This is a genomic window from Streptomyces sp. NPDC058335 (assembly GCF_042723915.1).
In the GTDB taxonomy this organism is placed as follows: Bacteria; Actinomycetota; Actinomycetes; order Streptomycetales; family Streptomycetaceae; genus Streptomyces.
In genome coordinates this window covers 219674-277344 of the sequence record NZ_JBHXHX010000013.1, presented here as the reverse complement: position 1 = coordinate 277344, position 57671 = coordinate 219674, and the positions used below count along the sequence as shown (strand labels likewise).

The window sequence follows — 57671 nt, the reverse complement described above, 5'->3', positions numbered from 1 at the left end:
CGGGCGGCTCGCCGGGTTCCCGCGGGTCGGCCTCGGCGCGATGGTCGAGGGCGTCCTCGGTTTCGTCCTGGAGAAGGGCCACTCCGCCGTCGACTGGTCCACCCGCCCGCTGCCCGAGCCGTGGCTGCGCTACGCCGCCCTGGACGTCGAACTCCTCGTCGATCTGCGCGACGCCCTGGAGAAGGAACTGGACCGGCAGGGCAAGCTGGAGTGGGCCCGGCAGGAGTTCGACGCGATCGCCTCGGCGCCGCCACCCGAACCCCGCAAGGACCCCTGGCGCCGTACGTCCGGAATGCACAAGGTGCGTCGGCGCCGTCAGCTCGGCGTGGTGCGAGAGCTGTGGCAGACCCGGGACCGGATCGCCCAGCGGCGGGACGTCTCACCCGGCAAGGTGCTGTCGGACGCGGCCATCGTGGAGGCCGCGCTCGCCCTTCCCGCCAACGCGCACGCGCTGGCCGCGCTGAACGGCTTCGGGAACCGGATGAGCCGGCGCCAGCTCGAGCAGTGGCAGGCGGCCGTCGACCGGGCCAGGGCGATGAGCGAGTCGCAGCTGCCGCAGCCGGGGCAGTCGGTCGTGGGGCCTCCCCCGCCGCGGGCCTGGGCGGACAAGGACCCCGAGGCCGCGGCTCGCCTCTCGGCCGCGAGGTCGGCCGTCTCGGCGGTGGCCGAGGAACTGAACATGCCGCAGGAGAACCTGATCGCTCCGGACAGCGTCCGGCGGGTCTGCTGGGAGCCGCCCAAGCCGGTCGACACGGAGTCGATCACATCGGCACTCACGGCCCTCGGCGCACGCCCCTGGCAGGTGGAGCAGGTGACGCCGGTGCTGGTGGCGGCCCTGTCGGCGAAGGCGACGAACCCGCCGGGCATGGAGGGGACGCACGGGACGCAGGGGACGAGTACGCCGCAGGGGACCGGTTCGAACGGTGCGCCGGAGACGAACGGTGCGCGGGAGAACGGTTCTAAGGCAACTGGCGCGGCGGACACCGGTGTACAGCAGAGTGGCGCACGGCAGGCCGACGCGTAGGGACCGACTGGCCGCCGTAGACATCGCTGTCATACGGCGGCTGCGGGCCCCGCGGTAAGCGGTTACGTGCGCCGTTCCATGCTCAGGGACTCATCTGGTCGCTCCGCGCATGAAACCGTTGTAGATGTATTTCTGGAGCGCCAGGAAAACGATCAGTGTCGGCAGGATGACCAGGACCGCTCCTGCCGAGATCGTCTCCCAGTGGGCCGCGTAGGGGCCCTTGAAGCGGAACAGCGACGTCGAGATCACGCCAAGATCTTGAGAGGGCATGTAGAGGAAAGGGATGTAGAAGTCGTTGTAGACGGCGATCCCCTTCACGATCACGACCGTCGCGATCGCCGGTTTCAGCAACGGGAAAATGATCTTGCGGTAGATGGTGAACGCGTTGGCGCCGTCCAGGCGGGCCGCCTCGTCCAGTGAGATCGGGATCGAGCGGACGAACTGCAGAAAAATGTAGATCGACACGATGTCGGTGCCCATGTACAGGGCGATCGGCGCCCAGCGGGTGTCGAAGAGGCCGAAGCTGTGGACGATCTGGAAGGTGGCCACCTGGGTGGTCACCCCGGGGACCAGCGCGGCCACCAGAAACAGGGCGACGACCAGTTTCCGGAACCGGAACGTGAACCGGTCGATGGCGTACGCCGTCATCGAGCCGATGAGGACCGTGCCGCCGACGGAGATCAGCAGGATGAAGGCGGTGTTTCCGAACGCCGTGAGCATCCCGCCGTCCTGGAACGCCGTCACGTAGTTGTCGAAGTTGAGCGGGTTGTGCGGCGGGGTGAGCGCCCCGCCGTCGTTCGCCGTCTCGTTCTCGGTCTTCAGGGACGTCAGGAGGACGACCCCGAGCGGGAGCAGGACGACCACCGTCGCGAGGACCAGCGACAGATACATGAGGGTGCGGGCAACGGCTCGGCGCGTCATACGAGGTCCACCCTGTCGTCGGGGACGAGGCGGCGCTGGACCCAGGTCACCAGCAGGATGACCATCAGCAGCACGACGGCCGCCGCCGAGGCGAGCCCCGTCTTGTTGAACTGGAAGGCCAGTTTCACGGTCTGGATCACGAAGGTCTCGGTGCCGGTCGCCCCGCCGGTCATGATGTACGGGATCTCGAAGGCCGCGAGGGACCCGGAGATCGACAGGATCACGGTGAGGGTCAGCACCGGCTTGATGCCGGGCAGGATGATGTACCGGAACTGGTGCCAGCGGTTCGCGCCGTCCAGCTCGGACGCCTCGTACAGCTCCCCGGGGATCGACTGGATCGCGCCGAGGAACAGGACGAAGTTCATGCCCAGGTAGCGCCAGACCGAGACGCCGGCGAGCGAGGTGTTCGCGGAGAAGGGCGTGCCCAGCCAGGCATGGTCGGTGTGGTGGCCGAAGAGGCCGAGGACCGTGTCGAAGGTTCCGCCGTCCTGGAAGAAGTAGAGGAAGACGAAACCGATGGCGACACCGTTGACCAGGGACGGGAAGAAGAGCACGCCCTTGAAGAAGTTGCGGAAACGGACCTGGAAACTCAGGATCGTCGCGAAGTAGAGGGCGGCGACGATCTGGATGACCGAGGCGATCAGGTAGTAACCGCTCACGAAGAACACCTGGAAGAGGTCCTCCCTGGTGAAGATCTCCGTGTAGTTCTCGGCGCCCGTGTAGTGCAGCTCCGGGCTCACACCGTCCCAGTCGGTGAAGCTGTACGCGACCATGTTGGCGATCGGCGCGTAGGTGAAGGTGATCAGCAGGGTGAGGGGCGCGAGCAGGAACAGCCACGGGGTGAGCACCCGCCAGGTGCGGGCGCGGCGCGGAGCCGGCAGGCGGGCGGTGTCCTCCGAGGCCGGCGACGCGGCCTCGGAGGACGCCTTCTCGGTGGTGTGCGTCATCGGCCGGTCACGCTCTTCTGCGTCTCTGTCCACTTCTTGCCGAGGTCCGCGAGGAAGTCGTCCAGGCTGCCCTTCTTCGCGCCGCGCGCCAGGTCGACCAGGTCCTGCCGGTACTCGGGCTTGTAGATGCCGACCTCGGACTCGTCGTCGATCCGTTTGACCTCGGCGCCCGCCGAGTCGTCCAGCTCGATCAGCTTCACGCCCGCGTCCTCGTACGGCTTCAGCACCTGGGGCATCGAGGCGTCCTTGAGCGGGGAGATGGCCAGGTTGTCCCGGTCGTAGCCCGACTTGTCGGTGAACCAGTCGATCCAGGCACGGGCCGCCTCCTTGTGCGGGGAGTGGACGTTGACGGCCTGGTTGTAGTCGGGGCCGACGGTGGCGCAGAACGTGCCGTCGGACTGGGCCGGGAACGGCATGAAACCGATGTCTTCGGGGTTCACGCCGGCCTTCTTCGCGGCGTCCTGGAACTGGATGATCGCCCAGGTGCCGAGCCACTGGGTGGCGATCTCGCCCTTCGCCAACTGGGGCTTGGACAACTCCCAGTTGGTGGTGGTCGGGTCCTTCTCGGCCAGCCCCTGGCGCACGATGTCGTAGAGCAGCTTGTCGCCGACGCGCAGGTCAGAGCCCTGAGCCCACGGGTCGCCCTGGGCCAGTTTCGTGGTGGCCCTCGGGTCGCAGCCGACCGAGCCGTTGACGTACGTCCACGAGGTCAGGGGCCACTGGGCGGCGAAGTTGGTGTAGTAGGGAACCGCGTCCGTCTTCTGCTTGACGGCCTTCAGTCCGGCGAGGAACTCGGCCGTGGTGGTGGGCCATTCGGTGATACCGGCCTCCTGCCACACCCGCTTGTTGTAGACGAAGCCGGGCATCACGCCGACCGGGCTCTGGCCGTAGACCTTGCCGTCGACGGTGGTGAAGTCCGTGAAGCGGTACTTCCCGGCACGCTCGGCCTCGGTGCCCAGGGAGGCGAAGAACTTCGGGTAGTCGTTCTTCTTGATCACCGCCGGGATCAGGAGGACGTCGCCGTAGTCCTCCGTGTTCATCCGGATCTTGATCTCTGCCTCGTAGTTGGTGAGTGCCTGGAACTCGACCTTCACCTTCGGGTAGATCTTGTTGAACTCGGCGGCGTACTTCTTCATCGTGCCGTCCTGCACGAGGTCGGTGCGGACGGTGAGAACGGTGATGTCTCCGCTCACTTTCGACGGGTCGTCGGGCGCCTTGGCGTCGGCGCCCTTCGAGGCGCCTCCGGTACCGGTGCAGCCGGGGAGCAGCAGGGCGGCTCCGGCGACCAGGGCGAGGACTGTACGGCGGTTCATGTGCGTCAACTCCGTTCACGGGACGGACGAGCACGTGCGGGGTGGTGGAACGCGTACGGGCCGGTCGGGTACGTAAGGGTCGGTGGCGCCCGTACGGGTTGGCTGATTCGGCACTCTGACAGCGCTTTCTCAACCGGTAAAGTCCCCATCCGGCCAAGGGTGGAGAGATGTTCCCCAATCTCCGGATCGACCGGTTTAGGGAGTGCGCATGCTGGAGGCCACACCGCTCACCGACGGCTGGACCCTGCGGCACGGGGAGGAGTCGCTCCCGGCCGTGGTGCCGGGCTGTGTGCACACCGACCTGCTCGCGTCCGGGGTGATCCCGGACCCCTTCCTCGGCCGCAACGAGACCGAGGTCGACTGGGTCGGGCGGCGCGCCTGGACCTATGAGGCGCGGTTGCCGGAGCCGGCGTCCGGGCACGAGCAGACGGACCTGGTCTTCGACGGCCTCGACACGGCCGCCGAGGTGCTGGCCGGCGACCGACTCCTGGGACGGGTACGGAACATGCACCGCTCGTACCGCTTCGACGTGACCGGGCTGAGCGGGCCGCTGACCGTCCGGTTCCGTTCCGCGTACGCCGAGGCGGAGGCGGTGCGCGGGCGGCTCGGCGAGCGGCCCTCCGCCTACGCCGAGCCGTACCAGTACATCCGCAAGATGGCCTGCTCCTTCGGCTGGGACTGGGGGCCGACCCTGGTCACGGCCGGAATCTGGCGGCCGGTGCGCCTGGAGCGCTGGTCGACGGCCCGGATCGCCCGGGTGCGCCCACTGGTGACCGTCGAACAGGGCGTCGGTGTCGTCGAGTTGCGCGTGGACGTGGAGCGCACCAGGGTGGAGGCGGAGCTCACCCTGGAGGCCACGGTGGGCGGACAGCGCACGCGGGCCGCCGTACAGGGGACGGACGCGGTGGTCCGGCTGGAGGTGCCGGATCCCGAACTGTGGTGGCCGCGGGGATACGGCGGGCAACCGCTGTACGACGTCGAACTGACGCTTCATCACGGCAGTGCCCCGCTCGACGTCTGGCGGCGGCGCGTCGGTTTCCGGAGCGTCGAGTTGGACACCTCGTCCGACGTCCACGGAACCGCTTTCACGATTCTTGTCAACGGCGAGCCGGTCTTCGTGCGGGGCGTGAACTGGATCCCCGACGATGTGTTTCCGTCCCGGATCACCCGCGAGCGTTACCGGGAGCGGCTGGGGCAGGCGGCCGGCGCGGGAGTGGACCTGGTGCGGGTGTGGGGCGGCGGAATCTACGAGAGCGAGGACTTCTACGACGCCTGCGACGAGCTGGGCCTGCTGGTGTGGCAGGACTTCCCGTTCGCCTGCGCGGCCTACCCCGAGGAGCAGCCGCTGCGCGGCGAGGTGGAGGCGGAGGCCCGCGAGAACGTCGTGCGGCTGATGCCGCATCCGTCGCTGGTGCTGTGGAACGGGAACAACGAGAACCTGTGGGGTTTCCGCGACTGGGGGTGGGAGGAGCGGCTCGGCGGCGACTCCTGGGGAGAGGGGTACTACCTGGGCGTACTGCCGCGGGTGGTGGCCGAGGCGGATCCGACGCGGCCGTACACGGCGGGCAGTCCCTGGTCGGGGTCGTGGCGGCGGCACCCGAACGATCCGGCGCACGGGACGCACCATTCGTGGGAGGTGTGGAACCGGGAGGACTACGCCGGCTACCGGCGTGATGTGCCGCGTTTCGTGGCCGAGTTCGGCTGGCAGGCGCCGCCCGCGTACGCCACGCTGCGGCGCGCGTTGCCCGGTGAGGATCTCGCGCCGGACTCCCCCGGCGTGCTGCACCACCAGAAGGCGGAGGACGGCAACGGCAAGCTGCGGCGCGGGCTGAAGCGCCATTTCGCCTTCCCCGACGGGGATTTCGACCGGTGGCACTACCTGACACAGGTCAACCAGGCCCGTGCCGTGGCCGCCGGGATCGAGCACTGGCGCTCGCACTGGCCGGTGTGCGCGGGCACGGTCGTCTGGCAGCTCAACGACTGCTGGCCGGTGACCTCCTGGTCGGCGATCGACGGGGACGGTCGGGAGAAACCGCTCTACCACGAGTTGCGGCGGCTGTACGCGGACCGGCTGCTCACCCTCCAACAGCGGGAGGGAGGGCTGGTGCTGGCGGCCGTCAACCAGTCGCGGGAGCCGTGGACGGGCCCGCTCGTGCTGCGGCGGATGTCCGTCGAGGGCGAGGTGCTCAGCACGGCGACCCTGGATCTCGCAGCCGACACGCGGGCGGTGGCCGCAGTGCGGGTGCCGGCGGAGCTGGAGCCCACGGGGCCGAAGGATTTTCTCGTGGCGGACGCGTGGGAGTACCCCCGCTCGGGCGAAGCCGAGAGCGGGGGAGGGCTGCGGGCCCTGCATTTTCCGGTACCGGACCGCGAAGTCCCCTACCCCTCCCCCGCGTTCACGGTGAGCCTCGTACCGGGCGGGATCGAGGTACGGGCGCACACCCTGGTACGGGACCTGCTGCTCCAGGCCGACCGGCTGGACGCGCGGGCGCGCGTCGACCGGGGCCTCGTCACCCTGCTTCCCGGGGAACGGGTGACCATCGGAATCACGGGCTGGGAGACTCCCGATGCCGACACCGCCCGCCGTGCGCTGTACTGCCAGGAGCCCGCTCGATGACAGCGTTTCCCGCTCCCCGCGTCACCATCAAGGACGTCGCCGCGCGCGCCGGTGTGTCCAAGGGTGCCGTCTCGCTCGCCTTCAACCACAAGCCGGGACTGTCGGAGGCGACCCGGGACCGCATCTTCGCGGCGGCGCGGGAACTGGGCTGGGAACCGAACCTGACCGCACGGTCGCTGTCCAGCTCGCGGGTGGACGTGGTGGGGCTCGCGATCTGCCGGCCGGCCCGGATGCTGGGCCTGGAGCCGTTCTACATGGAGTTCGTCTCCGGCGTCGAAAGCGTTCTCACCGAGCATTCCTGTTCCCTGCTGCTGCGGCTGGTGCGCACGGTGGACGAGGAGGTCGGGCTCCAGGAGGCGTGGTGGCGGGGGCGGCAGACCGGCGGGGCGATCCTGGTGGACTTCCGGGCCGACGACCCCCGGGTGCCCGCCGTGGAGCGGCTCGGGATGCCGGTGGTGGCCGTCGGGCATCCCTCGCTGACCGGCTCCCTCGTCTCCGTGTGGACCGACGACGCGACGGCGGTGAAGGAGGCGGTGCGGTATCTCGCCGCGCTGGGGCATCGCCGTATCGCGCGGGTCGGGGGCGCGGCGGCGCTCGGGCACACCACGATACGGACGGCCGCGTTCGACGAGGCGGCCCGGATTCTCGGGCTGGCCGGGGCACGGCAGGTGGCGACCGACTACTCCGGGGAGGCGGGCGCCCGTGCGACCCGGTCCATGCTGACCGCCGCCCCGCCGGACCGGCCGACGGCAATCGTTTACGACAACGACATCATGGCCGTCGCCGGCCTTTCGGTGGCGGCAGAGATGGGGCTGAGCGTGCCGCGGGACGTGTCCCTGCTGGCATGGGACGACTCCCAGCTGTGCCGGCTGACCCATCCGACGCTCTCCGCGATGAGCCATGACGTGCACGGATTCGGCGCGGAGGCGGCGCGTACGCTGTTCGGGCTGATCACCGGAGACGGCCCGGGGACGCACCAGGTGCCCACGCCGGTGCTGACGCCCCGGGCGTCGACGGCTCCACCGGAGGTGTGACATTCGCCGCTCCACCGGGTAGGGCTGTGCAGCTACGTTACCCACAAGTAGCATGGGTTCTGAGCGCGCGCTCAGCGCTTGCGCAAGCAGCAGTGCCATCCCGCACCTGGAGGAGAGCCATCGTGCCTCGTACCGTCAGGGACGTCGTCTTCGTAGACGGCGTCCGTACCCCGTTCGGCAAGGCGGGCCCGAAGGGCATCTACCACGAGACCCGTGCCGACGACCTCGTCGTGAAGGCGATCCGGGAGCTGCTGCGCCGCAACCCCGGTCTCGACCCGAAGAAGGTCGACGAGGTCGCCATCGCCGCGACCACGCAGATCGGCGACCAGGGCCTGACCATCGGCCGCACCGCCGGCATCCTGGCCGGTCTGCCGACCTCCGTGCCCGGTTACTCCATCGACCGCATGTGCGCGGGCGCCCTGACCGCCGTCACCACGGTCGCCGGCTCCGTCGCGTTCGGCGCGTACGACGTCGCCATCGCCGGCGGTGTCGAGCACATGGGCCGCCACCCGATGGGCGAGGGCGTCGATCCGAACCCGCGGTTCGTCAGCGAGAAGCTGGTCGACGAGTCCGCCCTCTTCATGGGTATGACCGCGGAGAACCTGCACGACCGTTACCCGCAGATCACCAAGCTGCGCGCCGACGAGTACGCGGTGCGCTCGCAGGAGAAGGCCGCCAAGGCCTACGCCAACGGCAAAATCCAGGCCGACCTGGTGCCGGTCTCCGTGCGGCGCACGAGCCCCGAGGCCGGTGAGACGGGCTGGGGCCTGGTCACCGCCGACGAGCCGATGCGTCCGGGAACGACCCTGGAAAACCTTTCCGGGCTCAAGACCCCGTTCCGCGTGCACGGCCGGGTCACCGCCGGCAACGCGGCCGGTCTTAACGACGGCGCAACCGCTTCCCTCATCGCTTCCGAGGACTTCGCGCGCGAGAACGGCCTGCCGGTCAAGATGCGCCTGGTCGCCTACTCCTTCGCGGGCGTCGAGCCGGAGGTCATGGGCTACGGCCCGATCCCGGCCACGGAGAAGGCCCTCGCGCAGGCGGGTCTGTCCATTTCCGACATCGGTCTCTTCGAGATCAACGAGGCCTTCGCCGTCCAGGTCCTGGCCTTCCTGGACCACTACGGCATCGCCGACGACGACGAGCGCGTCAACCAGTACGGCGGCGCCATCGCCTTCGGCCACCCGCTGGCCTCCTCGGGCGTCCGTCTGATGACGCAGCTGGCCCGCCAGTTCGAGGAGCAGCCGCACGTCCGCTACGGCCTGACCACCATGTGCGTCGGCTTCGGCATGGGCGCGACGGTCATCTGGGAGAACCCGCACTTCGAGGGGGACAAGTGAGCACCACCGCTGAGCTGCTGAAGGGTGCGGCCGAGCTGTTCCCGGACGAGGTCGTCACATCGGCGCACGTACGCCATTTCGACCTGCCGCTGGGTGCCGGGCGCTTCGCCCTGATCACCCTCGACAACGGCCTGGACCACACCAAGCCGACCACCTTCGGTCCGCAGTCGCTGGCCAACCTGAACACCGCCGTCGACCAGGTCGAGAAGGAGGCCGCGGCCGGCGAGATCGTCGGTGTCGGCGTCACCGGCAAGCCGTTCATCTTCGCGGTCGGCGCCGACCTCAAGGGCGTCGAGCTGCTGAAGGAGCACGAGCACGCGCTCGCCATCGGCAAGGGCGGCCACGAGGTCTTCAAGCGCCTCTCGGGCCTGGCCGTGCCGACCTTCGCGTACTACAACGGCGCGGCCATGGGCGGCGGCGTCGAGGTCGGTCTGCACTGCACCTACCGCACGGTGTCCGCGGCCCTGCCCGCCTTCTCGCTCCCCGAGGTCTTCCTCGGTCTGGTCCCCGGCTGGGGCGGCTGCACCCTGCTGCCGAACCTGATCGGCGCCGACCGTGCCGTCCAGGTGATCATCGAGAACTCGCTCAACCAGAACAAGCAGCTCAAGGGCGCGCAGGTACACGAACTGGGCATCGCCGACGCCCTGTTCGAGGGCGCGGACTTCCTGGAGCAGTCGCTGATCTGGACGGCGTCCGTCCTCAAGGGCGAGATCGTCGTCGACCGTCCGGTGATCGACCGCGGCGAGGCCTGGGACCAGGCCGTCGCCAAGGGCCGCTTCATCGCGGACAGCAAGGTGCACGGTGCGGCCCCGGCCGCCTACCGCGCCCTCGACATCATCGCCGCCGCCAAGAACGGCGACCTCCAGCAGGGCTACGACGCCGAGGACAAGGCCCTCGCCGACCTGATCATGGGTGGCGAACTCCGCGCCGGCATCTACGCGTTCAACCTGGTGCAGAAGCGCGGCAAGCGCCCCGCCGGTGCCCCGGACAAGAACCTGGCCCGCCCGGTCACCAAGGTCGGCGTGGTGGGCGCGGGCCTGATGGCCTCGCAGCTCGCCCTGCTGTTCCTGCGCCGCCTGGAGGTGCCGGTCGTGCTGACCGACATCGACCAGGAGCGCGTCGACAAGGGTGTGGGCTACGTCCAGGCCGAGATCGACAAGCTGCTCGGCAAGGGCCGTATCAACCAGGACAAGGCAAACCGCCTCAAGGCCCTGGTGACCGGTGTGCTGGACAAGGCCGAGGGTTTCTCCGACGCGGACTTCATCATCGAAGCCGTTTTCGAGGAGATCGGCGTCAAGCAGCAGGTGTTCGCGGAGGTCGAGGCGGTCGCCCCGGCGCACGCGATCCTCGCCACCAACACCTCGTCCCTCTCGGTCACCGAGATGGCGTCGAAGCTGAAGAACCCCGAGCGGGTCGTGGGCTTCCACTTCTTCAACCCGGTCGCGATCCTGCCGCTGCTGGAGATCGTGCGGGGCGAGGCGACCGACGACGCGTCGCTGGCCACCGCCTTCGCCGTCGCCAGGAAGCTGAAGAAGACCGCGGTCCTGGTGAAGGACGCTCCGGCGTTCGTCGTGAACCGCATTCTGACGCGTTTCATGGGCGAGGTGCAGAACGTCATCGACGAGGGCACCCCGGTCGAGGTCGCGGAGAAGGCGGTGGAACCGCTCGGCCTGCCGATGTCCCCGCTGGTCCTCCTCGAGCTGGTCGGCCCGGCCATCGGCCTGCACGTTTCGGAAACGCTCAACCGGGCGTTCCCGGACCGTTTCACGGTCTCCCCGAACCTCAAGGCGGTCGTGGAAGCCGGCAAGCGCGGTTTCTACGTCTACGACAGCGGCAAGCCCGAGCTGGACCCGGAGGTCGCCGCGCTGCTCAAGCAGGGCGACACCGTCCTCACCGAGGAGCAGGTGCGGGCGCGCGTCCTGGACGCGGTGGCGCAGGAGATCGGGCTCATGCTCGACGAGGGCGTCGTCGCCGAGGCGCAGGACATCGACCTCTGCCTGATCACCGGTGCCGGCTGGCCCTTCCACCTGGGCGGCATCACGCCGTACCTGGACCGCGAGGGTGTGTCGGAGCGGGTGAACGGCAAGAAGTTCCTGGCTCCCGGCGTGGCGTCGATTCCGGCGTAGCACGGACACGTACGCGGACACGCACGCGTAAGGAGAGGGCCTCCGCCGTCGGCGGGGGCCCTCTTCTCTTCGTCGCGTGGGCCGTTGCCGGGTCAGACCTCCCGCCACGCCGTCAGCGCCAGCCCCGGTTCGTCCTTGCGGCGGGTGACGAGGAGCCGGCCGGTCGACGGGGACAGGCTCACCGCGACCACCCGGTCCTCGTGGTCCCGGGCGAGCGACACCTCGGCGTCGGCGGGCAGTCGGGGTCCGGACTCGGTCCACCAGGCGCCGGCACGCTCCTCCTCGGTGGGGTACGCCGCGAAGGCGACCCGGCCGCTGGAGGAACGCTGGGCGAGCAACGTGCAGTCGTGGCCGTCGAGTTCGCAGCGTACGGCGGCCACCGGGCCGGGGCCGGCCGCGGCGAGCAGGGCGACGGGCTTGCCGCCGGGGCGCCAGGCCCACAGGTCGCCCGAGTCGTCGGTGTAGTAGAGCGTGGTGTGCTCCGGCGAGGTGGCCAGGGCGCGCAGGGTGCCGGGGCGGACCGGCGTCTCCAGCGACTCCCCGAGGACCGGCGGGGTGCCCGGCCGCTCCTGCCGCCAGTGCTGAAGCCCGCCGGGGACGGCCGCGTACGCCTCGACGCGCCCGGACTCCCCCGCGAGCGCGACGGGCGTTCCCTGGATGTCCGGCCCCTCGAGGTCGCGCCACGGGTCCCAGCCGCCCTTCTCCTTCTGCGCGACCATGCCGAGCCCGCTGCCGGCGCGGGCCACGAAGACGTGCGCCCGCCCCTGGGCGTCCACGGCGACGGCGGGGGCGCCGGTGCGGTCGCCCTTCGTGTCCGGGTGGCCGACCGGGGCCCAGTCGAGGGCGGCGAGCAGGGGCCGGAAGTGGGTGGAGTGCACCAGGCCCGCCTGGCCCGGCACGGTGGGCCGCCAGGAGACCAGATGGGCGTAGTCGTCGGCTCCCCGGCCGACCGCCAGGACCGGATGCACCTTCTGGTCGCCGCCCACCGTGCGGGGCGGGTCCCAGGCGCCGCCCGGGGTGTGCTCCGCGCGGCACAGGACCGCGTCGTCCGACGTCAGGTAGACACAGAGCCGCCCGTCGCGGCCACGTACGAGCCATTCGCCGTTCACCCGATCACTGTATGACGGCCCTCTCGGGACGCCCTCGCGCGGGGCAGGCCCGGGGGCCGTCCCTGTCCTCCGTGGCACCCTGGGCGCCATGGACGACGACAACAGCCCGCTGCTCGTGATCGTCGACGCCGCGAACGTGGTGGGGTCGGTGCCCGACGGGTGGTGGCGTGACCGGCGGGGCGCCGCGGAGCGGCTGCGGGACCGGCTGGCCGCCGACGGGCTGCCGGGGCACTCGGGGCCCGCGGAGGTCGTGCTGGTCGTCGAGGGGGCCGCACGCGGTGTGGAACCGGTTTCCGGCGTGCGGGTGGAGTCGGCGCCCGGCAGCGGTGACGACCACATCGTCGACCTGGTGGCCCGGTCGGGAGGCCGCCTCCGCCTGGTCGTCACGGCCGACCGCGAACTGCGCCGCCGGGTGACGGCACTGGGCGCCGAGGTGACGGGGCCGCGGACGATCCGGTCGTAAGCGATTACCTGCTCCAGCATCGCGCGTAAGCGATTACCCGACCGGTAATCGCGTTGTAAGCGATTACCCGCCCGGTGAATTCTGCGTAAGCGGTTACCTATCCACAATCCGGAGCAAACGATTTCCCACCCGCAAACTTGCTGTAACCCGTTCCTCATGCTGACAACCCGGCCTAGCGCCCACAACACTGCCTAAAGCGGTTACGACGCCAAGCCACCCTCCCCCGAGCAGCACGCGGCCCCGCGCCCCCGCCGGGGGCGGGACACGCGGGGCCGTGGAGCGGAGCGTTCAGCGGCCTTCGCCCGGGTCGGGCTTGATCACCTGGCCGACGGGCGTCTCCTGGCCGCGGCCCAGACGGCTGTGGGAGCGGCCGTACAGGAAGTAGACGGCGAAGCCGATCGCCATCCAGATCGCGAAGCGCAGCCAGGTCTCGGCGGGCAGGTTGAGCATCAGCCACAGCGAGGCCAGCACCGACAGGATCGGCAGCACCGGCACCCACGGGGTGCGGAAGGCGCGGTGCAGGTCGGGGCGGCTCCTGCGGAGGACGATCACGCCGATCGCGACGACCACGAAGGCGAAGAGCGTGCCGATGTTCACCAGTTCGGCGAGTTCGCTCAGGGGCGTGAAGCCGGCGAGGACCGCGATGAGGACGCCGAGCAGGATGGTCGGCCGGTGCGGGGTCTTGAACCGCGGGTGGACGTGGGAGAAGAACCGCGGCAGCAGTCCGTCGCGGCTCATCGCGAAGAACACGCGGGTCTGGCCGAGCAGCAGGATCATGCAGACCGTGGTGAGGCCGACGGCGGCGCCGAAGCTGATGAAGCCCGCGAACCACGGGTGTCCGGTGGCCTTGAAGGCGTCGGCGAGGGGCGCGGTGATGGACAGTTCGGTGTAGTGCTGCATGCCGGTCACGACGATGGACACCGCTACGTAGAGGGCGGTGCAGATCATCAGGGAGCCGAGGATGCCGCGGGGCATGTCGCGCTGCGGGTTCCTGGTCTCCTCGGCGGCGGTGGCGACGACGTCGAAGCCGATGAACGCGAAGAAGACCACGGACGCGGCGGTGAAGATGCCCATGACGCCGAAGTTGGAGGGTGCCCAGCCGAACATCAGCTGGATGAGCGGGGACTGGAGGCTGTCGCCCGCCGGCACGTCCTGCGCCTTGGGGATGAACGGGTCGTAGTTGTCGCCCTTGATGAAGAAGAGGCCGGCGATGATCACGACGAGGACGACGGTCACCTTGATGGCGACGACGACCGAGGTGACCCGGGCGGACAGCTTGGTGCCCAGCACGAGGATGGCGGTGAGGACCAGGACGAGCGCGGCGGCGAGGATGTCGAAGCCGAAGCCGTCGGCGCCGTCCCGGCCGCTGAGTGCCTCCGGGAGATGCCAGCCCGCGTTGTCCAGCAGCGAGGCGACGTAGCCGGACCAGCCGACCGCGACCACCGCCGTGCCCAGCGCGAACTCCAGGACGAGGTCCCAGCCGATGGTCCAGGCGGGAAGTTCGCCGAGGGAGGCGTAGGAGAAGGTGTAGGCGGAGCCGGCCACCGGGACGGTGGAGGCGAACTCGGCGTAGCAGAGCGCGGCGAGCGCGCACACGACACCGGCCGCGACGAAGGCCAGGGCGACCGCGGGGCCGGCGTTGTTCCTGGCGACCGTTCCGGTGAGGACGAAGATGCCGGTGCCGATGATGACACCGACGCCGAAGACGGTGAGATCGAGTGCGGACAAGGATTTCTTGAGCGCGTGCTCCGGTTCCTCGGTGTCGAGGATGGACTGCTCGACCTTCTTCGTCCGGAAGAGGGCGTTGCTCACGGGTTTACCTCCCACGCTGTGTCGTCCCCGACATGATCGAGAGGGGGCGTAGTGCGTATGCCCCGGCGCGGGCTCATTCACGCAAATGGGCCGGTTTCACCACTCTCTCAGCGGTGAAACCGGCCCCGTACGGCGTGTCGGCGCGGGTCCCGTCGGGCGCGTAATTCCCGTCAGTCGCGCGCGGGCTCGACCTCGGCGGGCGCGCTGTCGTACCGCCCGTCGAGCCTGGAGACCAGGCCGGTGACCTGGCGGGCGATGTCGGGGGCGGTCAGCCCGATCTCGGCCATGACCTCGGCGCGGGTGGCGTGGTCGAGGAAACGGGGCGGGATGCCGAAGTCGCGCAGCGGCACGTCGACTCCGGCGTCGCGCAGGGCCTGGGCGATCGTGGAGCCCACCCCGCCGACGCGGGAGTTGTCCTCGACGGTGACGACGACGCGGTGGCGTTCGGCGAGCGGCGCCATGGCCTCGTCGACGGGCTTGACCCAGCGCGGGTCGACGACGGTGGTGGAGATGCCCTGCCGGTCGAGGAGGCCGGCGATCTCCAGGCACATCGGGGCGAGGGCGCCCACGGAGACGAGCAGCACGTCGGGCCGGTCGGTGCCCGGCTCGCGCAGGACGTCCATGCCGCCGACGCGTCCGACGGCCGGTACGGCGGGGCCGACGGCGCCCTTGGAGAAGCGCACCACGGTCGGCGCGTCGTCGACCTGGACGGCCTCCCGCAGCTGGGCGCGCACCTGGTCGGCGTCGCGCGGCGCGGCCAGCCTGAGGCCTGGCACGACCTGGAGGATCGACATGTCCCACATGCCGTTGTGGGAGGCGCCGTCGGTGCCGGTGACACCGGCCCGGTCCAGCACGAAGGTGACCCCGCACTTGTGCAGGGCGACGTCCATGAGGACCTGGTCGAAGGCGCGGTTGAGGAAGGTGGCGTACACCGCGAAGACGGGGTGCACGCCGGCGTGGGCGAGGCCCGCCGCGGAGACGGCGCCGTGCTGCTCGGCGATGCCAACGTCGTAGACGCGTTCGGGGAAGGCCTTGGCGAACTTGTCGAGCCCGACCGGCTGGAGCATGGCCGCGGTGATGGCGACGACGTCCTCGCGCTCGGTGCCGAGCTTGACCATCTCCTCGCCGAAGACGGAGGTCCAGTCGGCGCCGCTGCTGGCGATCGGCAGACCGGTGTCGGGGTGGATCTTGCCGACGGCGTGGAAGCGGTCGGCCTCGTCCTGGAGGGCGGGCTGGTAGCCGCGGCCCTTCTCGGTGAGGCAGTGCACGATGACGGGGCCGCCGAAGCGCTTGGCGCGGGCCAGCGCCGACTCCAGTGCCTCGAGGTCGTGGCCGTCGATCGGGCCGACGTACTTCAGGCCGAGGTCCTCGAACATGCCCTGCGGGGCGATGAAGTCCTTCAGGCCCTTCTTTGCGCCGTGCAGGGTGTCGAAGAGGGGCTTTCCGACGACCGGGGTGCGGTCGAGGATGTCCTTGGTCCGGGCGAGGAAGCGCTCGTAGCCGTCGGTCGTGCGCAGGGTCGCCAGGTGGTTGGCGAGGCCGCCGATGGTGGGGGCGTAGGAACGCTCGTTGTCGTTGACGACGATGACCAGCGGGCGGTCCTTGGCCTCGGCGATGTTGTTCAGCGCCTCCCAGGCCATACCGCCGGTCAGGGCACCGTCACCGATGACGGCCACGACGTGGCTGTCGCGTTTGAGGATCTCGTTGCCCTTGGCGATGCCGTCGGCCCAGCCGAGCACCGTGGAGGCGTGGCTGTTCTCGATGACGTCGTGCTCGGACTCGGCCTGCGAGGGGTAGCCGGACAGGCCGTCCTTCATCTTCAGCCGGGAGAAGTCCTGCCGTCCGGTGAGGAGTTTGTGCACGTAGGACTGGTGGCCGGTGTCCCAGAGCACCTTGTCCTTCGGGGACTCGAAGACCCGGTGCAGGGCGATGGTGAGCTCGACCACACCCAGGTTGGGGCCGAGGTGGCCGCCGGTCTTGGACACGGCGTCGACGAGGAAGGTCCGGATCTCCCCTGCCAGCTGGTCCAGCTCCTCCAGGCTGAGCCGGTCCAGATCGCGCGGTCCCCTGATGCGGGTCAGCAGCGGCACCCGTGCCTCCTTGCAGTAGAGCTGATCGAGCTGTTGCCGGGCTCGTCGAGTCTAATGTTCCGCCCCGGCGGGCGGCGCCCGCCCCATGCGTCATGCGTCACGGATCGGCCGTACCCAGGATGTGGGCTTTCCATGACATGCCTGTGCGACTGACACGGCTGTGCGACATGACTGTGCCCGGCACTGTCACAGTGCCGGGCACAGTGGGGTCCTGCGGCGGGCGCGCCGTGCGACGCGCCCGCGAACCGTCAGCCGCGGCCGGCGGCCTTCTGGCTCTTGCGGGAGATCGAGTCGATGACGACCGCCCCGAGGAGAACACCACCGGTGATCATGTACTGGATCGAGGTGTTCATGTTCAGCAGGTCGAGACCGGTCTGGATGGACTGGATGACCAGCATGCCCAGGAGGGCCGACCACACGGTGCCACGGCCGCCGAAGAGGCTCGTGCCGCCGATGACCGCCGCGGCGATCGCCAGCATCAGCGTGTTGCCGCCACCGGCGTTCAGCGTGGCGCTGGCGGTCTGGCCGGCGAAGAACATGCCGCCGACCGCGGCGAAGCCACCGGCGATGGCGAACACCGTGATGCGGATCATCGGCACGTTGATACCGGCGCGGCGGGCCGCCTCGATGCCGCCGCCGACCGCGAAGACCTGACGGCCGAAGGTCGTACGGCGGAGCACGAAGTCGACGATGACCAGCGCGGCCAGGAAGATGACGAGCGCGTTGGAGACGCCGGCCGCGTTGTTCAGTACGGCCGCGGCCGTGAAGGACGCGACGGCGAGGGCGCCGACGCGCAGCAGGATCTCGCTGGTGGGCCGGTACGGCACGCCCGCGATGCGGCGGCGGCGCTGCTCGCCGAAGGAGCCGATGAGCATGGATGCGACACCGAGACCGGCCAGGACGTAGGCGCCGATGATGGCCTGGTCCATGAAGAACGAGTTCTGGCCGAGCAGGTGGACCGGACCGGAGTCGGACGGGATGTTGATGGTGCCGCTGGAGCCCAGCAGCCACAGCATCAGACCGTTCCAGCCCAGGAAGCCGGCCAGGGTCACCACGAAGGCCGGTACGCCGATCTTGGCGAAGAACCAGCCGTGCAGGGCGCCGATGGCGATGCCGGTGATGATCGTCAGCAGCAGCGACAGCCAGGGGTTCATGGTGTGGTTCACCACGAACACGGCGAACAGGGTGGAGGCCAGGCCGCTGACGGAACCGACGGAAAGGTCGATCTCGCCGAGCAGCAGGACGAACACCAGGCCGATGGCGAGCATGCCGGTGGCCGAGAGGAAGAAGCTGATGTTCGAGAGGTTCTCGGCGCTCAGGAACCGGTCGTTCTTGAACTGGAAGATCGTCCAGATGACGATCAGGCCGATGACCACCGGCAGCGAGCCCAGCTCGCCGCCCTTGACCTTGCGCTTGAACTCGGTGATGTAGCCCTTGAAGCCCTCTTCGCGGACCAGCAGGCGCGGGTCGACGACGGTGACCGGGGCGGCCGTGGGGTCGTCGGCGGGGGCGACGGTGTTCTGCTCCTCCACCACGCCCTCGGTCTTCTCGGCCTTGGTGGTGTCGCTCTTCACGGTCTTGGACGTGTCGCTCACTTTGCCGCCTCCGCGGTGCGACGCCCCGCACGACGGGTCACGGCGTTCTCCGTGGCACCCGTGATCGCGGCGATGATCTCTTCGTGGCTGGTGTCCTTCACGGGGAAGGAGCCGTTGTTCTTGCCGAGGCGCAGGACGGCGACGGTGTCCGCGACCGCCTTGACGTCGGCCATGTTGTGGCTGATGAGGATGACACCGAGGTCGCGCTCGCGCAGCCGCTCGACCAGGTCGAGGACCTGCGCGGTCTGCTCGACGCCGAGGGCGGCGGTGGGCTCGTCGAGGATGACGACCTTCGGGTCGCCGATCAGCGCGCGGGCGATGGCGACGACCTGGCGCTGACCGCCGGAGAGGCTCGCGATCGGGATGCGCACGCTCGGGATGCGGATGGAGAGGGTGGACAGCAGCTCGCGGGCGTTCTTCTCCATCGTCACCTCGTCGATGACGCCTCGGCGCAGCAGTTCGCGGCCGAGGTAGAGGTTGCCGACCACGTCGAGGTTGTCGCAGAGGGCGAGGTCCTGGTAGACCGTCGCGACGCCGAGGCCCTGGGCGTCGTGGGGCCTGTTGATGCTGACCGGCTTGCCCTCCCATTCGATGACTCCGTCATCGATGGGGTGGACACCCGCGATCGTCTTGACCAGGGTGGACTTTCCTGCGCCGTTGTCGCCCACCAGGGCGACCACTTCTCCGGCGTGGACCTCCAGTTCGACGTCGGTGAGTGCTTGCACCGCACCGAATCGCTTGGAGACTCCGCGCAACGCCAGCACGGGCGTAGCGGACACGTGAACCATCTCCTTCGCCGCCTGACCGGCGGGGATGCCGCGCTGTGAGAGGACAGGCGCGGAAGGGTGTGCACAACGCCGACGGGTACGGGGCGTTGACGCACGAGGTTTACAAGATGAACATGCGCGAGTCCGTCGCACTTGGCAACGGTTCCGTCCGACGCCCGCCCCGGCAGCGGGGTGTGAAGTGGGGCGGGCGTCGGAGGGGTCTCACGTGGCCGCTGGGCGGCCGGTGGCCCGGGTCCCGGGAGCGGGACCCGAGCCGGATGCGCACGGGGCGCGGGACCGCTACTGGAGGCCGGCGGCCTTGCAGGCGGCGGCGTACTCGGCGGTGCAGATCTCCTGGACCGTGTACAGCTTGTCCGCGATCACCGTGTCCTTGATGTTGGCCTTGGTGACCGAGACCGGGGTCAGCAGCTGGGAGGGGACCTTGTCGCCGGAGCCGCTGGTCAGCGTCTGGGTGGCGAGGGACTTGATGTCCTTGCCCTCGAGCAGGTTGACCGCGAGCTGGGCGGCGGCGTCCGCCTCCGGCTTGAAGGCCTTGTAGACGGTGGAGGACTGGGTACCGGCGACGATGCGCTGGATGCCCGCCAGCTCCGCATCCTGGCCGGTCAGCGGGATGCCGCTGATCTTCGCGCCCTTGAGGGTGTTGGCGATGCCACCGGCCATGCCGTCGTTGGCGGCGTAGACGCCCGCGATGTTCTTCGCGCCCAGCTGGGTGATCGCGGCGGACATCTTCTGCGCGGCGACGGTGTCCTTCCACAGGCCGGACTGCTCGTAGGCGATCTTGACCTTGCCGTCGAGGGCCTTGTGGGCGCCTTCCTTGAACTGGCCGGCGTTCGGGTCGGCGTCGTCACCGTTGATCATGACGACGTTCGCCGACGGGGTGGCCTTCGAGCCGAGCGCGTCGAGGAGGGCCTGGCCCTGGAGCTCGCCGACCTTGACGTTGTCGAAGGAGACGTACGCCGAGACCGGACCCTGCGCGAGGCGGTCGTAGGCGACGACCTTGACGCCCTTGTCCACCGCGGACTGGATGGAGGACTTGATGGCGGCGGAGTCCTGGGCGGAGACGACGATCACCTTGACGCCCTTGGTGACCATGCTGCTCATCTGCTGGGCCTGCTTGGCCGGGTCGGCGGCGGCGTTCGCGTACTGCACGTCGCAGTCGGAGCACAGCTCCTTGACCTTGGCCTCGAAGAGCGGCTTGTCGAACTTCTCGTAGCGCGCCGTGACGCTGTCGGGGAGCAGCAGGCCGATGGACTTGCTGTCGGAGCTGCTGCTGTCCGAGTCGTCGTCGCCGGCCTTGCCGCACGCGGCAACCGACAGGGCCATGGAGACGGCGGTGGCGCCGATCACGACTCTACGCATCGTTGCGTTCATTGGGGTGTGCCTCCCTGACAGGGCCGCAACGCTGCGGCCGAGGTGGCTGGAAGTCAACTCGGCCACACGTGCGACGTCAAGAAGTAAATACTTAACGAGATGGCAACGGCGTCATTCGTTCTCTAAGTGAAGGCAGGCGTGGCGGCCGACAGGGTGCCGTCCAAAAGGGTCGAATCACCCATCTCGCTGAGTGCGAGAGCGAGTGCTCCGAGCACCTCGGCGCGGCCGCCAAGTGCCCCCGGGAGAATGGTGAGTTGACGCGCCGCACTCGGGATCGCATAGCGGCCGACGGACTCCCTGATCGGCCCGAGCACCAGCTCACCGGCCTCGGCGAGATCACCGCCCAGGACCACCCGGCTCGGGTTCAGCAGGTTGCAGAGATTGGCGACTCCACTGCCGATGTGTCGGCCGACGTCGGCGATCACCCGACGGCAGCCCGGGTCTCCGTCCCTGGCCAGCCGCACGACTCCCTCCATGGTCAGGTCCGTGCCGTGGCTGGACTGGAGGAGCGGGAGCACGTAGCGCGCGGCCGCGAAGGTCTCCAGGCAGCCCCGGTTTCCGCAGCGGCAGACGGGGCCGGACTCATCGAGTGTAATATGCCCGATTTCTCCCGCGGTCCCGCCGGGACCCCGGTAGATCTTCCCCTCGATCACCAGACCGGCGCCGACACCGCTCGCGACCTTGATGTAAGCAAGATCACGAACGCCTCTGCCGCTGCCCCAGACCATCTCGCCCAGGGCGCCGAGGTTGGCGTCGTTGTCCACGTGCACCGTCACGCCGAGCCGCTCCCGCAGCTCCTCGGCGGGCTTGGTGCCGATCCAGCCGGGCAGGATCGCCGACGAACCGAGCGTGCCGGACTCCACGTCGATCGGACCGGGGACGCCGAGGCCCACCCCGGCGATCTTCGAACGGTCCACACCGGTGGCCTCGATCAGGCGGCTGACCAGCTGTTCCGCCCGGTCGAAGCCCTGCGTCGAGGAGGCGTCCACATCCAGCGGCTCGGACTCCTCGGCCAGCACCTGATGGGCGAGATTGCCTACGGCGACCCGTAGGTGCGTATGGCCGAAATCCACCCCGATGACGATGCCGGCGTCCCCGCTCAGGCTGACGCTGCGGGCCCTGCGGCCGCCCGCCGAAGTGGGCGTGACCTCGACGGTCCCGCCGTCCTTCAGTTCGCGCACGATGTTGGATACGGTCGCCGCGGACAACCCGGTGCTCCGGGCGATCTCCGCCTGCGTGAGGGACCCGGCCAGACGCACGGCGCGTACGACCCGCTCCAGGTTGGCTCGGTGCAGCGACGACTGCGACCCTGGAGTCTCCACGACGACCTCCTGCGCGCGGGACCGCTTCGATGAGGCCCCGTCTATGTCCAACTAGTGAACTCTAAGCTGAGCTGTTCGGGTTGCCTCCCGTCAAGAGGTTGAACACTAATCGCGTTCGTGCACACACCGAACGGTGCCGTCCCCGGACTCGGGAACGGCACGCGTTCGGGTGGTTTCACAGCGCTACGACGGCGTCCAAGTGATCAAGGGAGGGAGCTACTTCAGCGCCCCCGCGGTCAGTCCCTGCACGACCTGCCGCTGGAAGACGATGTACGCCGCCAGGACCGGCAGCATCGCCATCACCAGGCCCGCGAAAAGGCCGGACCAGTCACCCTTGTAGCCCTGGCTGACGGCCAGCTGGACCAGTCCCTGGGTGAGGACCCGCTTGTCGGGGTCGGTGTTGAGAACGGTGGGGAGCATGTACTGGTTCCACTGGCCCAGAAAGTTGAAGATCCCCACGCTGATCAGGCCGGGCTTGGCCATCGGCAGCATGATCTGGAAGAACGTACGGCTGTGCGAGGCGCCGTCGACGAACGCCGCCTCCGCCACCGACGAGGGCAGCGTGCGGAAGAACGCCGTCAGGAAGAACACCGTGAACGGCAGCGAGTACGCGATGTAGACCAGGATCAGGCCGTGGATCGTGTTCAGCAGGCCCATGTTGTTCACCACGTAGAACAGCGGGACCAGCGCGAGCATGATCGGGAAACTCATGCCGCCGACGAACAGGTAGTAGATGAAACGGTTTCCGGGGAAGTCGAACCGGGCCAGCACGTACGCCGCCATCGAGCCGAGCACCAGGGTGCCGATGAGCGAACCCCCCACCACCAGCACGGTGTTGAGGAAGTAGTCGCTCATGTTGGCCTCGGTCCAGGCCCGCGACCAGTTGTCGAAGTGCAGCCTGTCGGGCAGTGACCAGGGCGAGCCGAAGATGGCGCCGTCGTCCTTGAAGGAGGTCATCACCGCCCACAGCAACGGCAGGACGACCATCACCGCCCACACGACGAGGATGCCGTGCGAGAAGGCGTTGAGTGCCTGCCCCTCCTTCTTCGGCCGGGGCGTTCCGCCGCCCCCCGGAGCGTCCGTCTTCGTGACCGGAACGGGCGCCGGGGGCTCTGTGGTCTTCTCGATGCTCATGATCAGTACTCCAGCCGCTCGCGCCGGCCCAGCCGCATCACCAGCGCGGCGAAGGCCAGCGTCACGACGAGCAGGGCGACTCCGATGGTGGTGGCGTAGGCGGCCTGACCGTCACGGAACGCCTTCTGGTACACGTAGAGGACCATGACGGTGGTCGAGTAGTCGGGGCCGCCGGGCCCGGTCGTCATGATCTGGACGACGGCGAACGACTCCGCGCCGAGCGCGAGGATGCCCATGTACACCCAGCCGGACTGCACGGTGTCCCACAGCAGCGGCAGGGTGATGCGGAAGAACGTGGCGGCGCGGCCGGCGCCGTCGAGCAGTGCCGCCTCGTACAGGTCCGCCGGGATCGACGCCATGCCCGCGGAGAACAGCACGACGAAGAAGCCGACCGTGGACCAGACGAGCACCGCCATGACGCACCACAGCGCGAGACCCGGATCGCCCAGCCACAGCGGCTGCACGCCGTCCAGGCCGATCCCCCGCAGGAACGAGTTGATGGCGCCGCTGTCGGGGTTGTACGCGAAGGCGAACAACAGCGCCACGATGGCGATCGACAGCACCTGCGGAAAGAAATACACGATCTTGTAGAAGGACGATCCCCGGACGCCGGAAATCACCGGGCCGCCCCTCCTCTTCCGTCCGCCGACATTGATCATGAAGGCGAAGAACAGTGCCAGACCGATCGTCACCAGTGGCAGCACGACCGCGAACATCAAGCTGTGCTGCAAGGACTTCCAGAAGATCTCGTCGTCCAGCATCCTCCGGTAATTGTCCAGGCCGACCATCTTGAATTCGGGGCTCAGACCGGTCCAGTCCGTGAAGGAGTAGTAGATGGACTGGACGAACGGCCACACCACGAAGAGCGCGTACAGTCCCAGGGGCAGCGCCAGGAACCCCACGATGAACCGGTACTTGCCGTGCTGCATCGCCACTCCGGTGTCGTGATAATGCCGGTTACTGGTGCTTGTAGTGCTTGATCGAGGTGTCCTTGGCCGCCTCGTCGGCGTAAGCCTGGATCTTCTTGATCGCCTCCGCCGGGGTGAGCCGGCCGGCCATCATCTCGCCGAGCCCGGACACGCCGATCTTCTCCTTCTGCAACTGCACGTACCAGTCCTGAAGTCGCGGATTCACCACGTTCTGACCGGCCTTGTCCAGCGCGGCGACACCCGACTTGAGGCCGGGGGTGAGCGTGATGCCGTCCGTGCCGCCGTTGTACGCGGTCAGCGACTTGACCTTCGAGGTGAAGTTCTTCGAGGACGCCTCGCTGAGCATGATGCGCAGCTGCTCCATTCCGCCGGCCGGGTTCTTCGCCTTGGCCGGGACGACGAACGGCTCACCGCCGGAGGCCCAGATGGTGCCGAACGGCAGCTTGTCCGAGCTGTCGAGACCGGTGGGGGCGGAGACGGCGAGGCCGAAGTCGGCGGGGATGACGTTCGCCGACTCGTTCTCCACCCAGGAGCCGTTGGGGATGAACAGGGCCTTGCCCTTGGCCCACGCGGTCTGCGACTGGATGTGGTCCAGGCCGGGGGTGCCGCGGAGGATGTAGCCCTTCTCGTACAGCTCGTAGTAGGCGTCGAAACAGGCCTTGACCGCCGGGTGCTTCCAGGCGTTCGGCTCCAGGTTGTCGATGGCGTCGAGGACTTCGCGGCCGCCGACCTTACCGATCATCGGGTACAGAGAGAAGGGGATGTAGTACGGGTACTTGCCCGCGTACGTCCAGCCCGCCATGCCCTTCTTCTTGGCCTTCGCGCAGACCGCGAGCATCTCGTCCCAGGTCTCGGGATACGCGGAGTCCAGCGAGTCCAGGGCCTTCTGCGAGTACCAGACGCCGTACACGGTGTACGCGTAGTACATGATCCAGACCGGGTCGCCGTCGAACTGGCCCATCTCCACGATGCCGGGGCGCAGGGTGTCGCGGACCTTCTTGGCCGGGTCGTCGTAGGACGGCGCGTCCAGCAGCGGGGTGAGGTCGGCCAGCTGGCTCTTGCCGACCAGGACGCCCATGTCCATCTGCTCGGCGCCGGAGTTGTCGATGAGGTCCGGCGGGGTGCCCTGGTTGAACCGCGGCTGGAGGGTGGACTGGATCTTCTGGGTGGCCGAGAACTTCACCTTGGCGTCCGGGAAGTTCTGCTCGTAGATCTTCACGGCGTCCTCGGCGTACTCCTTGCCGAAACCGCCGTCGAACAGGACGAATTCCATCTGTGCGGTGTCATTCACGCCGAGCGGGTTCTTCTCGGTCTTCTTGCCGGTCTTGGCCTTGTCCTCGTCGCCGCCGCCCCCGCTGCTGGCGCAGGCGGAGAGGAAACCGACCGTGGGGACGGAGATCAGTCCGAGTGCTGCCGATCTCTTGATCAGATCGCGGCGGCCGACACCTTTCGAACCGCGGTTCTCGGCCGAATCGGACGCAGAAGTGGATCCCATGCTCAAGTCCTCGCCTTCTCCAGGACTCAGGCGGTGAACCGGATCCTTCCCGGCACCGCGGTCAGGTCAAGCAGGGTCGTGCGGATCGGGTGAATCGCCGACAGGTATAGTCCACTTCCCGCCACCGGACAAGATCGAATGCAAGGTTGGCCATGGGTCTTTTCCGAGTTGAGACCTGGCGGAAATATGAGCACACCGCGACCGGCTTGCCGGAAAATCGCCGGACATGAGCCTGCGGAGGGCACGCCGCGAAGCCGTGCGGGGTGCTTCGGAGTATCCGCGAAGGGGCCTCGGAGGACGGCCTGCGGGACCGACGGAGGTCACCTCGAGGGGCGGCTCACGGAACTTGGCGGAGGTTCCTCAGAGTTTTCGGATGGCGCAGTCAACGTCCTTGACATCACTTGCCACTTGGCCACCTACTGATTCCTGCGCATCGATGAAGACAACGTTGTCCGGCGCAGGGAGGGTGCTCGCGGATGCAGCGCTTCGTGGCTCGGCCGAGGTGGATCCGATGGAGACGGGCGGTCGTGTGCACGGCCGCTCTCGTCATGGCGGCGGGTACTCCGGGGGCGGCGGTCGCCCTGCCGGACCGGGCGCCGGAGCCGGTGGCGGGCCGGGGGCCCGACCGGGTGCCGGTGTCCGACCGGGAGTTCGCCTCCTCGTTCGAGACCGGTGAGCGTGCTCCCGACTGGCGGAGCACCGTGGAGTCGACGCCGGGCGGCGGGAAACGGGCGGCGGGGGTCGACGGCGGCTACGGCGGCGGGCTCCCGGGCGATGTGACCGACCGGGTCACGGATGTCCGGGCGAGTGCGGAGAACACGGCCGGCGGCGAGGTGAAGGAGAACCTCGTAGACGGCGAGGCGGGCACCAAGTGGCTGGCCTTCGAGGCCACCGGCTGGGTGGAGTTCGACCTGCCCGAGTCGGCGGCGGTGACCACGTATGCGCTTACCTCCGCCAATGACGCGGCCGAGCGCGACCCGGCGGACTGGACCCTGAAGGGCTCGGCGGACGGGGCCGACTGGACGACCGTCGACAGCCGCTCCGGGGAAACCTTCGACAAGCGGTTGCAGACGAGGACGTTCACGCTGGGCGCCCCCGCCTCCTACCGGCACTTCCGGCTGGAGGTGACGAAGAACCACGGCGCCGGGATCCTCCAGCTCGCCGACGTGCGGTTCGGCACGGGCGGGGGCGGTGACCCCGTACCGCCGGACATGCAGACCGTCGTCGACCGCGGGCCGAGCGGCTCTCCCACCGCCAAGGCACGCGCCGGCTTCACCGGACTGCGGGCCCTGCGCTACGCCGGGCGCCACACCGCCGAGGGGCACGGCTACTCGTACAACAAGGTCTTCGACGTGAACGTGCGGGTCGGCTCGCGCACCGGGCTGGCGTACCGGATCTTCCCGTCGATGGCCGAGGGCGACCTGGACTACGCGGCGACGAACGTGTCGGTGGACCTGGCGTTCACGGACGGGACCTACCTGAGCGGGCTCGGGGCGACCGACCAGTACGGCTTCGCGCTGTCGCCGCGCGGCCAGGGCGCGGCCAAGTCGCTGTACGTCAACCAGTGGAACGACGTGGTCGCGGGGATCGGCTCGGTGGCCGCCGGGAAGACGGTCGACCGGATCCTCGTCGCCTACGACTCCCCCCGCGGGCCCGCGCGGTTCCGGGGCTGGGTGGACGACATCGCGTTGCGCCCGGCCCCGCCCGAGGCTCCGAAAGCGCATCCGTCGGATTACGCGGTGACCACGCGCGGTACCAACTCCAGCGGGAGTTTCTCGCGCGGCAACGCGTTCCCGGCGACCGCCGTGCCGCACGGGTTCACCTTCTGGACGCCGGTGACCAACGCGTCCACCCTGGGCTGGCTGTACGACTACTCGCGCGGGAACAACGCCGACAACCTGCCCACGATCCAGGCGTTCGGCGCGAGCCACGAGCCGAGTCCGTGGATGGGTGACCGGCAGACGTTCCAGGTGATGCCGTCCGCGGCGACCGGCGTTCCGGACACCGGGCGGGCGGCGCGGGCGCTGCCGTTCCGGCATGCGAACGAGACGGCCCGGCCGTACTCCTACGGGGTGCGGTTCGAGAACGGGCTGAAGGCGGAGATGGCGCCGACCGATCACGCGGCGGCCCTGCGTTTCACCTATCCCGGCGACGACGCGAGCGTCGTCTTCGACAACGTCACCGATCAGGCGGGCCTGACGCTCGACACCGAGAAAGGCGTCGTAACCGGCTACTCGGACGTGAAGTCGGGGCTGTCGGCCGGTGCTACCCGGCTGTTCGTGTACGGCGAGTTCGACGCGCCGGTGACGGACGGGGCGTCGAACGGGGTGAAGGGCTATCTGCGGTTCGACGCGGGCGCCGACCGCGCGGTCACCCTGCGGCTGGCGACCTCACTGATCGGCGTCGACCAGGCCCGCGACAACCTGCGCCGGGAAATCCCGGAGGGAACCGCTTTCGAAACGGTCGAGCGGCGTGCTCAGCGGCAGTGGGACGAGCTCCTCGGCACGGTGGAGGTCGAGGGCGCCACCCTGGACCAGCTCACCACGCTGTACTCCAATCTGTACCGGCTGTACCTGTACCCCAACTCGGGCTTCGAGCAGGTCGGTTCGACGTACAAGTACGCATCGCCGTTCTCTCCGATGCCGGGCCCGGACACCCCGACGCACACCGGCGCGAAGATCGTGGACGGCAAGGTGTACGTCAACAACGGTTTCTGGGACACCTATCGGACGACCTGGCCGGCGTACTCGCTTCTGACGCCCACCCGGGCGGCGGAGCTGGCGGACGGGTTCGTGCAGCAGTACAAGGACGGCGGCTGGACCTCGCGCTGGTCCTCCCCGGGATACGCCGACCTGATGACCGGTACCTCGTCGGACGTCGCCTTCGCGGACGCCTACGTCAAGGGCGTCGGTCTCGACGCGGAGTCGGCGTACGACGCGGCGGTGAAGAACGCGACGGTCGTGCCGCCGTCGTCCGGCGTGGGCCGCAAGGGCATGGCCACCTCGCCCTTCCTCGGTTACACCCCCACCGACACGCATGAGGGCCTGTCCTGGGCCCTGGAGGGCTACCTGAACGACTACGGGATCGCCCGGATGGGCCAGGAACTGTTCAGGAAAACGGGCGAGAAACGTTACAAGGAGGAGTCGGAGTACTTCCTCAACCGCGCACAGGGCTATGTGCACCTGTTTGATTCAGAAGCCGGTTTCTTCCAGGGGCGGGACGCCGAGGGCGACTGGCGGGTGGAGTCGTCGGCGTACGACCCGCGGGTGTGGGGCTACGACTACACCGAGACCAACGGCTGGGGTTATGCCTTCACCGCTCCGCAGGACAGCCGGGGCCTGGCCAACCTCTACGGTGGCCGCGACGGCCTGGCGCAGAAGCTCGACACCTACTTCGCGACCCCGGAAACCGCTTCCCCCGAGTTCGTGGGTTCCTATGGCGGCGTCATCCACGAGATGACGGAGGCGCGGGATGTGCGGATGGGCATGTACGGGCACTCGAACCAGGTTGCCCACCACTCCCTCTACATGTACGACGCGGCCGGGCAGCCCTGGAAGGCGCAGGCCGGGGTGCGGGAGGTGCTGGCGCGGCTGTACACCGGCAGCGCGATCGGGCAGGGCTACCACGGTGACGAGGACAACGGCGAGCAGTCGGCCTGGTATCTGTTCTCCGCTCTCGGCTTCTACCCGCTGGTGATGGGCAGCGGCGAGTACGCGGTCGGCTCCCCGCTGTTCAAGAAGGCCACCGTCCACCTGGAGAACGGTGAGAAGTTGGTGATCCGGGCGCCGCGGAACAGTGCCCGCAACGTGTACGTGCAAGGCCTCAAGGTCAACGGCCGTCCCTGGACGTCGACCTCGCTCCCCCACGCGTTGCTGGCGAAGGGTGCGGTCCTCGACTTCGACATGGGCCCGAGGCCCTCGGCGTGGGGCAGCGGGAAGGGCGCGGCGCCCGTGTCGATCACCAAGGACGACAAGGTGCCGGCTCCGCGCACGGACGTCCTCAGGGGCGACGGCGCCCTGTTCGACAACACGTCGGCGACAGGGACCGGCGTGTCGGGGACGGTGGACCTGCCGGTCGGCGCCGACGAGAGGGCGGTCCAGTACACGCTGACGTCCGCCGAGCAGGCCGACGCACCGACGGCTTGGACACTTCAGGGCTCGTCCGACGGCGTGACCTGGACCGATCTGGACCGGCGCGCCGCCGAGTCGTTCCGCTGGGACCGGCAGACCCGGGCGTTCTCGATCACGCGGCCGGGCTCGTACCGGCACTACCGGTTGGCCTTCGACGGTCAAGCCATCGTCACGGAGGTCGAGTTGTTGTCATGATCCCGTAACTGACAGCGCTTGGTGGGTACACGGAGCGAGATCCCTGACCCACAATGATCAGGCCGCCCGCGGAAAACAGCGGGCGGCCTTCATCACGAGGGGGAGCAAAAAGATGGGCGTCATCAGAAGGTTCGCAGGTCTGCTCGCAGGTGCGGCGCTCGGGGCCGGGGCCCTGGTCGCGACGGCGGCTCCGGCGCAGGCGTACAGCCCGAACCCGACGTTCAACTCGTACTACTACGACACCGACAACTGCCCGTGCAGCGGCGGCAACCTCACGGACCCGTTCGACGGCACGTACTTCCTGAACGACGCCGGCGGGTACGCCGTGAAGATGGAGCTGGTGCAGTCCGGAGCCTTCGTCGGCAAGGTGGAGTTCCACCCGAACGACGAGAAGCTGTGGGTGTACGACACCAGCAACGACGGCGACACGTTCTACGTCAAGGTCGGTTACTCGTCCGGCGGCACGTACCACGACCTGGGTGCCTTCGCCGCCCCCGGCACCTCCGCGGTGGTGGACTACTCGATCCAGGACTTCGACCTGCCCGAGGGTTCGACCGTGGACATCTCCGTCTACGACGACGCGGGTCTGACCGACCTCATCGGCGCGGCGCGCGGTACCGGCTCCGCCGTCGCCTGACCCGGAGGGGTTCATGCCGCTTCCCGTGCCCGTCCTGTCCGAGGGGGTCGACCCGGCCTGGCTGCCGGTGGAGGCGTTCCGGCCGCTGGGTGGGCGGCGGACGCTGATCCGGGGATCGGGTCCGCTGGTGGAGACGGTGCACGGTGAAGTGGCGCGGGCTTGTGAGGTGTTCGGTGGCGAGGTCGTCCGGGGCCGCTCGGGCGGCGCCGGATACGACCTCGTGCTGGACGTGGTGGCGGACGGCGAGTCGGGGGACGAGGGGTTCGCGTACGGGCGTGCGGGCGGCCGGACGGCGGTCACGGCGTCCGGGCAACGCGGGCTGCTGTACGGGCTGTTCCATGTGGTGCGGCTCGGTGAAACCGCTTTCCGGGGCGACTGTCCGCGCCAGGAGCACCGTCCGGCGGTGGCGCTGCGGATGCTCGACCACTGGGACAACGTGGACGTGCATCCGGTCATGGGCCAGGTGGAGCGCGGGTACGCGGGCGGCTCGCTGTTCTGGCGGGACGGGCGGGCGCGCGGGGAGCCGGAACGTGTCCGGGCGTACGGCCGACTGCTCGCGGCGTGCGGGATCAACGCCGTCTCCGTCAACAACGTCAACGTGCACGCGAGCGAGGCTCGGCTGCTGACCGACCGGCTCGGCGAAGTGGCCGACGTGGCATCGGCGTTGAGGCCGTACGGCGTCCGTACGCATCTGTCGGTCACCTTCGCGGCGCCGGTCGTCCTCGGCGGGCTGCCCACCGCCGATCCGCTGGACGAGGCGGTCCGGCGGTGGTGGTCCGGGGCGGCGGCGCGGGTCTACGCGGCGATCCCCGACTTCGGCGGGTTCGTGGTCAAGGCGGACTCGGAGGGCCAGCCGGGTCCGTTCACCTACGGCCGCTCGCACGCGGACGGCGCGAACATGCTGGCCGCGGTGCTCGCTCCGCACGGCGGGACGGTCCACTGGCGGGCGTTCGTCTACGACCATCGGCAGGACTGGCGGGACCGCACGACGGACCGGGCGCGGGCCGCGTACGACCATTTCGCTCCGCTGGACGGGGAGTTCGCGGACAACGCGGTGCTCCAGGTGAAGCACGGACCGATGGACTTCCAGGTCCGGGAACCGGTTTCTCCTGTTCTCGGGGCCATGCCACGCACCCGGCTGGCGGTGGAGGTGCAGGCCACGCAGGAGTACACGGGGCAGCAGCGGCACGTGTGCTGGCTCGGGCCGATGTGGAGCGAGGTGCTGCGGTTCCGGCCGGCGGGCGAAATGGGACCTGCGGTCGGCGAGTTGGCGGGCGGTGGGCTGGTGGCGGTGTCGAACGTGGGTGACGATCGGTACTGGACCGGGCATCCGCTGGCGCAGGCGAACCTCTACACCTTCGGGCGGCTCGCCTGGCAGCCGTCCGCGGACCCGCTCCGGGTGCTGGACGAGTGGATCGCGCTCACCTTCCCGTCCGCCCCCGAGCGGCTGGCCGACGGCCTGCGCGCGCTGTTGCGCGGCTCGTGGCGGACGTACGAGAAGTACACGGCGCCGCTCGGGGTGGGGTTCATGGTGCAGCCGGGACACCACTACGGGCCGAGCGTGGACGGCTACGAGTACAGCCCGTGGGGGACGTACCACTTCGCGGACCGGGACGGGATCGGTGTCGACCGGAGCGCGGCGACCGGAACCGGTTACACATCGCAGTACGCGGCCCCGTGGGCCGGGGTGTACGAGTCACCGGCCACCTGCCCGGACGAACTGTTGCTGTTCTTCCACCATGTGCCGTACGCGCATGTCCTGCACAGCGGGAAAACGGTGATCCAGCACATCTACGACACGCACTTCGAGGGCGTGGAGGAGGCCGAGGAGGCCCGCCGGACGTGGGCCTCGCTCGCCGATCTCGTCGGGCCGGAGCGGCACGCGCGGGTGGCGGAGCGGTACGAGGAGCAGGTGCGTGGTGCCCGCGAGTGGCGCGATCAGATCAACAGCTACTTCCTGCGCAAGTCGGGGGTGCCGGATGCGCGGGGGCGGACGATCTACTGAAGGCGCAGGACCGCCACGTCCAGCGGGCCGAGGGACAGGGGCTCGCCTTCGTCGACCCGCTTGCCGGTCAGGAGGTCGGTGGCGGCGGCATGGGCGGTGAGCCGGGCCGTCGTCGTGGCGTGGTTGAGGAGGAACAGCAGGCCGGTGCCGTCGGGGGTGATCCGGTTCGCCGTCTCGACGGCGGTCCGGCCGGCGTAGGGGCCGACGAGGTCGTGGCGGGCGAGGACCCTGCGGACGACGTGGTCGACGCCCGGCTGATCGAGGGCCGTGGCCACGTACCAGGCCTCGCCCGCGCCGAAGGTGTGCCGGGTGACGGCCGGGGTGCCCGCGTAGAAGTCGGCGCCGTACCTGCCGACCGCCTCGGCGCCCGTCGGCTGGACGATCTCGAAGACGAGCCGCGCCGGGTAGCTCGACTCCCCCATGTGGACGGGCTGCACGACGTCCTCCGGGCGGGCGTCCCATTCGTCGACGCGGATGCCCAGCAGGGGAGCCAATGGGCCGGGCACGTCGGTGAGGAAGGCGCGGTCGTGTCGGTCGGAGCGGGCGGTGAGAAACGTGGCGAGAACGGTTCCGCCGCGTCGGGCCAGTTCCGTCAGGCGCTCGGGCAGGCCGTCCTTGATCAGGTGGAGGACGGGGGCGAGGACGACGTCGTAGGGGGTCAGGTCGGCGGTGACCGGGATGACGTCCACATCGGCGCCTGCCTCGCGGGCGGCGCGGTAGTAGGCGTGGACGACGTCGGCGTAGCGGACCAGGCGGGAGGGACCGTCGGAGATCTCCAGCGCCCACCAGCTGTCCCAGTCGAAGAGGAGGGCGGTGCGGGCGGGAGTGCGGGCGCGCAGGGTGGCGCCGCCGAGTCGGGCCAATTCCTCGCCGATCAGGGCTACTTCGCGGAAGACACGGGTGTCGTCGCGGCCCGCGTGCCCGATGACCGCTCCGTGGTACTTCTCGCTGGCGCCGCGTGAGGCGCGCAACTGGAAGTACAGGGCGGCGTCGGCGCCGTGGGCGATGGCCTGCCAGGTGGCCAGTCGCAGTTCACCCGGTCGGCGCAGGGGGTTGACGTCGCGGCAAGCGGTTGTGGAAGGGGTCTGCTCCATGAGCCAGAAGGGGGCGCCGCCCTTCAGGCCGCGCATCAGGTCGTGGGCGAGGGCCGGCCGGGTGGGAGGGGCGTCGAGGGGCGGGTAGTTGTCCCACGACGCGAAGTCGAGGTGGGGCGCCCAGCGGTGGTAGTCCAGGGGGCGGTAGAGGCCCATGAGGTTGGTGGTGACGGGGGTCGTCGGGTCGTGTGCGCGGATCGCCTCCTTCTCGGCGGTGAAGCAGCCGAGCAGGGCGTCGGTCATGAACCGCTGGTAGTCCAGGGTGATGCCCTGGAAGGCGGTGTGGTCGTGGCCCCGCCAGTGCTCGGTGAGGGCGCTCGGGGGCTCGATCTGGTCCCAGTCGGTGTAGCGGTGCGACCAGAAGGTCGTCCACCAGGCCTGGTTGAGGGCGTCGAGTGTGCCGTGCCGCTCGCGCAGCCAGTCGCGGAAGGCCTCGGCACAGAGGTCGCAGTAACAGGCACCGCCGTACTCGTTGTTGATGTGCCAGGCCAGTAACGCGGGGTGCTCGCCGTAGCGTTCCGCCAGGCGCCCCGCCATCGCGGTGGCGAGGCGGCGGTAGGCGGGTGAGCTGGGGCAGAAGTTGTGGCGCTGGCCGTAGCGGTGCCGGCGGCCCTCGAAGTCGGTGCGGTTCACCTCGGGGTACTTCTTCGCGAGCCAGGGCGGGAGGGCGGCCGTGCCGGTGGCCAGGCAGACCTGGCGGCCCTCCGTCGCGGCCCGGTCCAGCACTCGGTCCAGGACGGTGAAGTCGTGGACCCCCTCGGCGGGTTGGGTGACCGACCAGGTGAAGACTCCGACGGTGAGGGTGTCGATCCCGGCCCGGGTGAACAGGCGGTGGTCGTCGTCCCCGACCTCCTCCGGCCACTGCTCGGGGTTGTAGTCGCCGCCGTAGGGGATCTTGGGGTTCGTCCGGCTCATGGCGTGAAGTCCTCCTCGGTCTCGGCGATCACCGAGCGGCCGGAGTGCAGCAGGGAGAGCAGCAGCGGGGCGGCGAGCAGGGCGGGCAGGGCCTCGGTCAGCAGGGCGGTCATGGCACCCGTCAGCGCGAGCAGGGAGGTGGCGGCGAGGGTGGTGCGTCCGTGCCGGAGCAGGAAGTACGCGGCGAGGCGGGCGGTGTCACGGGCACGGAAGGTGAAGAGGGAGGTGAGGAGCAGCGCATGGGCTCCCCAGAGGAGAGAGGTCACGCCGATCACCGTCAGCAGCACCGCCCACCAGCGGGGCAGTCCGGTGGCGGTGAAGTGGGTGAGCGTGAACGCGATCACGGTCAGCCACGCCAGCAGCGGTGTCCAAAGCCGCAGCGCTGCAAGGGAGTTGATGCGCAGACCGCGCCGGTAGGCGCGGGCCGGGCGCAGGTCGGTGAGGTCCCGGCTGCGGTGGTGCAGGGCGTACACGGCGGCGGAGGCGGCCGGGCCGAGCGGCAGCAGGCAGAGCGCGGCGAGGGGCAGGTTGGCGGGGCTCGGGCCGAGGAGGAGCAGCCCGAGGAGGCCGGGGGCGGTGGTGGCGAGGAGCAGGGCCTCGACGGTGAGGAGGGTGTGCAGGAGGGCGGCGGCGCGGGAGAGGTAACCGGTTCCGAAATCGACGGAACGGGTGGGGCGGGCGGTGATCATGAGGCCCGCCTGCCGAAGTCTGCCCGGAGGGTGCCTGTGAGGTCACGGTGCTCGTGAGGTGCCGGAACTCCGTCGTCCGTGCCCATGGTGATCACCCGGTCTCCCCGCCGAGGAGTCGGCGTTCGTCCCACCAGGGCGGGGTCTCGTCGGTGAGGGGGGTGAGTTCGACGAGGGTGATCTCGTGGCGGGCCAGAGTGAGGCGCAGGTCGGCGCGGCCGTCCGCCAGGGGCAGGCGGCTGTGGCGGCGGGCGGGCTCGGCGGCCTGGTGCAGGACGTCCAGCTGCCCCGGCTTCGGTGAGCGTGGGCTGCCCATGTGCCGCCAGGCCGTGTAGGCGTTGCCGTGCTCCTCGTCGACCGTGGACCGTCGCACGAAGGCCTCGCCCCTGGCGCCGAGCGGGACGGACAGGTGCAGCTCGTGCCGGTCCGGGCCGGGGGTCTCGCCGGTCGGGTCGACAGGCGCCCAGGCCAGGACGGTGACCCGGCCGTCGGGGTGGCGGGTGACGAGGTGGTCGTCGCCGCGCGCGAGCAGCTCGGGCCCGGTGCGGGCCATGAAGGCGTACAGGTGGTACGTGGGTTTCCGTACCTGCCGATGGGTGAGCAGCCCGAAGCCGCCGTGGAAGAGGGCGGTGGGGACGCCGATCTCCTCGAACACGTCGCTGAAGGTCCAGTAGGAGAAGGAGTCGACGAGGTCGCCCCCGGCAGCCAGCACCGGTGCCAGGTAAGCGGCGTGGAAAGCCGTGTCGTGGATGGGGTTGTCGGGACGATAGGAGGAGTTGAACTCGGTGATGTGCACGGGAAGTTCGGCGTGCCGCGTGCCCGCAAGCCGTTGCCGTGGGGCGGCGAACTGCTCCAGCAGTCCGGTCGCGGGGTCGAGTGTCTGGTGGACCCCGAAGGGCACGTGCCGGGCCGGCCCGGAGGTGTAGGCGTGCCGGGAGACGAAGTCGACGGGGACCTCGCGGGCTTCGGCGAACTCGGCGAACCGGACCAGCCAGTCGTCGGCGCCCGGGGAGATCGCGGGGCCGCCCACCTGGAGATCGGCGTCCACCTCCTTCACGGCGTGCGCGGTCACCTCGTACAGCTCGTGGTACGCCTTCTCGTCCGCGTCCTGCCAGAAGTCGGTCAGGTTGGGTTCGTTCCACACCTCGATCGGCCAGGTGCGCACCTCGTCGAGGCCGTAGCGGTCGACGAGGTGGGACAGCACGGCGCGGACCAGGCCGGCCCATTCGCGGTGGGAGCGGGGCGGGGTGACGTTGCCCCGCCACCAGAACACCGTCTGTTCGCCGGAAGCCAGTTCTGCGGGCATGAAGCCGAGTTCGAGAAAGGGGCGGATGCCGACGGCCAGGTAGGTGTCGACGACCTGGTCGACGTAGGTGAAGGAGTGGTGGACGTGGCGGGCGCCCTGGTGGTCGTACGGGCGGTGGACGCCCATGCCGTCGCTGAGCAGGCCGTGGCCGCGGATGTGCCGGAAACCGATGTCGCGCTGGAGCAGGGCGAGGGAGTCCTGGTAGTCGCGGCGCAGGGCGAGTTCGATGCGGCCGGTGCCGACACAGTGGCGCCAGGCGTCGGAGAACCGGCCGCTCGCCGTGTCGGGGACGCGGATCATCCGTGCTCCTTCTTGAAACGCTCGTAGGCCTTGTTGTGGAGGTCGATGTACCGGTCCATGTTCTTCGCCTTCAACTCGGAGACGTAGTCGTCCCATTCGCCGAGAGAGCGCTTGCCGAGGACGAACTGGAGCGTGTTCTGGAAGACGTGGTCCTTGAGTGGGGTGTCCCAGAGGGTGGCCTGTTCCTGCTCGACCGACTGGAGGGGGTGGGCCGGGTCGACGGGCAGCTGCTCGCGCCGGGCCATGGCGGCCTGGAACCTCTGCTCGTCCGGGCCGAAGGAGGAGGAGACGAGGGCCCAGCTGCCGCCGTAGGAGAAGACGCCGTTGAAGAAGCCGAAGTCCCGCTGGAGGTCCTTCGGGGCGTCCGGGTCGGAGCCCATGAGGGTGATGCCGTCCTTGGTCCGGTAGCGGCCTCCGGACTCGGTGTAGGTCACGTCCCGCACGCCCCACTTGGAGAACCGCTGGCCCTCGTCGGAGTACCAGAGCCAGTCCACGAACTGCACCAGGGCGACGAAGTTGTCACTCTCGAGGGCCTTGCTGGAGATCATCAGGCCGTTCTCCAGGCGGGCGCCGCCCAGCACCACCGGGCCGGCCGGGCCGAGCGGAACCGGCACCATCTCGATCGCCGAGCCCTTCACCTGCCGTTGGAGGTTGTAGCGGTAGTTCTGCACCAGCTCCTGCGGATTGGCGCTGATGGCGAAGGATCTCTCCGCGAGCAGCTTCTTCACCGCGTCGTCGTCGGTCTGGGTGAAGCTCTCCGGGTCCATCAGCCTTTCGTCGACCAGCTTGTGCAGGAATTCGACGACTTGGCGGTAGGCGTCCGTGGCGCCGGTGAAGACGTACCGGCTCTCTCCCTGGTCCCAGCTCGCGTTGAGGTACGACCATCCGGCCCGGACGCCGTAGGCCTGGCCGAGGTAACCCAGCAGGGCTCCGGCCGAGTTGGGCGGGGCGCTCCAGCGATCGGAGAAGGGGTAGCGGTCGGGGTACTCGTCCTTGAGCGCCCGGAAGACCGTGTATACCTCGTCCCAGGTGGTGGGCAGGCTCAGGCCGAGCCGGTCGAGGACATCCGTGCGCAGGGACAGCGAGTAGCCCGACTTGACCTTCTCGTGCAGGCCGGGCAGGAGGTAGTACTTGCCGTCCGACTGGCGCAGGGAGTCGACCTCGGGTTGCAGGCCCCACTTCTTGACCTTGTCCTGGAAGTTGGGCATCAGGTGCACGTAGTCGCTGACCGCGATGACCGACCCCGAGGAGACGAACGGTGTCTCCTGGCCGGGGTAGGTCTTGGGAATCAGCAGCGGAGCGTCACCCGCACCGATGAGGAGGCTGCGCTTCTTGTCGTAATCGCTTGCGGGGACGGTCGTGGCCTTGAGCGTGATACCCGTGCGCCTGGTCAGCTCCTGCCAGAACAGCCAGCTCTGCTTGAGTGGGTAGTTGGGCATGTTGTTGTGGAGGAGGGAGAACGACAGGGCCTTGCTCGCCTTGAACTGGTCGCCGACGCGGTACTGCTTCATCGCGCCGTCCTGTTTCTTCGACAGATCCTTGTTGTCGCCGCCGTCGTCGCCGCTGCCGCAGCCGGTGAGGGTGGCGAGGCCGATGAATCCCGCTGCGGACAGGATCTGGCGCCGCGACAGTTGCCCTTGGTTCTTCACGGATACTCCTTTGTTTCCGTAGGCCTTTTCCGTAAGCCGCCTGAGCCTTGCGTGAGCTGCATCGAGCGAGCTGCATCGAGCGGCTGTACTGAGCGAGTTGTACTGCCTGAACCGGCTTGCGTGAGTTGCACGGGCGGAGCTGCCCTGCGGGAGTCGCGTCGGGTCGTGGTGCGGTCAGCCCTTGACGGCGCCGAGCATCACGCCCGAGACGAAATAGCGCTGGACGAAGGGGTACACGCAGAGGATCGGCAGCGAGGTGAGCACGATCGTGACCGCCTGGATGTTGGCGGCGACCTGGCTGCCCTGTTCGGTGGTGGCGCCCGCGTTGGTCGCGCCGGTCGCGCCGGCGATGAGGTTGCGCAGATAGACGGTGACCGGCATCAGCTCGGCCCGGTCCATGTAGAGGAAGGCCTGGAACCAGGAGTTCCAGTAGGACACCGAGTAGAAGAGCACCATGGTCGCGATGACGGCCTTGGACAGCGGCAGCACGATCCGCAGCAGGATGCCGTAGGTGCTCAGGCCGTCGATCTCCGCGGCCTCCTCCAGTTCGGTGGGCAGACTCTCGAAGAAGGCCTTCATCACCAACAGGTTGAAGACGCTGATCGCGTTCGGCAGGGCGATCGCCCAGACCGAGTTCTTCAGCCCCAGGCTGGTGATCAGGACGTAGTTCGGGATCAGCCCGCCCGAGAAGAACATGGTGAACACGGCGATCCCGACGAGGACGTTCCGCCCCTTGAGGTGCCTCTTCGACAGGACGTACGCGTAACAGGTCGTCAGGACCATCGCCACCACGGTCGACACGACGGTGTAGAACAGCGTGTTTCCGTAACCGCGCCAGAAGACGCCGTCGGTGAAGACGATCCGGTACGTCGTGAGGTCGAACCCCTTGGGCCAGAGCGTCACTTCACCGGCGCGGATCTGTCGTTCCCCGCTGAAGGAGCGGGCGATGATGTTGATGAAGGGATAGAGGGTCACGACGACCACGACGGTGAGGATCACACCGTTGATCCCCTGGAAGACCCGGTAACCGCGCGTCGGCTGGTTGACCGAGGTGCGTGGGCGCGGGGTCAGGAGGCTCACCACAGGCTCGTCCCCACCGTGCGGCGCGACAACTGGTTCGCGGAGGTGATCAGCACCAGCCCGACGATCGCCTCGAACAGGCCGATCGCGGCCGCGTAGCTGAAGCTGTTGGACTCGACGCCGGTGCGGTAGAGGTACGTGGAGACCACGTCGGCGGTCGGGTAGGTCAGTGGGTTGTAGAGCAGCAGGATCTTCTCGAAACCGACTGCGAGAAACGTGCCGATGTTAAGGATCAGCAGCGTGATCATGGTGGGGCGGATGCCGGGCAGCGTGACGTGCCAGATCTGCTGCCAGCGGTTGGCGCCGTCGATGCGCGCGGCCTCGTACAGGTCGTCGTCGATGGTGGTGAGCGCGGCGAGGTAGAGGATCGTGCCCCAGCCCGCGGTCTGCCAGATCTCGGAGCCGACGTAGATCGTGCGGAACCACTCGGGTTCCTGGATGAACCGGATCGGTTCGTGGCCGAACCAGCCCAGCATGTGGTTGACCGGTCCGTCGGTGGCGAGCATCTGCATGGTGATGCCGGCGACGATCACGACCGAGAGGAAGTGCGGAAGGTAGGAAACCGATTGCACAAACCGTTTCAGGGACGTACGACGGACCTCGTTGAGCAGCAGCGCGAGCACGATCGGGATCGGGAAACAGAAGACCAGAGTCAGCGCGCCGAGCCACAACGTGTTGCGGAAGACCTGCCAGAAGGTGGGGTCGGACAGGAACATCTCCACGTACCGCAGCCCGACCCAGTGCTCGCCCAGGAGGGAACCGCCCGGCTCGAAGCGGCGGAAGGCGATCACGTTGCCGATCATCGGCAGATAGCGGAAGACCAGGAAGAACAGCAGCGGCAGCACGGCCAGCGAGTACAGCTGCCAGTCGCGGCGCAGTGCCCGTCGCCAGCCGCGGCGCGCGGGGCGTCGCACGGGACCGTGCCTCGTCTTCGGCGGCGGTTGCTGGGTTCCTGGGGGTGGTGCCGATGTGGTGGAGGTGCTCATGCTCGGGCCTCCCGGGACGTCACTCGAAACAATCAGTCTCGAAACTTTCGTGCCCTTACCGGTAACTCTGCGGCAACGTAAGGGCACACGGAAAGCGCTGTCAATGGGGGTGCACAGTGGAAGGAGAGGGGACGGCGGGGCGTTGGAACGGGCAACGGGTGGGGTAGAACCGGGTAGTTGAGTGCCGACGCCCTCCGCAATTTTCTGGCGGGCGTACGCAACGATCGATCGCCGACGACCTGCGAGGTGGCCGCCCTTGCCCGCGTTCGACCTGCCCCTGCCGGAGTTGGAACGGCACCGGCCCGACATCGACGAGCCCGCCGACTTCGACACGTTCTGGGCGGAAACCCTGAAGGGGGCAGCGCAGCGGGAGCCGCTGGTGTCGGTGCGGCCGGTCGACACCGGCCTGCGCCTGACGGAGACCTGGGACGTGACCTTCCGGGGCTTCGCCGGGGACCCCGTGAGGGCCTGGTTCAGCAGGCCGGCAGGCGTCCGGGACCCTCTCCCCGCGGTGGTCGAATACGTCGGTTACGGCCGCGGTCGCGGGCTCCCCCACGAGCGGCTGACCTGGGTGAATGCCGGGTACGCGCACCTGTTGATGGACAACCGCGGCCAGGGCGACCAGTACGGCGGCGGTGGCGCGACCCCCGACCCGCACGCCACCGCGCCCGGCGGTCCCGGCCCCGCCGTGCGCGGCCTGCTCGACCCGCACGACTACCACTACAGGCGGCTGATCACGGACGCCGTGCGGGCGGTGACCGCCGTCCGTGCACTGCCCGGCGTCGACGGGGCGCGCGTCGCCGCCGTCGGCAACAGCCAGGGCGGCGGACTCGCCCTCGCCGTCGCGGGCCTGGTCCCCGACCTGGCCGCGGTCCTGGTCACCGCCCCGCTGCTGTGCGGAATCCGCCGTGCCCTGGACCTCACGGACGCGGGCCCCTACGGCGAGATCGCCACGTACCTCTCCGTCCACCGGGGCGCGGAACGGTCCGCGTACCGCACGCTCGCCCACGTCGAGGGCATCTCCTTCGCCCGCCGCGCCCACGCACCCGCCCACTTCGGCACGGGCCTGCGCGACACGGTCTGCCCACCGAGCGGCGCGTACGCGGCGTTCAACAGGTACGGAGAGCTGAGCGGCGAGCGGGTGCGCAAGGTGATGTACGCGTTTCCGTACAACGGCCACGAGGGGGGCGAGGGGGAGCAGGTGCGTCGGCAACTGCTTTGGCTGCACGGGGTGTTCACCGTCTGAGGAGTGGATCTGGACGGCCCGGCGAGGGCGGGACGGGTAAGCCCGGAGGATCCCCGCAGCCGACGGAATCCGGGTCGGCGCGGCCACCCGCTTGCCTTACCTATCGATTTTCGATAGATTTCCATCGTAGATCGATGGAAGGGGAGAACATGGGAAAGCTGACCGTGCTCGCACTGCGTGGCGTGCTCGTGGCATTGCTCGCGGGTTCGGTGTTCTTGCAGGCGGTGATGGTGCCGCTGTTGGGCAGGGACCTGGACGAGGCCGACACGGACCTCGCCTACCCGCCCGCAGCGTTCCTGGTGACCGTCATCCTGGGCATCGTGACGGCACAGGTCGTCCTGGTATGCGTATGGCGCCTGGTGACGATGGTGCGGCGTGGAACCGTTTTCTCCCACGCTGCTTTCCGGTACGTCCACATCGTTATCGGCGCATTCGTGGCGGCCGCCCTTCTGATGTTCACGCTCGGGGTCCTGCTGGCGCCGGGCGAGGCCGTCGCCCCGGGGATCGTGCTGCTGATCGGCGGCGCCGTCATGGCGATCCTGGGCGTGGCGCTCGTCGTACTCGTACTGCGCATGCTGCTCGCCCAGGCCGTGGCCCGCGACGTCGAGGCGGCACAGCTGCAGGCCGAGCTCGCCGAGGTGATCTGATGCCGATCGTCGTCGACGTCGACGTGATGCTGGCCAGGCGGAAGATGTCCGTGGGCGAACTCGCGGAACGTGTCGGGATCACACCCGCCAACCTGGCGGTCCTCAAGAACGGCCGCGCCAAGGCGGTGCGTTTTTCGACACTCGCCGCTCTCTGCGAGGTACTGCAGTGCCAGCCGGGGGATCTGCTGCGCTGGGAGGCCGAGGTCGAGGCGGAGAGCGGGGCCGGGGCAGGATCCGAGGCCATTGCCGGAGCCGCTGCCGTCGCCACGGACGGGTGACATCCGGGGCCGCGACGGCGGCGGCCCCGGCGACCTCACGCCGACCCCAGCGCACCAGGCCGGAGCGGGGTGGACCCGCTACAGCCTGGTGCGTTCCCATGCGTCCCCATGCCTTCAGAGGCTCCGAGGGACCCGAGGAACCGGTAGCTCCGGAGGGCTCTGGCAGCTCCCGCACCTCCCTCAGCTGCGCTTCCGGCGTGAGGCGGGTGTGACGACTCAACCGACCCGACAGGGAAGGGCCGTCGTGCTGTCCCCGCCGGGTCCTGCGACGACGTAACCGAATGTCGCACTCTGGCCGGGGCTCAGTGAACCGTTCCAGCCGGCGTTGTGGACCATCACCGCCTGGCCGTTGTACGTGGCGTTGCCGTTCCAGAGGCTGTCGACCTTCTGGCCGGCGGTCAGCGTCCAGTCGACCATCCAGCCGAGCATCGGGACGTTGCCGGAGTTGGTGACGGTGACCTCGGACTGGTAGCCGCCGTTCCAGCTTCCCGTCGTCCTACGGGTGGCCGTGCAGGTGCCGGGGACGGGCTCGGTCGGGTTGCCGGGCTCGTGGATACCGGTTACCTCGCCGTTGCCGCCGTCGAAGACGACATCGGAGCAGGAGTAGAAGGTCTCGGCGCTGTCCGAGCGCTGCCACACCATGTAGATGATGTGGCGTCCCGACTTGCCTTCAGGAAGCTTGCCGTTCCAGGCGTAGTTGGCCTCGACCGTACCGGGGCTGCCGTTGAGCGACGGGTGGTCGACACTCAGGAACGGTCGGTCCTCGATGGCGTCCCAGGTGAGGGTCTGGGTGGGGTCGAAGCCGTCCTTGGTGATGTAGACGTAGAACCAACCCGGGTGGGCGGCCCAGGCGTTGTAGGAGAAGTCGACAGTCGCGCCCGAGGTGAGATGGGTGAGCGGCCAGTCGTTGCGGGGTGCGTCGAAACCGGTGAAGTTGGTGTTTCCGCCGCTGCACAACTGCCCGTCGGGCACGAAACCGCGGGTGCGGCCGGCGCCGTCGGAGCGGAGCACGGAGAACCAGTTGTAGAACGGCGTGGTCCCGCTGACCTGCTGTGCGTTTCTGCAAGCTGGGTTGATCGGTTTGATCTCACCGGTGTCGGTCAGCCCGTCCTGCCAGCACAGGAAGGTCCGACTGCCGGGCTTCATGGGCGTGCCGTGCGCCTCGGCCTTGCCGCCGGTCGTCACGATGAGTCCGACGGCAGGGAGGGTGGCGAGGAGGGAGAGGAGGACGAGGAGCAGGGCTCTGGTACGTAACCTGATCCCCACTCTTGTCATGATCATGACATTCTTGACGTCTCGCATGTGGAGTCCGTCCTTCCATGTACGGACCGTGCGGGCATGGAACGGTGCGGGTGCGATGGGGGGTGCGAAAGGGAGGGGTTGAGGCGGGAGCGACCCCGGCGGGTTCCGGTCCACCATGTGGGAGCGCTCCCACCTCACCTGTGCCGGAAGGTAGCGCTGTAGGGCGGACTTGTAAACGGAATCGGCGTCGTTGCGTGGAATCGAGAGCCTGGCAGCAATACAGGCCTCATCCGGTGGTGGCGAAATACCCACGGACCGGACGAAGTCGGCGAGGTTTCGGAAATCGATTTCCCGCAGACCGATCCGCGGATCGACGTGGTGCAGTCGCCGGCGCGCGATGGTGGGCGGTCACGTACGTCTGGTCGAGAGTGCCCTGTTCGTCGTCCACCCAGGCGAACTCGCGACCGTTCGTTTACTCCACTACAGGGCCCGTCTGCCCGTGGATCGCGTCGGGGCGGTCCTGGAGCAATCGGTCTCGGTTTCCGGACGCGCTACCCCTGCCTCTCGTCGGCGGGCGCACCGTACCAGCGCCATTGGGTGAGGCGGGGGTGATCCGGGAGTTCCGCGCGGCCGGTGGCCCAGAGGAGGGTGGACCACCGAGGGGTGTCGGTCGGGGCGTCCGGGAAGAGTCTGGTCAGCACCCGGCCGCACAGGTCGGCGTCGGGGGTCCAGTCGAGGCCGAGTCCCTCGGCGACGTCGTGCAGGTGCACCAGCGTCTCGACGACGCCCATCGCGGCGAAGCCCTCCGGGTCGGCCACGCCGAAGACGTGGTGCGACCGTACCGTCGGCGGCGTGGTGCGCACGACGGCCGTGAGCAGGGCGCCGCAGGCTTCCAGGACCTGCAACAGGCCTGCCGGGCCCGCCGCGCGGTCGGCGAAGATGACGTTCGCCGGACCGCCCGGCTTCTTCCGGCTCCACACGAAGGGCACGTGCGTGGCCGACGGCGGGCTCTGCGGGCCCAGTTGGGCGGCGTAGGAGAACAGGTCGTCGGCGAGGTGCTCGACGGTCTCCCAGCAGTCCCACTGCAAGGAGCCGGCCTTGGCGTCCCAGTGCGACGCGTCCGCCCCGTGCAGGGTGGTCACGGCCAGACGGACGGCGTACTCGACATCGTCCGCGGTGACGGAATCACTCGTTGCGGAACCGCTTGCTGCACGTGTTTCAGACATGGCCGGACCGTATCAACGGCCCCTCAAGGCATTGTCGGTGGCGGCTCGTAGGGTGCGTGCATGGCTGACGGGTGCGACATGTACGGCGGGATGACCAGGGCGTTGCTCGGGCGGGAAGGGGCTTGGGCGTTCGTCCGGGACTTCACCGCCTGCTGGGGGCGACCGTTGGCACCGGGCGACGGATGGGACGAGGCGGAGATCGACGCGGCCGAGCGGCGGCTCGGCGTGCGGTTGCCCACGGCGCTGCGGGAGGCGTACGGGCTGTTCGGGCGGCGGGACGACCTGACGCGCAACCACGACACCCTGCTGCCGCTAAAGGAGCTGTACGTCGATGACGACGGAGGCGTGCTCGTGTACCAGGTCGAGAACCAGGGATGCGCCTACTGGGGCGTCCTCCTGAAGGACCTGGAGCAGGACGATCCGCCGACCGTGACGCGACTCGACGGCCCCGGCGCAAAATGGGAGCCCTGGGAACCGCGGCTCTCCACCGCCTGCGTCGCGATGGTCATGTCGGAGGTCGTGCTGCTGGACGACGGGCCGACGGACTACGTGGAGCTGGAGGTGGGGACCGACCTCGGGCGGGAGTTCCGGCGGCTTCCGGACGTGGGGCGTGAGACGCGCTGGTTCACCTGTCCCGACGTGCTGATACGGGAGATCGCCGGGGAGTTCGTCAACGTCCGGGCACGTACCGAGGCGGCCCTGGACGCCGTCCGCGAGGCCGTGCCCGGGGACTGGCTGGAGGGCTGACGGCGCGCCACGGCCGTCGACGACCCTTCGCGGCGCCCCGTAGCGGCGGCCCGCGCTCACCTCGGCGACACCGCCCGGCACCCACCTCGGCCACCACCGCCGCTCACCTCAGCGACGCCCCCGACTCCCACGTCAGCGTCTCCGCCCCGCTCTCCTCCGCGAGCGGCAGGTGGACGGTGAACTCCGTGCGGCCCGGCTCGCTCCGTACGTCGATGTGGCCCCCGTGCGCCGCCGTGATCGCGTCGGCGACGGCGAGGCCCAGGCCGGAGCCGCCGCCCGTGGTGGCGCGGGCGCGGGAGGTGTCGGCGCGGGTGAAGCGTTCGAGGACCGTGGGCAGGAGAGCGGGCGGGATGCCGGGGCCGTCGTCGCGGACGACGATCGTGCAGCGGCCGTCCCGTGCCGCCACCACGGTCGTCACCGTCGTGCCGACAGGTGTGTGCAAGCGCGCGTTGGCCAACAGGTTGGCCACCACCTGGTGGAGACGTGCCTCGTCGCCGAGCACCAGGGGCGGGGTGTCCAGGCTCAGGTCCAGCTGCCATTCGTGGTCGCTGCCCGTGGCCCGCGCGTGCCACACCGCCTCGGTGGCCAGCCCCGCCACGTCCACCTCGGCGGACTCCAGCGGCCGGCCCTCGTCCAGACGGGCCAGCAGGAGGAGATCCTCCACCAGGCCCGTCATACGGGCCGACTCGGCGGTCACCCGGCTCCAGGCCAGGCCCGGTTCGACCCGGTCGGTGCCGCGGTTCATCAGCTCGGCGTACCCGGCGATCACGGCGAGCGGCGTGCGCAGTTCGTGGCTGGCGTCGGCCAGGAAACGGCGCATGCGTTCCTCGCTGCGGCGCACCCGTTCCTCACTGCGGCGGCCGGCCGCGAGGGATGCCTCGACGTGGTCGATCAGGCGGTTGAGCGCCGCGCCGACCTGCCCGGCCTCGCTGCCCGGGTCGGTGTCGCGCTCCGGCACCCGCGGGAGGCCGGCGACCTCGCCGTGGCCCGGGGCGGCGCGCGAGATCTCGGCCGCGGTGGCGGCGACGCGGCCCAGGGGGCGCAGTTGGCGCCGTATCGCCACGGCGCACGCGGAGCCCGCGAGGGTGAGGCCCGCCGCCGACACCACGGCCTCGATGACCGCGAGGCCGCCGAGCAGGTCCTGGACGTCGCCCATCGGCAGGGCGGTGAGGACGCGGACGCCGTGGCCGTGGAGCGCGGTGACGCGGTAGGTGCCGAGGCCGGGCACGGTCCGGGTGTGCAGCGAACCGTCGGTCCCGACACCCGAGAGCGCCGCCGCCTGGACGGCGGTGAGGCTCTGCGGAGGGGCGTCCCGGCCGACCGTCGCCGCCGCCGCGAGCACGGTGTCGTCGGTGTCGAGACGGGCGGCGAGCAGCCCGGCCGGATGACCGCTCGCGCCGAGGAAGGCCAGGTCCCGTGTGCGGTCGGGGTGGAACGCGGCCGCACCCAGGCTGTGTTCCGCGGCGTCGGAGACACGGACGTCGAGATCGCCGAGGAGATACGCCCGCTGGACGAGGACGGTGGTGAGTGCCATGGCGGCGCAGACGGCGACGAGGGCGAGGCCGACCAAGAGGAGGAGGCGCGCCCGCAGGGAAACGCCCGGCAAGCGCATACGTGCGACGCCACCGCGCGGGCGCGAGCGCGAGCGCAGGCACCGGAAACCAACGGGAAACCGCTTCCGCACCGAACAACCCCGCGTGCCGCCCCGTGCACCACGTCGCGCACCACCCCACGCCGCCCGGCCCCGCAGGGCACCGCACCTCATCTCCCCTCCGCCAGTGCCAGTCATGTACCGAGCCTGTCCCGGTCGGCTGGGGGGACCCTGTGGTCACCCTGAGGGTGGGTGATGACCCGGGACATCTCTGGCCACACACGGCGAAGGGCCGCACCCCCGTCACCGGGGGAACGGCCCTCGCCCGCGTTGCCGAACCGCTTGCTCGTTACTTGCGGATCAGGCTGCGCAGCACGTACTGCATGATGCCGCCGTTGCGGTAGTAGTCGGCCTCACCGGGGGTGTCGATGCGGACGACCGCGTCGAACTCGACGCCCGTGTCGGTGGTGACCTTGACCGTGCGCGGCGTGGTGCCGTTGTTCAGTTCCTCGACGCCGGTGAAGGAGAAGGTCTCCTCGCCGGTCAGACCGAGGGAGGCGGCGGACTGGCCCTCCGGGAACTGGAGCGGCAGGACGCCCATGCCGATGAGGTTGGAGCGGTGGATGCGCTCGTACGACTCGGCGATGACGGCCTTGACGCCGAGCAGCGCGGTGCCCTTGGCGGCCCAGTCACGGGACGAGCCGGAGCCGTACTCCTTGCCGGCCAGGATGGCCAGCGGGATGCCCTGCTCGATGTAGTTGCGCGAGGCGTCGTAGATGAACGACACCGGACCGCCGTCCTGGGTGAAGTCGCGGGTGTAACCGCCTTCCGTACCCGGCGCGATCTGGTTGCGCAGGCGGATGTTGGCGAACGTACCGCGGATCATGACCTCGTGGTTGCCTCGGCGCGAGCCGTAGGAGTTGAAGTCACGACGCTCCACACCGTGCTCGGTGAGGTACTTGCCGGCCGGGGTGTCGGCCTTGATGGCGCCGGCCGGGGAGATGTGGTCGGTGGTGACCGAGTCGCCCAGCTTGGCCAGGACGCGGGCGCCCGTGATGTCGGAGACCGGGGTGGTCTCCATCGTCATGCCCTCGAAGTACGGGGGCTTGCGCACGTACGTCGACTGCGGGTCCCACTCGAAGGTGTTGCCGGTCGGGATCGGCAGGGCCTGCCACTGGGCGTCGCCCGCGAAGACGTCCTGGTAGGACTTGTTGAACATGTCCTCGCCGATGGCGTTGGCCACGACGTCGTTGACCTCGGCCTCGGTGGGCCAGATGTCCTTGAGGTAGACCGGGTTGCCGTCCTGGTCGGCGCCCAGGGCGTCGCGCGTGATGTCCACCTTCATGGAGCCAGCGAGGGCGTAGGCGACGACCAGCGGCGGGGAGGCCAGGTAGTTCATCTTGACGTCGGGGTTGATACGGCCCTCGAAGTTCCGGTTGCCGGAGAGGACCGAGGTGACGGCGAGGTCGTGGTCGTTGACGGCCTTGGAGACCTCCTCCGGCAGCGGGCCGGAGTTGCCGATGCAGGTGGTGCAGCCGTAGCCGACGAGGTTGAAGCCGACCTTGTCGAGGTACGGGGTGAGGCCCGCCTTGTCGAAGTAGTCGGTGACGACCTTCGAACCCGGGGCGAGGGTGGTCTTGACCCAGGGCTTGCGGGTCAGGCCCTTCTCCACGGCCTTCTTCGCGACGAGCGCGGCGGCGACCATGACGTACGGGTTGGAGGTGTTGGTGCAGGAGGTGATGGCCGCGACCGTCACCGCACCGTGGTCGATCTCGTACGTCGAGCCGTCGGGGGCCGTCACGGTGACCGGGTTGGACGGGGCGCCGTTCGGGGCGACGGCCGGGGCGTCGGAGGCCGGGAAGGACTCCTTGCCCGCCTCGTCCACGTCGTCGACGTAGTTGCGGACGTCCGTCTTGAACTGCTCGGCGGCGTTCGCGAGGACGATGCGGTCCTGCGGGCGCTTCGGGCCGGCGATCGACGGGACGACGGTCGACAGGTCCAGCTCGAGCTTCTCGGAGAAGTCCGGCTCGGCCTTCGGGTCCAGCCAGAGGCCCTGCGCCTTGGCGTACGCCTCGACGAGCGCGACCTGCTGCTCGTCACGGCCGGTCAGACGCAGGTACTTCAGCGTCTCGTCGTCGATCGGGAAGATCGCGGCGGTGGAGCCGAACTCCGGCGACATGTTGCCGATGGTGGCGCGGTTCGCGAGTGAGGTGGCGGAGACGCCCTCGCCGTAGAACTCGACGAACTTCCCGACGACGCCGTGCTTGCGCAGCATCTCGGTGATCGTGAGGACGAGGTCGGTGGCGGTGGTGCCGGCGGGCAGCTCGCCGGTGAGCTTGAAGCCGACGACACGCGGGATGAGCATGGAGACCGGCTGGCCGAGCATCGCGGCCTCGGCCTCGATGCCGCCGACGCCCCAGCCGAGTACGCCGAGGCCGTTGACCATGGTGGTGTGCGAGTCGGTGCCGACCAGGGTGTCGGGGTACGCCTGACCGTTCCGGACCATCACCGTGCGCGCCAGGTGCTCGATGTTCACCTGGTGGACGATGCCGGTGCCCGGCGGGACGACCTTGAACTCGTCGAAGGCGGTCTGGCCCCAGCGCAGGAACTGGTAGCGCTCCTTGTTGCGGCCGTACTCCAGCTCGACGTTCTGGCCGAAGGCCTCCGCCGTGCCGAACTTGTCGGCGATGACGGAGTGGTCGATGACCAGCTCGGCCGGGGCCAGCGGGTTGATCTTCGCCGGGTCGCCACCCAGCTCCTTGACGGCCTCACGCATGGTGGCGAGGTCGACGACACAGGGCACGCCGGTGAAGTCCTGCATGATCACGCGGGCCGGCGTGAACTGGATCTCCTGGGAGGGCTGGGCCTGCGAGTCCCAGTTGCCGAGGGCGCGGATGTGGTCGGCGGTGATGTTCGCGCCGTCCTCCGTGCGGAGCAGGTTCTCCAGCAGCACCTTCAGGCTGTAGGGAAGGCGCGCGGAGCCCTCGACCTTGTCCAGCCGGAAGATCTCGTACGACTCGTCGCCCACCGGCAGCGTGCTGCGGGCGTCGAAGCTGTTCGCCGACACGACAGTCTCCTTCATTTATGTGCGCGTACCACCGCATCCTGCCGTCACGCGGGCTTGGCCGATCCGCTAAGGTCAGGCTAAGTTAGGTCACCCTTACTGCTAGACCGGCAGTGGCGTGCGGCTGCGGTGCGCCTCGGCAGATATCTCGATGTCGAGATAACTCTAGTACACGGGCGCTGATTGGTCATGCCCGGGGCCCGCCGCGCCGCGACACGGCGGACCCGCGACGGACCCACGGCGGCCGCATCCCGGTCCGCGGCTTCGCTCCCGCTCCCCCCGCCCCCACTCTCCACTCCGGCCAGGACACCCCGCCCCGGCAACCCCCGGCGCACCGGGAGGGTCGATATTGCGGAGGCGGTTTCGGGGTGTTCCCGACATGGCGTCACCTGCCGGTACGTCAGCCGGGCACGTCGAGCGACCGGGTCCCGCCACGCCTCGGCCATGACCCGGCCGAGCGGGGGTAGACGAAGGCGGAGCGTTTCCGCACAACGCCCGCGACGCGATGTCCGCAACACGACGTCCGTGACGCGACGTCCGTGATGTACCGCCCGCGACGTACCGACCGAGAAGGAGATCCCCGGTGCCCCTCACGTTCCGCAAGAGTTTCCGCATCCTTCCGGGGGTGCGCCTGAACATCAACCGGCGTTCGTGGTCCATCACCACCGGCGGCGGCTCGCACGGCCCGCGCCACACCCACAGCAGCACGGGGCGTCGTACGACATCGGTGGATTTGCCCGGACCTTTCGGATGGCGCCGTACGCGTACCGCCAGGCGGCGTTGACGGGGCATCACCCGATCGGACCCCTCAAGAGGTGCGATCTCATATCTGAGATAACCTCAACCTCATGGCAGACGACTACCTCGTACGCATCGGCAGGCTCATCCGTGACGCCCGGCAGCACAGGGGCTGGACACAGGCGCAGCTGGCCGAGGCGCTCGGAACAAGCCAGAGCGCCGTCAACCGCATCGAGCGCGGCAACCAAAACATCAGCCTTGAGATGATCGCTCGAATCGGTGAAGCCCTGGACAGTGAGATCGTCTCACTGGGCTACGCGGGGCCGATGCATCTGCGCGTCGTGGGCGGCCGACGGCTGTCCGGCGCCATCGACGTGAAGACGAGCAAGAACGCGTGCGTGGCCCTGCTGTGCGCCTCGCTGCTCAACCGGGGGCGCACGGTGCTGCGCCGGGTCGCCCGCATCGAGGAGGTCTACCGCCTCCTGGAGGTGCTCAGCTCGATCGGCGTCCGGGCACGCTGGATCAACGAGGGTGTCGACCTGGAGATCGTGCCGCCGGCCGAGCTGGACATGGCGGCGATCGACGCCGAGGCCGCCGTACGCACCCGCTCGATCATCATGTTCTTCGGCCCGCTGCTGCACCGCATGGACCAGTTCAAGCTTCCGTACGCCGGCGGCTGTGACCTCGGGACGCGGACCATCGAGCCGCACATGATCGCGCTGCGCCGGTTCGGGCTGGACATCGCGGCGACGGAGGGGCAGTACCACGCCGTCGTCGACCGCGCCGTCCGCCCGGACCGCCCGATCGTGCTGACCGAGCGCGGGGACACCGTCACGGAGAACGCGCTGCTGGCCGCCGCCCGGCACGACGGGGTAACCGTTATCCGCAACGCCTCCTCCAACTACATGGTCCAGGACCTCTGCTTCTTCCTGGAGGCGCTCGGCGTCAAGGTCGAGGGCATCGGCACGACGACGCTCACCGTGCACGGCGTGCCGGACATCGACGTCGACGTGGACTACTCCCCCTCCGAGGACCCGGTCGAGGCGATGAGCCTGCTGGCCGCCGCCGTCGTCACGGAGTCGGAGCTGACGGTGCGCCGGGTGCCGATCGAGTTCCTGGAGATCGAGCTGGCCGTGCTGGAGGAGATGGGGCTCGATCACGACCGTACGCCGGAGTACGTCGCCGACAACGGCCGTACGCGCCTGGTGGACCTCACCGTCCGGCCCTCGAAGCTGGAGGCGCCGATCGACAAGATCCACCCGATGCCGTTCCCCGGCCTGAACATCGACAACGTGCCCTTCTTCGCGGCCATCGCGGCCGTGGCCCAGGGCAAGACCCTCATCCACGACTGGGTCTACGACAACCGAGCGATCTACCTGACCGACCTCAACCGCCTCGGCGGCCGGCTCCAGCTCCTCGACCCGCACCGGGTCCTGGTGGAGGGCCCGACCCGCTGGCGCGCCGCCGAGATGATGTGCCCGCCGGCCCTGCGGCCCGCGGTGGTCGTCCTGCTGGCGATGATGGCGGCGGAGGGCACGTCCGTGCTGCGCAACGTCTATGTCATCAACCGCGGTTACGAGGACCTGGCCGAGCGCCTCAACTCGATCGGGGCGCAGATCGAGATCTTCCGGGACATTTGATGTGCGGATGCCGCCGTACCCCGTCTGACCTGCTGTTTAGCGGGCCAGGGAGTGGTACGGCGGCATCTCTGGGACTTCTCTGGCACTTCGAGCCTGCGTCGGGCTACGAGCCACGCTCCCCCGGCTCTGCCGTCGGGCCGTAGCTACGCGAAGATCGCGTCGATGGCGGCACTGCCTCGTGCGCCGGCACGGGGCAGGAAGTGGGAGTACTTCCGCAGCGTGAACCCTGGGTCGGAGTGCCCCAGCCAGCGGGCCAGAAAGACAACCGATTCGCCAGCCTCCAGTTCCTCGGAGGCGTAGAAGTGGCGCAAGGCGTGAAATCCGTGTTCCCGGGACGGCTCCCACACGCGAGCACCGTGGGTGCTGCCCTCGTCCAGCGGGGCGGTCACGCCCGCCGTGGCCAGAGCGGGCCTCCACACACCGGCCACCCGTTCGCCCGTCTGCTCACCCCCCCTGCCCAGGCAGCCGCCCTGCTGGGCTGGGGTCCGCCCGGCGCCCGGCAAGTCCAGCTTGCGGCGGACACAGCACGGGAGCGGTGGGGCCCGCCCACCGCTCGTACGGCCGCCGTCGAGGAGATCCCCGCGGTGGGGATGCGGCTGAGCTGACCCGTATATCCGCTCCGCCTCGACTCGTCCCGCTCCACACCCCACGCCCTACTGAGGTAGCCCCATGCCGTTGTCGCACGACCGCATCCGCACCACCGTCGACGCCTACCTCGCTCGTCACCCTCACGAGCGCGAGCAGCTCGGCGCCCTCCTGGATGTCCTCGACCGGACCCGCGACGACATCGCCAGCCGCTCCACCTTCACCGGACACGTCACCTGCGGCGCGATCGTCGTCGACCCGCTCGGCCGCGTCCTGCACGCGCTGCACCTGGCGAGCGGGAAGGTTCTCGCCCCCGGCGGACACGCCGAGCCCTCTGATGAGTCCCTGGCAGCAGCGGCGCTGCGAGAGCTGCACGAGGAGACCGGGATCCCGCCCCAGGCCGTCACTCCGTGGCCCGGCTACGAGACTGTGCCGTTCGACATCGACATCCACGACATCGACGCCCACCCGGGCAAAGGCGAACCCGGCCACCAGCACTTCGACCTCCGGTTCCTCTTCCGCCTGGACACCGAGAACGAGGCGCCAGTGATGCTGCAGGAAGAAGAGGTCGGCGGCATCGAGTGGCGTCCCGTGGACCGTGTGACCTCCCCCTCCCTGCGCGAGAAGCTGCTCAAGCTCCCGCCGGCAGCCGAACCGGAGACAGCCAACGCCTCCGCCCTGATCTGCAACGACCGCGGCGAGTACCTGCTCCACCTGCGCGATTACTTCCCCGGCAAGATCTGGGAGCCGGGCATGTGGTCACTGCTGGGCGGCGGCCGAGAGCCCCAGGACGCCACCCTGGAACACACCGTGCGGCGCGAACTGGCAGAGGAAGCCGGCCTCGACCTCGGCGACCTGACCCCGTTCGGCACCGAGTACGCCTCCAACGACGCCGGCGCGACCGTGCCCATCGCCATCTACGCCGGCCGCTGGAACGGGGACCCCCGCGAACTCCGCCTGACGGAGGGGGTGATGCTGGCCTGGTTCACCCCCGAAGACCTCCACCGCCTCCGTATCGCGGACACCACCAGCGACCTCGTACGGCGCCACGCCGCCAGCCACCCCGCCGGCACCGCGCCACAGAGTGGTCTCGCACTGCAGGAGGAGCGCCGAGCTTCGCCGCATGGCACGGTCCTCAACGTCATCGGCGTCCACCTCTACCTGGAACGGTCCGACGGGACGGTGCTGCTCGGGCTGCGCCACCCGAACTCCGCGTTCGCGCCGTCGACCTGGCATGTCCTGGCTGGCCACTGCGAGCAAGAGAACGCCGTCACCTGCTTGATCAGGGAGGCACGGGAGGAAGCCGGCCTGCACATCGAGCGCCAGGACGTCGAACTCGTCCACGTCATCCACCACATCGACAAGGCCGGGGACCGGCCCCGCATGGGCCTGTTCTTCCGCGCCCGCGCCTGGAGCGGCGAGCCGGAACTGCGCGAGCCGGACAAGTGCACCCAGTGGAAATTCTGGGACCCCGCCGCGCTCCCCGACGGCCTCGTCCCCTACACCCGCCAGGCCATCACAAAGATCCAGAACGGGGACCTGTACAGCGAGACGGGCTGGCCCGCATGACCGGCACACCGAGCGGCGCACACCGTCGTGTGTCCACTGCAACCGCGGTCGGCCGTGAGGACACCCGCCTCGTGGTGATCCGCGGCAACTCGGCATCAGGCAAATCGAGTGTGGCCCAGGGTCTGCGGGATCACTACGGTCGCGGTATCGCGATCGTGGGCCAGGACGTGATCCGCAGGAACATGCTCAGGGAAACACGACACTGCGCGCGGCGCCAACAGCGCCCTGCTGGGCAGAACCGCACGCGAAGCACTGAACGCCGGCTTTCATGTGGTGCTCGAAGGGATTCTGTACACCGATCGCTACGGTCACCTGATCACGTCTCTGGTACGGGACCACCGCGGCGTCTCCTGCTGCTACTACCTGGACGTGCCGCTGGAGACGACATTTGTCCGGCACGCGTCGAAGCCGGATGTCGCGTACCTGGCCCAGGTCACCGACAGCCGACAGCCACCTCGCCTCCTGGTACCGCGAGCTGGATCGGCTGCCCGGCGGTCTGGAGACCGTGATCCCGGCCGACAGCACGCTGCAGGACACCGCCGCGCGCATCCTGCGCGAGACCGACCTGACGTCTGCCTCGTCCATCCCGCCACCGCAGTGCAAGCCGTCACGGGGAGAAGCGATGAACCCTCTGGTGTAGATGTCCGATCCGCGGGTCGCCGCGATCCCGGTGCGCGAGTGCGGGGAGCCGCTCGTCGACGTGCGTGACCACAGCTTCCGCGTCGATCCCCGCAAGCAAGATCCGCTGGACGCGTTCGCCCACATCCGCGAGGGCGTCCTCGCCCGGCTGGAGCACGCCCGCTCGCTCCTGCCCGCCGGCACCGACCTGCTGTTCATCGAGGGTTACCGGCCACTGGCCCTACAGCGGCGCTACTTCACCGAGTACCGGGACGAGCTGGCCGCCGCTCACCCTGGCTGGACAGCTGAGCAGCTGCACCAGGCCGCCAGCCGGTACGTGTCGCCGGAGATCGCGCCCCACTCCGCGGGCGCGGCCGTGGACGTCACCCTCGTCGACCAGGACGGCCACGAACTCGACCTCGGCGCCCACGCCAACGCCTCCCCCGAACAGAGCGACGGCGCCTGCTTCACTCACGCCCCGAACCTCAGCGATCGCGCGGCCACCACCGCACGCTGCTGCTCAACGCCATGGAGGACGCAGGTTTTACGGGGTGGGAGGTCAGTGGTAGGCGTGGACGACGGCGTGGCCCTTGCCGCGGCCGATCATCCATTTGTTGACCGGGGTCGTGATCACGAACGCGACGGCGAAGCCGCCGAGCAGCGCGGTCCAGAACAGGGCGTCGGACAGGTGGGCGTCCATGGCGCCGCTGAGGGCGATGACGCCGTTGTCTACGAGTTCCATGATCGCGATGGAGACGGTGTCCGCGGCCAGCGCCACCTTGACGGCGCTCTTGAAGTCCAGGCCCACCCTGCGGAGGGCGAACAGGGTGAAGGAGTAGCCGAAGACGAACGCCAGGGTGATCGCCAGGACCATGGTCGGCACGTTGCCCCACAGCAGGGCGGTGCCGATGACCATGCCGAGGATCTCGCCGATCGCGCATCCGGTCAGGCAGTGCAGCGTCGCCTTCGCCGCCGTTCCCCAGGAAGCACCCCCATGCCCGTCCTGACCACTGGCCGCCTGGTGTGCGGTGTGGTCGTGAGTAGTGCCGCTGTGGTGTGCGGTGTGGTCCATGACCGTCATCCCCATTCCCGTCCAGAGTGGCTCGATCCCGTGTCCCACAACACAAACGATATACCCCTGGGGGGTATTCCGCGAGGGGTGAGCGGTGGAGCGGGACAAGCAGTGGGGGCGTGCACACCGCGCCAGCCCGACACGCCCCACTGCCCAATGGTCAGCTCTTGCCGAGGAGGTCGTTCATCTGGGTGATCTCGGTGGTCTGCGAGGTGATGATGGCGTCGGCCATCTTCTTGGCGCCGGGGAAGGCGCCTTCGGCCTTCTCCGTCTTGGCCATCGCCACCGCGCCTTCGTGATGCTTGATCATCAACTCCATGAAGGCGGTGTCGAACGCCGAGCCGGACGCCTTCTCCAGCTGGTCCATCTCCTCGGCCGTCATCATCCCGCCCGCGCCATGAGCGGAGTGGTACATGGCGCCCTCTGCCGGCACTTCCTCGCCCCAGGAGGTCAGCCACCCGGACAGGGCCTTGATCTCCGGGTCCTGGGCCTTCTTGATCTGTTCGGCGAGCTTCTTCACCTCGGCCGACTCGGCACGAGACGGGGCGAGGTCGGCCATCTCCACTGCCTGACGGTGGTGGGGGATCATCCCCTGGGCGAAGGCGGTGTCGGCGGCGTTGTGCTGGCCCTGCGAGGCGGAGGCCGATGCGGACGCCGAGGTCGCGGTGTGGCCGTTGTGCCCGGCCGTGCTGTCGCCGCTGCCGCCGCACGCGGCCAGGACGAGAGCGGCCGTGCCGGCGACGGCCACGGCGGCGCCGCGGCGGATCAGGGAACGCTTGCGGATCATGGTGGTGCAACTCCTTGACGCGCGCCCGTCTCGGGGCACGCGGAATCAGCGGATGAGAGCAGGCAGAAGACGGCACCCGCCCCGGACGGGGCATGTTGGGGGTGCCGTACGGGCCGCTCTATATCCGCAGGAGTTGCAGTTCGGAGAGGTCAGGCGGCGCCCGGCCCTGCACGGCCGACGCCGGCTCGGTGATCGGAACACCGGCAGT

45 protein-coding genes and 1 pseudogene (2 of these 46 running past the window's edge) are annotated in these 57671 nt (G+C 69.2%); 17 read left to right on the top strand and 29 right to left on the bottom strand.

The genetic code is table 11. The features are described 5' to 3' along the window. On the top strand, positions 1-1024 hold the 3' portion of the coding sequence (locus ACFWJX_RS26070) for an HRDC domain-containing protein (protein WP_383247712.1). 434 nt of this gene lie to the left of the window's left edge; the window shows 1024 of its 1458 coding nt (coding positions 435-1458); the start codon falls outside the window, past its left edge; it ends in the stop codon at positions 1022-1024. Positions 1025-1114: 90 nt separating this feature from the next. On the opposite strand, the gene ACFWJX_RS26065 is transcribed toward ACFWJX_RS26070, so the two are convergent. Genes ACFWJX_RS26065 through ACFWJX_RS26055 form a run of 3 tightly spaced genes read right to left on the bottom strand, consistent with a single transcriptional unit; the run spans position 1115 to position 4205 of the window. Beyond that, positions 1115-1945 carry a carbohydrate ABC transporter permease gene (locus tag ACFWJX_RS26065; RefSeq protein WP_383247709.1) on the bottom strand — a complete coding sequence of 277 codons (831 nt, stop codon included), beginning with the start codon at positions 1943-1945 and terminating at the stop codon, positions 1115-1117. Continuing rightward, positions 1942-2892, bottom strand: coding sequence for a carbohydrate ABC transporter permease (locus tag ACFWJX_RS26060; RefSeq protein WP_383247706.1), 951 nt, complete (start codon positions 2890-2892; stop codon positions 1942-1944). Before ACFWJX_RS26060 ends, ACFWJX_RS26065 begins: the two co-directional genes overlap by 4 nt. Then, positions 2889-4205, bottom strand: coding sequence for an extracellular solute-binding protein (locus ACFWJX_RS26055; RefSeq protein WP_383247703.1), 1317 nt, complete (start codon positions 4203-4205; stop codon positions 2889-2891). Before ACFWJX_RS26055 ends, ACFWJX_RS26060 begins: the two co-directional genes overlap by 4 nt. Before the next feature lie 208 nt (positions 4206-4413). Between ACFWJX_RS26055 and ACFWJX_RS26050 the strand changes: the two genes are divergently transcribed. The 4 genes from ACFWJX_RS26050 to ACFWJX_RS26035 all read left to right on the top strand — a co-directional run bounded on the left by ACFWJX_RS26050 (position 4414) and on the right by ACFWJX_RS26035 (position 11322). Beyond that, on the top strand, positions 4414-6822 hold the full coding sequence (locus ACFWJX_RS26050; RefSeq protein WP_383247701.1) for a glycoside hydrolase family 2 protein: 2409 nt from the start codon (positions 4414-4416) through the stop codon (positions 6820-6822). Next, complete coding sequence (locus ACFWJX_RS26045; protein WP_383247698.1) at positions 6819-7856, top strand: LacI family DNA-binding transcriptional regulator; 1038 nt, start codon at positions 6819-6821, stop codon at positions 7854-7856. Before ACFWJX_RS26050 ends, ACFWJX_RS26045 begins: the two co-directional genes overlap by 4 nt. 122 nt (positions 7857-7978) lie before the next feature. Further along, on the top strand, positions 7979-9196 hold the full coding sequence (locus ACFWJX_RS26040; protein WP_252547826.1) for an acetyl-CoA C-acyltransferase: 1218 nt from the start codon (positions 7979-7981) through the stop codon (positions 9194-9196). Continuing rightward, positions 9193-11322 (top strand): 3-hydroxyacyl-CoA dehydrogenase NAD-binding domain-containing protein, encoded by a 2130-nt coding sequence (locus tag ACFWJX_RS26035; protein ID WP_383247696.1) that lies wholly within the window; start codon positions 9193-9195, stop codon positions 11320-11322. Before ACFWJX_RS26040 ends, ACFWJX_RS26035 begins: the two co-directional genes overlap by 4 nt. Positions 11323-11414: 92 nt before the next feature. Here ACFWJX_RS26035 and ACFWJX_RS26030 read toward each other — a convergent pair whose 3' ends face one another. Beyond that, positions 11415-12431, bottom strand: coding sequence for a hypothetical protein (locus ACFWJX_RS26030; protein ID WP_383247693.1), 1017 nt, complete (start codon positions 12429-12431; stop codon positions 11415-11417). An 88-nt stretch (positions 12432-12519) separates the two neighbouring features. Between ACFWJX_RS26030 and ACFWJX_RS26025 the strand changes: the two genes are divergently transcribed. Then, the gene (locus ACFWJX_RS26025) at positions 12520-12894 is read left to right on the top strand and encodes an NTP pyrophosphohydrolase (protein WP_383247690.1); all 375 of its coding nucleotides are present in this window, start codon (positions 12520-12522) and stop codon (positions 12892-12894) included. Between the two features lie 288 nt (positions 12895-13182). Here ACFWJX_RS26025 and ACFWJX_RS26020 read toward each other — a convergent pair whose 3' ends face one another. The 9 genes from ACFWJX_RS26020 to ngcE form a co-directional block, all read right to left on the bottom strand. Next, entirely contained in the window at positions 13183-14706 is a 1524-nt protein-coding gene (locus tag ACFWJX_RS26020; protein ID WP_383247687.1) for an amino acid permease, read from the bottom strand. 170 nt (positions 14707-14876) lie between these two features. Next, positions 14877-16796, bottom strand: a complete 1920-nt coding sequence (gene dxs, locus ACFWJX_RS26015) for a 1-deoxy-D-xylulose-5-phosphate synthase (RefSeq protein WP_383247684.1) — start codon at positions 16794-16796, stop codon at positions 14877-14879. 248 nt (positions 16797-17044) lie between these two features. Beyond that, positions 17045-18391 carry a sugar ABC transporter permease gene (locus ACFWJX_RS26010; protein ID WP_383247681.1) on the bottom strand — a complete coding sequence of 449 codons (1347 nt, stop codon included), beginning with the start codon at positions 18389-18391 and terminating at the stop codon, positions 17045-17047. Then, entirely contained in the window at positions 18388-19179 is a 792-nt protein-coding gene (locus ACFWJX_RS26005) for an ATP-binding cassette domain-containing protein (RefSeq protein WP_266463719.1), read from the bottom strand. Before ACFWJX_RS26005 ends, ACFWJX_RS26010 begins: the two co-directional genes overlap by 4 nt. Before the next feature lie 279 nt (positions 19180-19458). Next, positions 19459-20538: a sugar ABC transporter substrate-binding protein gene (locus ACFWJX_RS26000; protein ID WP_383247678.1), complete on the bottom strand. Its 1080-nt coding sequence runs from the start codon at positions 20536-20538 to the stop codon at positions 19459-19461. 134 nt (positions 20539-20672) lie between these two features. After that, positions 20673-21872: an ROK family protein gene (locus ACFWJX_RS25995; protein WP_383247675.1), complete on the bottom strand. Its 1200-nt coding sequence runs from the start codon at positions 21870-21872 to the stop codon at positions 20673-20675. A 216-nt stretch (positions 21873-22088) separates the two neighbouring features. Then, on the bottom strand, positions 22089-23006 hold the full coding sequence (locus ACFWJX_RS25990) for a carbohydrate ABC transporter permease (RefSeq protein WP_383247672.1): 918 nt from the start codon (positions 23004-23006) through the stop codon (positions 22089-22091). Positions 23007-23008: 2 nt separating this feature from the next. Beyond that, a complete protein-coding gene (locus tag ACFWJX_RS25985) occupies positions 23009-23935 on the bottom strand; it encodes a carbohydrate ABC transporter permease (RefSeq protein ID WP_383247669.1) in 927 nt (308 codons plus the stop codon). Positions 23936-23963: 28 nt separating this feature from the next. Beyond that, entirely contained in the window at positions 23964-25430 is a 1467-nt protein-coding gene (ngcE, locus tag ACFWJX_RS25980) for an N-acetylglucosamine/diacetylchitobiose ABC transporter substrate-binding protein (RefSeq protein ID WP_383247666.1), read from the bottom strand. Between the two features lie 548 nt (positions 25431-25978). Here ngcE and ACFWJX_RS25975 point away from each other — a divergent pair. The 3 genes from ACFWJX_RS25975 (at position 25979) to ACFWJX_RS25965 (ending at position 32397) form a co-directional block, all read left to right on the top strand. Then, entirely contained in the window at positions 25979-29755 is a 3777-nt protein-coding gene (locus ACFWJX_RS25975) for a GH92 family glycosyl hydrolase (protein WP_383247740.1), read from the top strand. 112 nt (positions 29756-29867) lie between these two features. Continuing rightward, entirely contained in the window at positions 29868-30392 is a 525-nt protein-coding gene (locus tag ACFWJX_RS25970) for a hypothetical protein (RefSeq protein WP_383247663.1), read from the top strand. Between the two features lie 13 nt (positions 30393-30405). Then, positions 30406-32397, top strand: coding sequence for an alpha-glucuronidase (locus ACFWJX_RS25965; protein WP_383247661.1), 1992 nt, complete (start codon positions 30406-30408; stop codon positions 32395-32397). On the opposite strand, the gene ACFWJX_RS25960 is transcribed toward ACFWJX_RS25965, so the two are convergent. The 6 genes from ACFWJX_RS25960 to ACFWJX_RS25935 all read right to left on the bottom strand — a co-directional run bounded on the left by ACFWJX_RS25960 (position 32391) and on the right by ACFWJX_RS25935 (position 40413). Further along, entirely contained in the window at positions 32391-34406 is a 2016-nt protein-coding gene (locus ACFWJX_RS25960; RefSeq protein ID WP_383247658.1) for a beta-galactosidase, read from the bottom strand. The genes ACFWJX_RS25965 and ACFWJX_RS25960 overlap by 7 nt on opposite strands. Next, the gene (locus tag ACFWJX_RS25955) at positions 34403-35095 is read right to left on the bottom strand and encodes a hypothetical protein (RefSeq protein WP_383247656.1); all 693 of its coding nucleotides are present in this window, start codon (positions 35093-35095) and stop codon (positions 34403-34405) included. The genes ACFWJX_RS25960 and ACFWJX_RS25955 overlap by 4 nt, the downstream gene beginning before the upstream one ends. 91 nt (positions 35096-35186) lie before the next feature. Continuing rightward, the gene (locus ACFWJX_RS25950) at positions 35187-36698 is read right to left on the bottom strand and encodes a xylan 1,4-beta-xylosidase (RefSeq protein ID WP_383247653.1); all 1512 of its coding nucleotides are present in this window, start codon (positions 36696-36698) and stop codon (positions 35187-35189) included. Beyond that, positions 36695-38347, bottom strand: a complete 1653-nt coding sequence (locus ACFWJX_RS25945; RefSeq protein WP_383247650.1) for an extracellular solute-binding protein — start codon at positions 38345-38347, stop codon at positions 36695-36697. Before ACFWJX_RS25945 ends, ACFWJX_RS25950 begins: the two co-directional genes overlap by 4 nt. 174 nt (positions 38348-38521) lie before the next feature. Further along, complete coding sequence (locus ACFWJX_RS25940) at positions 38522-39427, bottom strand: carbohydrate ABC transporter permease (protein WP_383247647.1); 906 nt, start codon at positions 39425-39427, stop codon at positions 38522-38524. Further along, complete coding sequence (locus tag ACFWJX_RS25935) at positions 39424-40413, bottom strand: ABC transporter permease (protein ID WP_383247644.1); 990 nt, start codon at positions 40411-40413, stop codon at positions 39424-39426. The genes ACFWJX_RS25940 and ACFWJX_RS25935 overlap by 4 nt, the downstream gene beginning before the upstream one ends. 256 nt (positions 40414-40669) lie before the next feature. Here ACFWJX_RS25935 and ACFWJX_RS25930 point away from each other — a divergent pair, with 256 nt between their 5' ends. The 3 genes from ACFWJX_RS25930 to ACFWJX_RS25920 all read left to right on the top strand — a co-directional run bounded on the left by ACFWJX_RS25930 (position 40670) and on the right by ACFWJX_RS25920 (position 42584). Further along, positions 40670-41659 (top strand): acetylxylan esterase, encoded by a 990-nt coding sequence (locus ACFWJX_RS25930; RefSeq protein WP_383247642.1) that lies wholly within the window; start codon positions 40670-40672, stop codon positions 41657-41659. 149 nt (positions 41660-41808) lie between these two features. Next, positions 41809-42306, top strand: a complete 498-nt coding sequence (locus tag ACFWJX_RS25925) for a DUF2975 domain-containing protein (RefSeq protein WP_383247640.1) — start codon at positions 41809-41811, stop codon at positions 42304-42306. Further along, the gene (locus ACFWJX_RS25920) at positions 42306-42584 is read left to right on the top strand and encodes a helix-turn-helix domain-containing protein (protein ID WP_383247637.1); all 279 of its coding nucleotides are present in this window, start codon (positions 42306-42308) and stop codon (positions 42582-42584) included. Before ACFWJX_RS25925 ends, ACFWJX_RS25920 begins: the two co-directional genes overlap by 1 nt. 216 nt (positions 42585-42800) lie before the next feature. Here ACFWJX_RS25920 and ACFWJX_RS25915 read toward each other — a convergent pair whose 3' ends face one another. From ACFWJX_RS25915 to ACFWJX_RS25905, 3 genes and pseudogenes are all read right to left on the bottom strand, one after another. Then, entirely contained in the window at positions 42801-43886 is a 1086-nt protein-coding gene (locus ACFWJX_RS25915) for a lytic polysaccharide monooxygenase (RefSeq protein WP_383247737.1), read from the bottom strand. 240 nt (positions 43887-44126) lie between these two features. Beyond that, positions 44127-44361 (bottom strand): annotated as a pseudogene (locus ACFWJX_RS25910) (hypothetical protein); the annotation flags it as partial. Between the two features lie 16 nt (positions 44362-44377). Beyond that, positions 44378-45052, bottom strand: coding sequence for a hypothetical protein (locus tag ACFWJX_RS25905; protein WP_383247636.1), 675 nt, complete (start codon positions 45050-45052; stop codon positions 44378-44380). A 60-nt stretch (positions 45053-45112) separates the two neighbouring features. Here ACFWJX_RS25905 and ACFWJX_RS25900 point away from each other — a divergent pair, with 60 nt between their 5' ends. After that, positions 45113-45799 carry an SMI1/KNR4 family protein gene (locus ACFWJX_RS25900; RefSeq protein WP_383247634.1) on the top strand — a complete coding sequence of 229 codons (687 nt, stop codon included), beginning with the start codon at positions 45113-45115 and terminating at the stop codon, positions 45797-45799. A 103-nt stretch (positions 45800-45902) separates the two neighbouring features. On the opposite strand, the gene ACFWJX_RS25895 is transcribed toward ACFWJX_RS25900, so the two are convergent. Further along, positions 45903-47411 carry a sensor histidine kinase gene (locus tag ACFWJX_RS25895; protein WP_383247631.1) on the bottom strand — a complete coding sequence of 503 codons (1509 nt, stop codon included), beginning with the start codon at positions 47409-47411 and terminating at the stop codon, positions 45903-45905. 328 nt (positions 47412-47739) lie between these two features. Next, on the bottom strand, positions 47740-50457 hold the full coding sequence (gene acnA / locus ACFWJX_RS25890; protein ID WP_383247628.1) for an aconitate hydratase AcnA: 2718 nt from the start codon (positions 50455-50457) through the stop codon (positions 47740-47742). A 580-nt stretch (positions 50458-51037) separates the two neighbouring features. Between acnA and ACFWJX_RS25885 the strand changes: the two genes are divergently transcribed. Then, a complete protein-coding gene (locus ACFWJX_RS25885; protein WP_383247625.1) occupies positions 51038-51238 on the top strand; it encodes a DUF4236 domain-containing protein in 201 nt (66 codons plus the stop codon). A 64-nt stretch (positions 51239-51302) separates the two neighbouring features. After that, a complete protein-coding gene (locus ACFWJX_RS25880; protein ID WP_073493449.1) occupies positions 51303-52832 on the top strand; it encodes a UDP-N-acetylglucosamine 1-carboxyvinyltransferase in 1530 nt (509 codons plus the stop codon). A 143-nt stretch (positions 52833-52975) separates the two neighbouring features. Here ACFWJX_RS25880 and ACFWJX_RS25875 read toward each other — a convergent pair whose 3' ends face one another. Beyond that, positions 52976-53251, bottom strand: a complete 276-nt coding sequence (locus ACFWJX_RS25875) for a hypothetical protein (protein ID WP_383247622.1) — start codon at positions 53249-53251, stop codon at positions 52976-52978. 250 nt (positions 53252-53501) lie between these two features. Between ACFWJX_RS25875 and ACFWJX_RS25870 the strand changes: the two genes are divergently transcribed. After that, positions 53502-54986, top strand: a complete 1485-nt coding sequence (locus ACFWJX_RS25870; protein ID WP_383247620.1) for an NUDIX domain-containing protein — start codon at positions 53502-53504, stop codon at positions 54984-54986. Positions 54987-55398: 412 nt separating this feature from the next. After that, the gene (locus ACFWJX_RS25865; RefSeq protein WP_383247617.1) at positions 55399-55626 is read left to right on the top strand and encodes a hypothetical protein; all 228 of its coding nucleotides are present in this window, start codon (positions 55399-55401) and stop codon (positions 55624-55626) included. Positions 55627-55845: 219 nt separating this feature from the next. Here ACFWJX_RS25865 and ACFWJX_RS25860 read toward each other — a convergent pair whose 3' ends face one another. From ACFWJX_RS25860 to ACFWJX_RS25845, 4 genes are all read right to left on the bottom strand, one after another. Beyond that, positions 55846-56079, bottom strand: coding sequence for a hypothetical protein (locus tag ACFWJX_RS25860; RefSeq protein ID WP_383247614.1), 234 nt, complete (start codon positions 56077-56079; stop codon positions 55846-55848). Between the two features lie 84 nt (positions 56080-56163). Continuing rightward, positions 56164-56676 (bottom strand): DUF4396 domain-containing protein, encoded by a 513-nt coding sequence (locus ACFWJX_RS25855; protein WP_383247611.1) that lies wholly within the window; start codon positions 56674-56676, stop codon positions 56164-56166. 160 nt (positions 56677-56836) lie between these two features. Continuing rightward, a complete protein-coding gene (locus ACFWJX_RS25850; protein WP_383247608.1) occupies positions 56837-57463 on the bottom strand; it encodes a DUF305 domain-containing protein in 627 nt (208 codons plus the stop codon). 118 nt (positions 57464-57581) lie between these two features. Continuing rightward, positions 57582-57671 carry the 3' end of a DUF6153 family protein gene (locus ACFWJX_RS25845; protein ID WP_383247605.1) on the bottom strand. It continues 300 nt past the right edge of the window, so 90 of the gene's 390 nt are visible here — the last part of the coding sequence; its start codon lies beyond the right edge, outside the window — the gene reads right to left on this strand; its stop codon occupies positions 57582-57584.

Excerpts from the sequence above, each read along its gene's own strand:
- ACFWJX_RS26065 (WP_383247709.1), bottom strand. The coding sequence starts at position 1,945 with ATGACGCGCCGAGCCGTTGCCCGCACCCTCATGTATCTGTCGCTGGTC.
- ACFWJX_RS26060 (WP_383247706.1), bottom strand. The coding sequence starts at position 2,892 with ATGACGCACACCACCGAGAAGGCGTCCTCCGAGGCCGCGTCGCCGGCC.
- ACFWJX_RS26055 (WP_383247703.1), bottom strand. The coding sequence starts at position 4,205 with ATGAACCGCCGTACAGTCCTCGCCCTGGTCGCCGGAGCCGCCCTGCTG.
- ACFWJX_RS26050 (WP_383247701.1), top strand. The coding sequence starts at position 4,414 with ATGCTGGAGGCCACACCGCTCACCGACGGCTGGACCCTGCGGCACGGG.
- ACFWJX_RS26045 (WP_383247698.1), top strand. The coding sequence starts at position 6,819 with ATGACAGCGTTTCCCGCTCCCCGCGTCACCATCAAGGACGTCGCCGCG.
- ACFWJX_RS26025 (WP_383247690.1), top strand. The coding sequence starts at position 12,520 with ATGGACGACGACAACAGCCCGCTGCTCGTGATCGTCGACGCCGCGAAC.
- ACFWJX_RS26005 (WP_266463719.1), bottom strand. The coding sequence starts at position 19,179 with ATGGTTCACGTGTCCGCTACGCCCGTGCTGGCGTTGCGCGGAGTCTCC.
- ACFWJX_RS26000 (WP_383247678.1), bottom strand. The coding sequence starts at position 20,538 with ATGCGTAGAGTCGTGATCGGCGCCACCGCCGTCTCCATGGCCCTGTCG.
- ACFWJX_RS25990 (WP_383247672.1), bottom strand. The coding sequence starts at position 23,006 with ATGAGCATCGAGAAGACCACAGAGCCCCCGGCGCCCGTTCCGGTCACG.
- ACFWJX_RS25985 (WP_383247669.1), bottom strand. The coding sequence starts at position 23,935 with ATGCAGCACGGCAAGTACCGGTTCATCGTGGGGTTCCTGGCGCTGCCC.
- ngcE (WP_383247666.1), bottom strand. The coding sequence starts at position 25,430 with ATGGGATCCACTTCTGCGTCCGATTCGGCCGAGAACCGCGGTTCGAAA.
- ACFWJX_RS25975 (WP_383247740.1), top strand. The coding sequence starts at position 25,979 with ATGGCGGCGGGTACTCCGGGGGCGGCGGTCGCCCTGCCGGACCGGGCG.
- ACFWJX_RS25970 (WP_383247663.1), top strand. The coding sequence starts at position 29,868 with ATGGGCGTCATCAGAAGGTTCGCAGGTCTGCTCGCAGGTGCGGCGCTC.
- ACFWJX_RS25965 (WP_383247661.1), top strand. The coding sequence starts at position 30,406 with ATGCCGCTTCCCGTGCCCGTCCTGTCCGAGGGGGTCGACCCGGCCTGG.
- ACFWJX_RS25960 (WP_383247658.1), bottom strand. The coding sequence starts at position 34,406 with ATGAGCCGGACGAACCCCAAGATCCCCTACGGCGGCGACTACAACCCC.
- ACFWJX_RS25955 (WP_383247656.1), bottom strand. The coding sequence starts at position 35,095 with ATGATCACCGCCCGCCCCACCCGTTCCGTCGATTTCGGAACCGGTTAC.
- ACFWJX_RS25950 (WP_383247653.1), bottom strand. The coding sequence starts at position 36,698 with ATGATCCGCGTCCCCGACACGGCGAGCGGCCGGTTCTCCGACGCCTGG.
- ACFWJX_RS25935 (WP_383247644.1), bottom strand. The coding sequence starts at position 40,413 with ATGAGCACCTCCACCACATCGGCACCACCCCCAGGAACCCAGCAACCG.
- ACFWJX_RS25925 (WP_383247640.1), top strand. The coding sequence starts at position 41,809 with ATGGGAAAGCTGACCGTGCTCGCACTGCGTGGCGTGCTCGTGGCATTG.
- ACFWJX_RS25920 (WP_383247637.1), top strand. The coding sequence starts at position 42,306 with ATGCCGATCGTCGTCGACGTCGACGTGATGCTGGCCAGGCGGAAGATG.
- ACFWJX_RS25915 (WP_383247737.1), bottom strand. The coding sequence starts at position 43,886 with ATGCGAGACGTCAAGAATGTCATGATCATGACAAGAGTGGGGATCAGG.
- ACFWJX_RS25905 (WP_383247636.1), bottom strand. The coding sequence starts at position 45,052 with ATGTCTGAAACACGTGCAGCAAGCGGTTCCGCAACGAGTGATTCCGTC.
- ACFWJX_RS25900 (WP_383247634.1), top strand. The coding sequence starts at position 45,113 with ATGGCTGACGGGTGCGACATGTACGGCGGGATGACCAGGGCGTTGCTC.
- ACFWJX_RS25895 (WP_383247631.1), bottom strand. The coding sequence starts at position 47,411 with ATGCGCTTGCCGGGCGTTTCCCTGCGGGCGCGCCTCCTCCTCTTGGTC.
- ACFWJX_RS25880 (WP_073493449.1), top strand. The coding sequence starts at position 51,303 with ATGGCAGACGACTACCTCGTACGCATCGGCAGGCTCATCCGTGACGCC.
- ACFWJX_RS25870 (WP_383247620.1), top strand. The coding sequence starts at position 53,502 with ATGCCGTTGTCGCACGACCGCATCCGCACCACCGTCGACGCCTACCTC.
- ACFWJX_RS25865 (WP_383247617.1), top strand. The coding sequence starts at position 55,399 with ATGTCGCGTACCTGGCCCAGGTCACCGACAGCCGACAGCCACCTCGCC.
- ACFWJX_RS25855 (WP_383247611.1), bottom strand. The coding sequence starts at position 56,676 with ATGGACCACACCGCACACCACAGCGGCACTACTCACGACCACACCGCA.
- ACFWJX_RS25850 (WP_383247608.1), bottom strand. The coding sequence starts at position 57,463 with ATGATCCGCAAGCGTTCCCTGATCCGCCGCGGCGCCGCCGTGGCCGTC.